The sequence below is a fragment of the Pseudomonas sp. TCU-HL1 genome, from assembly GCF_001708505.1.
Classification (GTDB): Bacteria; Pseudomonadota; Gammaproteobacteria; order Pseudomonadales; family Pseudomonadaceae; genus Metapseudomonas.
The window spans coordinates 4,122,882-4,179,201 of the sequence record NZ_CP015992.1; the positions used below are offsets into that span (position 1 = coordinate 4,122,882).

The window sequence follows — 56,320 nt, forward strand, 5'->3', positions numbered from 1 at the left end:
GCGCCTTGTCAGTGAATGCTTGCCGGGCAGCCCGTTGCTGCCAATAGCCGAGATCGAACACGCTGCTCTCCCAGATCGACCGTGTGTGCGGTCATGTTGTTATTCGGGTCGAGGCAGATGGTGCGCCAGCTTCCGGCAGAGGAAAATTATTAAAAATATGCTCGAGACATATGAAAAAGCTCGGCAGCTCATCGGGCCTCATGCAGCGCGTCTGGGGTATGGTGCAGCCCACACAACACAAGAAGCATGAGCCGCCCGCCCAGCGCCAGCGGCCGATTAGCAGCGGAGGTGCCCGTGGCTTCCTATACCTTGCGACAACTCAGGTACTTCGTGACGACGGTCGAGGCCGGCAGCGTGGCCGAAGCCTCGCGCAAGCTGTACATCGCCCAGCCGTCCATCTCCACCGCCATCAAGGGCCTGGAGGAAAGCTTTGGCGTGCAGCTATTCATCCGCCACCACGCCCAGGGCGTGTCGCTGACGCCCAGCGGCACGCGCTTCTACCAGAAGGCCCAGGAGCTGCTGCGGGTAGCCCGCGAGTTCGAACAGAACGCCCTGGCTGATAACGACATCGTCGCCGGGCAGATCGACATCGGCTGTTTTGAAACCGTCGCCCCGCTCTACCTGCCGCAACTGATCGCCGGCTTTCGTGAGCAGTATCCCGGCGTGGATATCCGCATCCGCGACGGCGAGCAGCAGGAACTGGTACAGGGCCTGACTGCCGGCACCTTCGACCTGGCCTTCCTCTACGAGCACGACCTGGACAGCACTATCGCCACCGAACCGCTGATGCCACCACAGAAGCCCTACGCCCTGTTGCCGGAGAACCACCGCTTCGCCAGCCAGGCCCAGGTGTCCCTGCGCGACCTCTGCCTGGAGCCGATGATCCTGCTCGATGTGCAGCCGAGCCGGACCTACTTCGTCAGTCTGTTCCACGAGCTGGGCCTGACGCCCAATATCGTCTTCAGCTCGCCTTCGATCGAGATGGTGCGCGGCATGGTGGGCCAGGGCTTCGGCTTCTCCCTGCTGGTCACCCGCCCCCATTCGGAATGCACCTACGACGGCAAACGGGTGGTCACCGTCGACATCACCGAACCCGTCGCCACCTCCGGCCTGGTGGCCGCCCGCTTGAAACGCGGACAACTCACCAAGCCGGCGCAGCTGTTCGTGGACTTCTGCCGCGAACGCCTGGCACAGAAGACCCAGGACAAACCGTAGGTTGGTGCGGGCGGCGTTCCGCTAGAGCGGAGCGAAACCCAACGATCCACGCCCCCTGTCACTCCGCCCGATGGGTTTCGTGCCTCAACCCATCCTACGAAGTACAGATCTCTTCGTAGGATGGCGTAGCGCGCGGCGAAACCCAACGATCCCTGCATGCAACGGGCAACGGACTGCCCCTTGGCGGATCGATTGAAGGCTCCCGCCCCCGGCCTTACCCCTTGGCGGCGGCCAGATACGGCCCCACGCGCCGGGCCATCTCTTCACCCAGCGCCTGCAGGCCGCTCATGGGGCGGACCATGACCTCGAAATCGACGATCTTGCCCTGCTCGTCGAAACGGATCATGTCGATGCCTTTCAAGTCACGCCCATTGACCTTGGCGCTGAACTCCAGCACTACGCTGAGGCCGTCGTCCGAGGCCAACTGGCGGTGGTAGGTGAAGTCGACGAAGACCTTGATGACCGTGTTGAGGATGGTCGCGACCACCGCCGCGCCGGGATAGGGGGTGTGCGCCATGGGCGAGCGGAACACCGCGTCCGCGGCCAGGAGTTCGGGCAAGGCGCTGAGGTCGCGCTGGTCGATCATCTCGTGCCAGCGTTGCAGGGAAGCGGCGGCCTGGGGGTGCAGGTTCAGTTCGGTCATCCTGTGTTCCTCTCGATCATTGTTTTTGTGGAGGCTCGCTCGGCGCGAATCCGGGCGCCGATCAGTCGCATGCCGACGGACGATACGACCCGGAACACCCCGGCTCAATGATCGAAAATGACAGTTGAATGATCCTGTCGAACAGCTGCTGGCGCATGCCGGTTGAGGCAGCCAGCCGGCCCCGCTCAGTGAATCGCCCGCGTCACCAGGAAGCTCAGCAACTGCGGATCGTCATCCGGCTCGATGGCGCGCACCGGCCGTGGCAACTCATCCAGCACCGCGCGCCAGAACGCCAGGGCCGCTTCATCTTCGCGATAAAAACGCACGAGCCAGTCACCCTCCCCGCTCGTCAGCACCTGTATGACCAGGGCGCGGCCGATGCCCAGCCGACGGTACTTTTTCAGGATGAACAGGTCCGCCAGCTCCAGGGCGTCGAGCCCCGGCAACTCGCTGCGCTCGATCAGCAGGAAACCGGCGATGAAGCCATCGACCAGGATCAGGCTGGCACTCCACTGCGGCTCGCTCCAGTAGCGGGCGAGATGCTCGTCGTGGATGTAGAAGCGGCCATCGACCTCCACGTCCTCCTGCTCCCAATCCGAGGACTCGTAGGCATAGAACTGGTAGAGGTTGCGGATCAGCTCCGCCTGCTCCGGGCCGGTCTGCACCAGCTCGACGGTGACGTCGCTCATGGCCTGGACTCGCGCCGACGCAGCTGGATGAACAGCGCCTCGACCTTCTCCCGCGCCCAGGGCGTCTTTCGCAGGAAAGACAGGCTCGACTTGATACTGGGGTCGTTCTTGAAGCAGCGGATATCGATGCGGTTGGCCAACCCGTCCCAGCCGTAGTGGGCGACCAGTTCGGTGAGCAGTTTTTCCAGCGTAACGCCATGCAGCGGGTCGTTCGGAGTTTGAGTCATGGCGCGCCTTGATCGGTGGCTCGGAAATAAGCCGGCAGTTTAGAGCAGCGGCCGGCGCCAGTCTGCAAGGCAGCGGGGGTGGGTCATCAAACCCACTGGTCATTACGCTTGCGCCGCACGCGCAGCATGGTCGGCAGGATCAGGCCGACCAGCAGCCCGGCCCCGGCGATGCTGCCCCCATAAACCATGTAGCGCATCAGCACCTGCTTGTTCTCGTCACCCAACTGCGCCTGCACCTCGCGCAACTCCGAGCGGGCCTGGCTCAACTCGCCATCGAGCGAGGCGCGCGCGGCCTGCAGCTCGTCAATCAGCGCCTTGCGCGAATCCAGCGTCTCCTGCATGCCCTGTACGCGGGTCTTCCACGTGTCGTTGATGCCTTCCAGCTCAGCGCTGAGTTCCGCCACCTTCTGCTCCAGTTGCGGCAGGCGCTGGGTCTGGCCGGGCAGGTCCTGCAGGTCGCGGCTGGGAATCCACACGGCGCTGCCGTTCTCGCCGCGTACCTGGCTGTAGTCATCCTGGGTGCGCAACAGCTCGACCTTCTGCCCGGAGGTGAGCGTACCGACGATGCGGTAGCCGTCGGTGGGTCCGCTGCGTACATAGGCGCTCAGCGTGTCGCTCACCCAACGCGTATTGCCGGCAGCCTCCTCGGCCTGAACCGAGGCACCGGCCACCAGCAGGCCGCCTGACAGGCAGGCCGCGAGAGCGCGGGTCTGGAGCGAGGAAAAACAGGCGGAAACACGACGGGATAGGCGCATTGGGCAATCTTCACTTGGCAATGAACGGAACCCGGAAACGGGCGCGAAAAAAAGCCGGCCAGGCGAATTGCAGCAGACAGGAACGCGATCAGGGTGAATGGCCCAACTAGCGAATGGCCATGCTCTCCCCCCGGATGGGCCGACAGCAGACAGACAGCAGGCGCGCGGCAGGAGTTCACGGGAGTGGATGGGCGGTGGAAAGCCAGGTGGGCGCTCTGTGGGAGACTCCATGTCAACGCCTTAGCCACAAGGGTGGATGGCGCTTTTCCATCCACCAGCGGCGCTATGCCGGGCCTCGAATGCTGGACCGGTGAAGCGTGGTCCACCCTTGACTGAAGTCGGGGCCCAGTGGGAGCGAATTCATTCGCGATTGAAATCGCTCCCACACCAACAAGGTCACTCTTCCCGCGCCACTGCCGCCTCGCCGATGGCATAGAAGTGACCACCGGCGATGTAGTGCAGGCTGCGCCAACGATCCTCGGCCTGTTCGAACTGCCAGTGGCCGTCCTTGAATACGCGGGTATCCGCCCAGGCGCCCACCACTTCGCCGATGAACAGGTCGTAGGTCTGCTGGTTGTGGGGCTCGGGAATCAGTTTGCAGACCAGCCAGGCGGAGCTGCCGGCCACCAGCGGCACGTCCAGGCCATCCATGCGGAACAGCTCGACGCCGCTTTGCGCCAGTTTGTCCGGCAGCTCCTTGAGGCTGCGGGTGCCCACCTTGTAGGTGAGGTCGAGCTGGCCGAGGTTGGGCACCTGCAGCGCGAAATAGCCGCTGTTCTCCACCAGTTCGCGGGTCCGCGTGGCCTTGTCCAGCACCAGGGTGACCTTGGGCGGGGAGAAGTCCAGGGCGCAGGACCAGGCCGCTGCCATCACGTTGTCGACGCCACCATGACTGGCAGATACCAGCACGGTCGGCCCGTGGTTGAGCAGGCGGTAGGCACGGTCCAGCGCCACGGGCGCGATGTGCTCGTTCATGGGAAACCTCGCATGGGGATCACGGAACGCATCCGGGCCGGCCTCCCAACCAGGAGGCCGGCCCGGGGCATGGAAAGGCCGTGATTATGCAGCTGCCGAGCGAGCTGTGCGACCGGCTAGCGCGCTAGGTACCCGACTTGACCTTGGTCCAGAGTCGCGTGGTGAGACGGGTGACCTTGAACGGCAGCTCTTCGACGGTGAACAGCTTGTCCATGATCGAGCGCTGCGGGTAGATGGCGGGGTTGTCGCGCAGCGCCGGCGCCACCAGCGCGTTGGCCGGCAGGTTGGGGTTGGCGTAGTTGATGGCGTTGCTGATGTTGGCGATCACATCAGGGCGCAGCAGGTAGTTCATGTAGGCATAGGCTTCCTGCGTGTCGGGCGCGTTGCGCGGCATCACCACCATGTCGAACCAGAGCGTCGAGCCTTCATCGGGAATCGAGTAGGCGATGGTCACGCCATTGTTGGCCTCCTGGGCGCGGGCGCCGGCCTGCAGGATGTCGCCGTTGAAACCGATCACCGCGCAGATATCACCGTTGGCGAGGTCGGTAACGTACTTCGAGGGGTGGAAGTACTGGATGTAGGGCCGGATGGCCAGCAACGCTGCCTCGGCCTTGCGATAGTCCGCCGGGTCGTGGCTGTGATGGGGCAGCCCCAGGTAGTTCAGGGTGATCGGCAGGATCTGCGTGGGGTTGTCGATCATGGCGACACCGCACTGGCTCAGTTTCTTGATGTTCTCTTCCTTGAGCAGCATGCCCCAGGAGCGGGTGATGTCGGTGCTGCCGAAGATTTCCTCGATCTTCTTGACGTTGTAGCCAATGCCCACGGTCCCCCACATGTAGGGGACGCCATAGCGGTTGCCGGGGTCGTTGACCTCCAGCACCTTCATCAGCACCGGGTCGAGGTTCTTCCAGTTGGGCAGCTGGCTGCGGTCGAGCTCCTGGATGGCGCCGGCCTTGATCAGCTTGGAGATGAAGTGGTTGGACGGGCTGACGACATCGTAGCCGGTGCTCCCGGTCATCAGCTTGGACTCGAGCACCTCGTTGCTGTCATGGATGTCGTAGACCACCTGGATGCCGGTTTCCCCGGTGAAGTTCTTCAGGGTGTCGTCAGCGATGTACTGGCTCCAGTTGGAGACCCGCACTTCGCCGGCGGCCTGTACCAGTGTGGAACAGCCTGCCAACAGCAGCGGCAGACAGAGTCGGGCGATTTTCATGGTGTTTTCACCTTGTTGTTGTCACGGAGAAAGTTCGGTAATCAGGCTTCCGTGCCCGCTCTGCAGGCTTCGTATCCCATCCGCAGCGATGCGCCGATGTCGAAGAAGGGGCTGGGGGGAATCCAGCCGGGCTGGGCCCGCCGCAGCACCATGCGCAGCAGGTGGGAGTCGCCGCCGGATGCCATCTCGGCGAGTAGCCGGCCCCACAAGGTGCCGCGCGTTACCCCGGAACCATTGCAGCCGGCCGCCGCGTACAGCCCCTCCTCGACCTGCGCGAAATAGGGCTGGCCGCTGCGCGAGGCGCTCAGGTGCCCGGTCCAGCTGTACTGGATGTCCGCTTCGCGCAGCCAGGGAAAGCGCCGCTGCAGGCCTTCGAGATGCCGCTGACGGCGCGTCATGAGCTGCCGGTCGCTGAGGTCATGACGGCGATATTCAGCAGTGTTGCGCATCAGGATGCGGCGGTCCGCCGTTAGCCGCACAGTGGCGCCCAGGGGGCGGGTAGACAGCACGCCCCAGGGTTCAACCCCGCCCAGTGCCTGGTACTCCGCGTCGGTCAGCGGACGCGTCAGGCTGGCGCTGAGTTCCATCGCGAATGTGCCGCTGTCGCGGATGCCGATGCGCGAGGTGAAAGCGTTCAGGCACACCAGCACCCGTGGCGCTTCCACCGCGCCTTCCGGGCCAACGGCACGCAGGCTGCGGTTGGCCAGGCGCTCCAGCCCGGTGATGGGCGTCTCCTCATAGAGCGTGACGTTGGCGGGAAGCGCCTCCAGCAGCCCCTTCACATACTTGGCCGGTTGCATCAAGGCGTTGCCGTTGCCGCACCAGATGCCGGCCTGGTAATGACGGGTGCCGAGCTTGCGGGCCAGGGCCTCGCCTTCCAGGCGCTCCGCCGATGCCCCGACGGCCCTCAGCGTTTCCACGCGTTCGTCAATGCGCTCGAGCTTGCGCGGGTCGCGCACCGCGAAGTAGTAGCCGGAGTCGCTGAACTCACAATCGATCCCGTGACGGGCGATGCGCCGGCGCACTTCGCCATTGGCCTCGCGGGCGATCAGGCTGTCGTCGAGGTAGCCGGCAAAGCCCTTCTCGCTGACCAGTTCAGCCAGCCCCGGTTGTTCGTGGCCAACCACGAACCCCGAGTTGCGCGCCGAAGCTCCCTGGGCAGAGCGTTGGCGATCGAGGATCACGATCCGCGCATCGGGGTGGAGTTCGGCCAGGGAATGCGCCGCGCACAAGCCGGTAATGCCCGCTCCGACCACCAGCCAATCGGCTTTCTCCACCCCCTTCAACGGCCCGCGTGGCGGAGACATTCCCGCCAGGCTCAGCCAGCCACATTCGTTGTTCATGACGCACCTCTTCCACGACCAGACGTCGAAACACTGCGAATAACCGTCGCACCTCAATGAATGATCCACACGCATCATTCGCCTTGAGCCATACAACGACATGACCAGAATCTACTGAGCAGTCCGTGGTATAACCAACGCTATTAATTCATCGATCAATTCGGAAAACGCATGGATAAAGTTCGCCATCCGCCATCACTGCAAGCCCTGCAGTCCTTCATCATGGTGGCGGGCTCATCCAGCTTCACCCAGGCGGCGGACGTGCTCTGCCTGACCCAGAGCGCCGTGAGCCGACAGATCCAGCAACTGGAGAGCCACTTCGGGGTGGCGCTGCTGGAGCGCAACAGCCGCAACGTCAGACTCACCGCCGAAGGTGAGCAGGTGCTGCAGTTCGCCCAGGCCACCCTGGCGCAGCTGCGCGCCCTGGAAGATCGCCTGTCGCCGCAGGACCGTCCGTTCCGCATCCGGCTCCATGTGTCCCTGGCTGTACGTTGGCTGCTGCCACGGCTGAGCGACTTCTACCGGCATCACCCGGAAGTCTCGATCGCCATCGAGACCGTCGCCACCGAGGAAGTGGAAGCGACCAGCGACAGCGATGCCTACATCGCCTATCACGACCTGCCCTCGACCGACCCGGCCTGCCTGACGCTGTTCGACGAGAGACTGGTGCCCGTCTGCGCGCCCGGCCTGCTCGATGGCGAGCAGCCGCTACGCGCGACTGATGACCTGCAGGCCTTCACCCTCCTGCACCGCTCCGAACGCAAGGAAGCCTGGGAGTACTGGCTGGCCCGGCATGGCGGTGGACGCCTGGAGGACTACCGGCACATCTCCTTCAACCTCGATGAGCTGGCCATCGATGCCGCGGCCCGGGGCCTGGGCATCGCCATGACCGACCTGACCCTGGCCAGGGAGCCACTGGAGCGTGGCGTACTGGTGATCCCCTTCGGCGAACCGCTGCGGACCGATGGCGCCTACGTGATGCGCCTGCAGCCTTCGGCCGCGACGCACAAGGCGTGCGCCGCCGTACTGGCCTGGTTCCGCCAGCAGGTCGAAGCCTGAGGCAATTGCCCTACTCCGCCACGGTCTGCCAGTACGCCCTGAGGTACTCGATGAACACCTTCACCTTGCGCGTGTTGCGCCGGTGGGTGAGGTAGAGCACGTAGACCATCGGGCCAAAGCCGCTGGGCTCGCGCCAGTACTCGGGCATCACCTCCACCAGTTCGCCCCGTGCCAGATAGGGCGCGGCACTCCATTGCGGGATGAACTGCACGCCCTGGCCGTCCAGCAGGCAGGCGAGCAGGAAGTCGTAGCTGTCGCTGGACACCCGCGGCACCGGCTGGTTGAGGCGGATGCGCTGCTCGCCCCTGGACACCCACCAGAAATGCCGGTTGAGCAGCGGATGGCGGAGGATCAGCCAGTCGTGCTGAAGGTAGTTGTCCAGGGTCACCTCCCCTCCCCGGCGCGCCAGGTACGCCGGGCTGGCGCAGAGGGTGATGCGGTTCTCCACCAGGGGCTGGGCGATCACACCGGGCAGGTCGGTGGGGCCATCGCGCAGGGCGAGGTCGTAGCCGCCGTCCACCAGGTCGACGTATTCATCGCTGAGGTCCATGTCCAGGTGAACGTGGGGATGTTCGCGCAGGAAGCGACAGCAGACGGCGTTGAGAAAGGCCGGGGCAAAGGATGGCGGCGCGGTGATGCGCAGGCTGCCGCGCAGTTCGTGCTGCAGCTGTTCGACGCCCTCGCTGGCCAGCTGCAGTTGCATCAGCGCCTGGCGCGCGCCTTCCAGGTAGATATGCCCGGCCTCGGTGAGCGACATCCGACGGGTGGTGCGCTCGAACAGCTTGGCTCCCAGCCCCTCTTCCAATTGCGCCACCGCCTTGGTCAGCGAGGACGGCGTGGTGCCGAGCTGCTCGGCGGCGCGGCTGAAATTGCCCTGTTCGGCAGCCGCCACGAACATCCCCAGCGCGGTCAATCGGTCCATTTTTATTTCCGCTTCAGAAAAGAAGTTATGCCGGGCCCTGCGTTATTCCCGGCACGGCGACTGGTTAGTCTTTGCCGCAGACCAACAAGAATCAAGGCCAACACCCCATGAAGCCGATTGCACCACTAGCGTTCTCCGTCGCCCTCGCCTTTTCTTCCATGGAAACTATGGCAGCCGCCGACCTCATCCTGCACAACGCCAAGGTCTACACCGCCGAACCGGGCCAGGCCTTGCAGCAGGCCGTCGCTATCGAGAACGGCAAGATCGTGGCCGTGGGCTCCGATGGCGAGGTGCTGCCACTCAAGCAGGCCGACACACAAGTGCTCGACCTCGGCGGCAAGGTGCTGATGCCCGGCTTCATCGACTCCCATGCCCACGTGATCAAGGGCGGTCTGCAACTTCGCCAGGCCAACCTCAATGGCGAGGAAATTCCACTGGATGAGCTGGAGCAGCGCCTGCGCCAGTGGCAGGAAGACGGCAAGGCGAAACGCGGCGAGTTCCTGGTGGTCGGCGGAGTGCCCACCAGCTATTGGGACCAGCTCGACGCTTTCGCGCAGCGCTTCAACACGGGCGAGTGGGCGAATACGCCGATCCTCTTCGCCGGCTGGGACTACCACACGGGCTGGGCCAACCGCGCCATGCTGAAACACGCCGGCATCGATACCGCCAAGGTTAAAAGCCTGAAGGGCGAAGCACTGGCCACTATCGGCCACAACGCAGACGGCCAGCCCAATGGCTTTCTCGTCGACGCTGGCCTTTACGCCGCCCAGGAGCTGATTCCCCTACCCTCCCAGCAGGATCTGCTGGCCGGGGCCCGCGACGCCCTGAAGTACTACAACAGCCTGGGGCTGACCGCCTGGATGGACCCGCTGGCCAACGAGATTCCCGGCGGACCGATCGACAACACCTCCACCGGCGTGCTGCCCACCTATAAGGCCTTGGCCGAGTCCGGCGAACTCAGCGCCCATGTCGCCGCGCTGCTGATGGCCGATTCCAAGGCCAGCGCCAAGGACCTGGATGAACTGGACAAGGTGCGCCAGCAGTTCGCCGGGGTCCCGAACCTCAGCCTGCCGGGCATCAAGGTGTTCGCCGATGGCGTGGCGGAACACCCGGCGCAGAGCGCCGCGATGCTGGAGCCTTACAAGAACTCCAGCAAGAGCGGTGAGCTGCTGATCGATCCGGCGCATTTCGGCGAGCTGATGGACGCGGCCGACGCCCGTGGCTGGCTGGTGCATGTGCATGCCATCGGCGACCGCGCGGTGCGCGAGTCCCTCAATGGCATCGAGCAGGCGCGCAAGGCCAGGAGCAGCGGCATCCCCCACTCCATCACCCATCTGCAGATGGTCAACCCGAAGGAGTTCGCCCGCTTCAAGCCGCTGGATGTGATCGCCTCCATGCAGCTCTACTGGGCAACCGCCGACGAGCTCAGCGTCGACCTGGTCCAGCCCTATGTCAGCGCCATGGCGTTCCAGTACCAGTATCCGGCGCGCTCGCTGCTGAAGAACGGCGCCACCATCGCCGGTGCCAGCGACTGGCCGATCACCACCCCGGAACCGTGGAAGGCGATCTATCAGGCCGTCAGCCGCAAGGGACCGAAGGGTGTGCTCAACGCCGCCGAGGAAATCGACCGCGAAACCATGTTCCAGGCCTACACCTTGAACGCCGCGCGGGCCATTCGCCTCGACGACCGCATCGGCTCACTGAAACCCGGCAAGCAGGCCGACCTGATCCTGCTGGACCGCGACGTGTTCCAGGTCGAGCCCGAGGCCCTGCGCGATACCCAGGTGCTGAAGACCTGGTTCGCCGGCCGCGACGTTTACACCCGCAACCGCTGACTTCCAGTTCTCCAGTCCCGGGGCCTCGAAGAGAGGCGCCGGGCCGCATCACGACCACAATTCAACGCTGAACAGGTAATACGCAGTGAAAGTCCATACCTTCGTCACCGACACCCAGAACCCGCAGATCCGTGGCCGGCAGATCGGTGAACGGTGGGCGGAGCCGATCCGGCAGACGGTATCGCTCTACCTCGATTTCTTCTCCCAGGTGGATGTCGACCCGGCGCGGGTACGCAGCCTGGGCGAAGCCAGCCTCGGCGCTCTTGAGGCCTGGAGCCCCGCGCTGGCCCAGGAAGTGGTCGCCACCGCCGAAGGTGCGGGAATTCCCCTCTGGCAACTGGCGGCGCTCAACGCCCGCACGGAAATCCTCGCGGTGATGCCGACGCCACCCGAAGGCGAATGCTCCACCGCCGTGTTCGCGCCACGCGGTGCGAACGCCCCGCGCACCATCCAGACCTGGGACTGGCACGACGCCCTGGTACCCCACGGCCTGATGCTGCAGCTCACCGGCAGCAACGGCCTCGGCGTCAAGCTGTTCACCGAGTTCGGCATGCTCGGCAAGATCGGCGTGAACAGCGCCGGGCTGGGTCTGCACTTCAACATCCTCCATCACGCCAGCGACAACGACAGCGCTGGCGTTCCGGTGCATGCCATTGCCCGGCGCCTGCTGGAAGAAGCCTGCAGCGTGGACGAAGCCATCACCCTCGCCCGCTCGGCGCGGGTCAGCGCCTCCACCGTGCTGACGGTGTTCTCCCGCCACGATGCAGCGCCCCGCGCGGCGAGCATCGAACTCTCTCGCCATTCCACCGCCGTGGTGCTGCCCCGCGAAGACGGCTGGATCACCCACACCAACCACTTCCTCGCCCCCGAACTGGTGCCCGGCGAACGCACCCTGGACGTGTCCACCACCTACGCCCGCCTGGACCACGTGAACGGCAACCTCGACACCATGACCGGCAAGACCCTGGCCTCCCGCGCCAGCGCCATGTGCGGCGAGCCCGGCGAGCAGGCGCCGATCTGCTTCCACCCGGACCTGAGCCTGCCGCCGAAAGAGCGCTGGGAAACCCTGCTCACCATCGGCATCGACACCGAAGCCTTCGAACTGGAGTACGCCGCAGGCAACCCGGTGAGCCTGGCTCGCTCCGGCAGCGTGCGTTTCTGACCCTGATCGGCGGCCGGCGCCACCGACCGCCTACAGCTCCCTCCAACAACGACAAGACGAGCAACGGCACATGGCTAATCAACAACATCCGCAATCAGCGCTCCGGACCTTCTTCGTCTCCGGCATGGGCACCGCCCTGGAGTTCTACGACTTCGTCATCTACGGCATCGCCGCCGCCCTGGTCTTCCCCCAGGTGTTCTTCCCCGACCTCGCCCCGCTTACCGCGACACTGGTGGCCTTTGGCGCCTTCGGTGCGGGCTTCTTCGCCCGGCCCCTGGGCGGCATGGTGTTCGGCCACCTGGGCGACAAGGCCGGACGCCAGAAGGCCCTGGTGATCACCCTGCTGCTGATGGGCTTTTCCACCCTGGCCATCGGCTGCCTGCCCTCCCACGAAAGCATCGGCGCCGCCGCACCCGTGCTGCTGGTATTGCTGCGCCTGATCCAGGGCTTCGCCGCCGGCGGCGAATGGGGCGGCGCGGCACTGTTCGGCATCGAATCCGCCCCGCCCGGCAAGCGCGGCCTGTGGGGCAGCTTCACCAGCATGGGCATCGGCATTGGCGGCATCCTCGGCTCGGCCATCTTCGCCATCGTCAGCGCCGCATACGATGACAACCTGGCCGACTTCGCCTGGCGCATCCCCTTCTGGCTCGGCGGCGTGCTGGTGCTGATCGGCCTCTACGCGCGCCTGTCGAACCCCGCCAGCAAGCCCCTGCAACGCCGCGAAACCACCCGCCTGCCCCTGGTCGCCGCCCTGCGCTCGCGTCCTCGGGAAATGCTGCTGTGTACCGGCATCGCCTTCGGCTACGTGACCATCGCCTACATTGGCAGCACCTTCTTCCTCGCCTACGCCACGCAACTGGGCTACGGCAGCACCGAAGCGCTGCTGTTCGACGTGTCCCTGTCCGTCGCCATCGTCATCAGCGCACCGCTGTTCGCCTCCCTGTCCGACCGCATCGGCCGGCGCACCGTGATGATCCTCGGCGCCGCCCTGATGGCCGCCGGCTTCTTCGCCTTCTTCGCCCTGGTGGGCCGCCACAACCTGCCGATTGCCTGCATGGCGTACATCGTCGTCGGCGCATTGATGGGCGCTACCCAGGGCCCGATCCCCGCCTTTCTCGCCGAACAGTTCCCCCGCGACATGCGCTACTCCGGCATGTCCGCCGCCTACCAGATCGGCGCGGCCTTCGGCGGCGGCACGGCATCCAGCCTGGCCACGGCCATCCTGATGACCACGGGCAGCCCCTTTGGCGTGGCGGCCTACGGTGCAGCAGCACTGGCGCTGGTGGCGCTGTGTTCGTTCCTGCTGAGGGAGACGGCGCACCTGAGCATGGAGGCGATTGATGCGGAGACTGGGAATGAGGTGAGTGCGGGGGTGGTGCGGTCGGTTTAGACGGTTGAGCGACTCCTTGGGGGGAGCGGCACTCTCCCGCTACAAACTGATGACAAATGAACAGCGGGCCAGAAGCAGCCGCTTCGTTCGTAGTCGCAGGATGGTGGAGCGAAGCGATACCCATGCTGCCAATTGATGGGTATCGCAGGCTCCACCCATCCTGCGAACTGGTCCTGTGGGAGCGAATTCATTCGCGATTGAAATCGCTCCCACAAGGAAAGCGTCCAGTTCGTAGCCGGATGAAGTCAGGGGAATGCCCGCATCGGGCTACAAGACTGAGGATTCGTAGGCCGTGCCAATGCATAGCCTCGCGCTATCGCAAGTGGTGGCTGGATCGCTCTCTCAACGCCTGCGTCTGGTCCAGCAGCCAGTCGCGGAGTATCTGCATTTCCATCGACCCGGCCAGGTCGCGGCGGCAGACGAAGTAGTGCTTGCGGTCATCGGCAAGAAAGGACTCCTTGGTCGGCCGGACCAGCTTGCCCGCATCCAGCTGCGGCTGTACCAGATGGCGCCAGGCCAGACCGACACCGACTTCCTCCTGGACCGCATCCAGCAGCATGGAAAAATGGCTGAAATCCATTGTTTCCTTGCATCTGGCAGCATCGAAGCCGAACTGCTTCAGCCAGAACGACCAATCGACCGGCACCCAGAGCCTGGCTTTCCAGTGGCTCGCACTGAGGTTCAGCAGCGTGACGCTCATCAGCCCTTCCAGGGTCGTGATCTGGGGGTGCTGTTCGAGAAAGCCGGGGGTGCAGACCGGAAATATCTCTTCGGAGAAGAGGTACTCGGCCCCATAGTGCGGGTGCTCCTCGAGCCCCAGGGTCACCGCGGCAGTGAAGCTGTCCTGATAGTCCGGGTTTGCGTCGGAGCTGATCAGATGCAACTGCAGTTCAGGATACCGGGCTCGCAGCTGCTTCAGTCTCGGCATCAGCCAGAGATGGGCAAAGGCAGTCGTGGTGATCAGGGCCAGATAATCCAGGCTGTTGCGTCGCAGCAGTTCGCGGGACGCCGTGGCGATGTGCTGCAAGGCTGAGGACGCCGCCAGGTACAACGCATGCCCGTCGCTGGTGAGCTGGACCTTGCGGTTGCCGCGCACGAACAACTTCAGGCCATAAAAGTCTTCCAGCGTCTGGATCTGGCGACTGACTGCCGCCTGGGTCACGCAGAGTTCCTCCGCCGCCATCTTGAAACTGCCATGGCGGGCGGCCGCTTCGAAGGTGCGCAGCGCATTCAATGGCGGGAGTAGCTGCCTGAGGTTGTTCATGGGGCACACCTGGCAAGTCTGGCATTTCGAACAGTTAACCAAAGCGCAACTGGGAATGACAGGCTCCAGCCAGATTGGCTAGCAGCTTCTTTGCAAGAAACCTGCATTTCACTTAACTAAAAGCTAAGTGAAGACCCCGCAAAACTCGTTTGTCACCGGCTTGCGGCCTATCGATCATCGACCTCGGATCACCCACCCGAGGAAGCAAGCCATGAGGTTCAAAAACAAAGTTGTCGTGATTACCGGAGGCGCCGGTGGCGTCGGTCAGGCCCTGGTCCGGCTGTTTGCCAGCGAAGGCGCACGCCTGATGATCTCGGACATCAATACCGACGGTTGTGAGGCGATGGTCGACCAGGCCCGCGAGTTGGGCGCCGAGGCTGATTGCCTGGCGGGCAACCTGCGCGAGAAGGAATATTGTGAAGCGCTCATCGCCCAGGCGGTCGAACGCTTCGGCGGTGTCGACATCCTGCTCAACAACGCCGGCATCATTCCCCGCGGAACCATCGAGGAAACCACGGACGACATGTGGTTCACGGCGATGGACGTCAACCTGAATGCGGTGTTCTTCCTCTGCCGCGCCGCTATCCCTCATATGAAACAGCGTGGCGGTGGCGCAATCGTCAACACGTCTTCAGTCTGGGGTACCTATCCGGGCCCCGGTCATGTCGCCTATTGCACCAGCAAGGGAGCGGTGGCGGCACTATCGAAAAACCTGGGCCGGGACTGCGCTCCGCTGGGTATCCGCGTCAACGCCGTGTGCCCCCACGAAATCAACACGCCGATGATCCGCAGCGGCTTCGAGCGCCGGGGGCTGGACCCCGACAAGGCGATCGAGGAGCTGAACAAGACCGTGCCGCTGGGTCGCATCGCCGAGCCGGAGGATATCGCCGACGTGATCGCCTTCCTGGCGTCTGACCAGGCTCGCTACATCGCCGGCGAGACGGTGGAAGTCACCGGCGCCAAACCGGTTTCCGGCTGAGGAGAGCAGATGATGCTGAACAACAAGGTGGCCGTCGTGACCGGCGGCGGGCGTGGCATCGGTCGCGGGATTACCGAAAAACTCCTGGAAGCCGGCGCTCGGGTGCTGGTCGCGCAGCGCCAGCCGCTGGACGAAAGCCTGGGTGCCAACCCGCAGGTGGCCTGGGTCGAGGCCGACCTGGCCGAGCGCGATGCGCCCTATGTCATTGCACAGTCCGTCGAGGAGCGGTTCGGCGGCGCCGATATCCTGGTCAACAATGCCGGCTTCATGTTCGAACGCTCACTCGACGAGATGGTGGAGGACGACTGGGACCGGATGATGGCCGTCAACCTGCGCGCCCCGATCTTCCTGGCCAAGGCGCTGCTGCCGCAGTTGCGCGTGCGTGGCGGCAGTATCGTCAATATCGGCTCGATCGAAGGCATAGGCGCCAACCCCTGGCACACCGCCTACTGCGGCTCCAAAGCCGGCGTACACGGCTTCACCCGTGCGATGGCCGTCGATCTGGGGCGCGATGGCATTCGGTGCAATGCCATCGCCCCCGGCTGGATCAACTCGGACCTGAGCCACGCCTATATCGACGCCCAGCCCGATCCCGCGCAGGCTCGTGCCGGCCTGCTCAAGCTGCATCCCGTCGGGCGTACCGGTGAGCCGCAGGACATTGGCAATGTCGTCGTCTTCCTGGCGAGTGAGGCTGCGGCCTTCATCACCGGCCAGGTGATAGTCGTGGACGGCGGTCGAACGGCCAAGCTGCCCTTGCCGTTCTGACATTTCACCCACGCGAACCTCCGCTGGCGGGCTGAGGCCCACCCGGCCCCCAACATTTACGCTCGGCGTGAGTGATCTGAAGAAGGCGATTCTTGTCCAAACGAAAACGGGCCCTCGGGGCCCGTTTTGCTTTTGACGCCTCGACCGACCGTCTGTCGCTGGCTAGACCGCTCGGTCAGAGCCCTGTCGCAATTGGATCTGCGGGCATCGTCCACGCGCAAGAAGCGGTTCACTGGCCACGCGACCATTACGGGGCTCTGACTGTCGCCCACACGGCAGTTTTTAAAACTTACAAGAAAAAGCACGCAAAGCTTGAGGAGGCCTATGCACAAGACACCTGGATCCCACGTCGACAAGGTCGTTTTCTGGGGGGCTGTCGTGATATCGGCCTCATTGGTCGCCGGAGGGGCGCTCTGGCCCAAGGCCTTGTCGACTGCGGCGCAGGCGCTGCTGGACAAGATCATCGACTGGTTCGGCTGGAGCTTCGTCCTCTCCACCGCATTCTTTCTGGGCTTCGCCCTGTTCCTGGCATTCAGCCGCTTCGGCCGGATCAAACTGGGCAAGGACGATGAACAACCCGAGTTCAGCACATCATCGTGGATCGCGATGATGTTCAGCGTTGGCATGGGCATCGGGCTCATGTTCTGGGGTGTGGCCGAGCCGATCACACACTTTTCGACACTACCGCCCGAACTGGCGCCGCCGCACTCCAGAGAAGCGGCCAAGATCGCAATGGGGTACGCGTACTTCCATTGGGCGTTCCACCCCTGGGCGATCTACGCCATCGTCGGCCTGGCAATTGCCTACTTCTCGTTCCGCAAGGGACTGCCGAACCTGATCTCCAGCGCCTTTACACCGCTGATTGGCGAGGCGGGTGTGCGTGGGCCATTGGGCAAGTCGATCGACATACTGGCGGTCCTGGCCACGCTTTTCGGCACCGCCACCTCGCTCGGCCTGGGCGCACAGCAGATCAACAGCGGCCTGAACTACCTCTGGAATACCGGCGAATCGAACAGCATTGCGTTGGCGATCATCGTAGTGATGACGGTGTTCTTCATCCTTTCCGCCATTTCCGGCGTGGGTAAGGGGGTGCAGTTCCTGAGCAACCTCAACATGGTTATCGCGGTGGTACTGCTGTTGTTCCTGGCAGCGGTGGGCCCCAGTGTGTTCATCGTCAACACGCTGGTGGCTTCGATAGGCGAATACCTCCAGGAACTGGTACCGATGTCATTTCGCACCGCAGCATTCAGTGACGGCAAGTGGCTCGCTGGCTGGACCATCTTCTACTGGGCCTGGTGGATCTCCTGGGCGCCGTTCGTAGGCACCTTCATCGCGCGAATCTCGCGCGGCCGCACCATCCGCGAATTCGTGATCGGCGTGATCGTCATTCCCAGCGGCGTGACGATGGTGTGGTTCGCGATCATGGGCGGTTCGGCCCTGTACTCGGAACTGGCCGGCGCTGGCGGCATCGCCGCAGCCGTGAACGACCAGGGACCGGCGGTGGCGCTGTTCATGCTGCTGGCGCAGTATCCCGCTGCGGCGCTGACCTCATTTGCGGCCATTCTGCTGGTTGGCGTGTTCTTCATCTCCGGGGCCGATGCCGGCTCCATCGTCATGGGCATGCTCTGCGCCCGCGGCAACCTGAAGCCGCCGAGTTGGCTGGTGGCGCTGTGGGGCGTGTTGACCAGCGCGGCGGCCTCGGTACTGCTGGTGATGGGCGGCCTGAATGCGCTGCAGACCGCGGCCATCATCTTCGCCGCGCCGTTCCTGCTGGTGATGGTGGGATTGTGCGTATCGCTGTGCAAGGCGCTGCTGGATGACCAGCCAATGGGCGCGGCGCACGACTCGCTTGCCGCCCTCCGCAATCCAGTGCGTGCCGCTGCGGATTAAGGTTCCAGTCCAGGAGCAGGTGCCGCTTCACGGCGGCACCTGCTTCCTCGCCTTCGCCGCGCAACTGGGTTATGGCCCTTCTCTCGTCGCCTTCGCGGTATGACGCCTGCGCTGTTCGCACCATGCGCGGGTCGGCAACCGCGCAACGCTCAACCAGGGTCTGCACAGTTCGACTGGGGTCGTTCGTAGGATGTGATGGAGCGAAGCGATACCCATCGATCATTCGCTCCCACAAAAAGACCGGTGCGACCTCCCCGCTCCACAAACGAAAACGCCGCAGTCGGTGACTGCGGCGTTTTCGTCGAGCCGGGACTTCAGTCGTCCAGGCCGAGGGCGGCGAAGGCTTTGAGGATTGCCTCTTGCACTTCGTCGATGCTGAGGCTGGTGGAGTCGAGGATGATCGCGTCCGGGGCCGGTTTCAGCGGGGCGACGGAGCGCTGGCTGTCACGCTCGTCGCGGTCCTGGATTTCCTTCAGCAGAGAGGCCTGGTCGGCTTCCATGCCCTTGCCCTTGAGCTGCAGGTAGCGGCGACGGGCGCGCTCTTCGGCGCTGGCGGTGAGGAAGATCTTCAGTTGTGCCTGGGGGAACACCACGGTGCCCATGTCGCGACCATCGGCCACCAGGCCGGGGGCTTCGAGGAAGGCACGCTGGCGCTGCAGCAGCGCGTCGCGCACGGCGGGCAGCGCCGCGACCTGGGAAGCGCCGGCACCCACCTGCTCGGAGCGAATCACGTCGGTGACGTCTTCGCCTTCGAGGATGATGCGCTGGCCACCGCCGGTCTTGGCGTTGAACTGCACGTCCAGGTGAGCCGCCAGGACCTTGAGGGCCTCCTCGTTGGTCAGGTCGACGCCGTGATTGCGCGCAGCGAAGGCCAGCAGGCGATACAGCGCGCCGGAGTCCAGCAGGCGCCAGCCGAGGCGCTTGGCCAGCAGGCCGGCGACGGTGCCCTTGCCGGAGCCGCTCGGTCCGTCGATAGCGATCACGGGCAGGTTGGCGTTCATGCCTTGTCCTCTTCCGCGACGCGGATCCCGCACTGGGCCGCCAGGCCGAGGAAGTTCGGGAATGAGGTGGCGACGTTGGCGCAGTCATGGATGCGGATCGGTGCGGTGGCACGCAGCGAAGCCACGCTGAAGGACATGGCAATCCGGTGGTCGCCGTGGCTCCAGACTTCGCCGCCACCCATGGAGCCGCCATCGATGACGATGCCGTCCGGGGTCGGCTCGGCCTTCACGCCCAGGGCTTGCAGGCCGTCGGCCATGACCTGGATGCGGTCGGATTCCTTCACGCGCAGTTCTTCCGCGCCACGCAACACAGTGCGGCCGGAGGCACACGCGGCAGCGACGAAGAGCACGGGGAACTCGTCGATGGCCAGCGGCACCAGGTCTTCGGGGATGTCGATGCCCTTCAGCTTGGCTGCACGCACGCGGATGTCGGCCACCGGCTCGCCACCGACTTCACGCTGGTTTTCCAGGGTGATGTCGCCGCCCATCAGCTTGAGGATGTCGATCACGCCGGTACGGGTCGGGTTGATACCGACGTGCTCCAGCAGCAGCTCGGAGCCTTCGGCGATGCTGGCCGCGACCAGGAAGAAGGCGGCAGAGGAGATGTCGGCCGGCACTTCGATGCGAGAAGCACTGAGTTTGTGGCCGCTCTCGACGGTGGCGGTGTTGCCGTCCACTTTCACCGGGTAGCCGAAGCCTTGCAGCATGCGCTCGGTGTGGTCGCGGGTCGGCGCCGGTTCGGTCACGGCGGTTTCACCGGCGGCGTAGAGGCCGGCGAGCAGCAGGCAGGATTTCACCTGGGCGCTGGCCATCGGCATTTCGTAGTTCATGCCGGTCAGGCGCTGGCCGCCACGGATGGTCAGCGGCGGGCGGCCTTCGGCGCCGGTCTCGATCACCGCGCCCATTTCGCGCAGCGGCTTGGCCACACGGTTCATCGGACGCTTGGACAGCGAGGCGTCACCGGTCAGGGTGGTGTCGAACGGCTGGGCCGCCAGCAGGCCGCTGAGCAGGCGCATGGAGGTGCCGGAGTTGCCCAGGTACAGCGGGCCGGGCGGCGGCTTCAGGCCGTGCAGGCCAACACCGTGGATGGTCACGCGGCCGTGGTGCGGCCCTTCGATGACCACGCCCATGTCGCGGAAGGCCTGCAGGGTTGCCAGGGCGTCTTCGCCCTCGAGGAAGCCTTCGACTTCAGTGGTGCCTTCGGCCAGGGAGCCGAGCATGATGGAGCGATGGGAAATGGACTTGTCGCCCGGAACGCGAACACGGCCGGCGAGTTTGCCACCCGGCTGAGCCAGGTAAATCAGATCGTTATTGTGCATGGCGTCCACATAGGCCCTGCGGGCCAGGATTTTGCTGAAATGCTCGCGGGCGAAGCGGGCGCGGGTGAACACGCCCAGCAATTCATGCCCGTCCCCTGCGTCGACCGCGCCGCGCAGGGCGTCGAGGTCGGCGCGAAATGCGTCCAGGATTCGCAGCACGGCATCGCGGTTCGCGAGGAAGATGTCGTGCCACATCACCGGGTCGCTGCCGGCGATCCGCGTGAAGTCACGGAAACCGCCAGCGGCATAACGGAAAATTTCCAGATTCTCGCTGCGCTTGGCCAGCGAGTCGACCAGGCCGAATGCCAGCAGGTGTGGCAGGTGGCTAGTTGCCGCGAGCACCTCGTCGTGGTGCTCAACGTCCATGTGTTCCACGTCCGCTCCCAGGGCGTGCCAGAGTTGGTCGACACACTGAAGGGCAGACGGGTCGGTGTTCTCCACCGGTGTGAGGATGACCTTGTGGCGGCGGAACAGGCTGGCATTGGCTGCCTCTACCCCGCTCTTCTCGGAGCCGGCGATCGGGTGGCCGGGTACGAAACGCGCCGGCATGCCATCGAATACCCGGCGCGCGGCGCGCACGACATTACCCTTGGCGCTGCCGACGTCGGTGAGGACGGCATTGCCCAGGTCCAGCTGGGCCAGTTCGGCGAGGAGTTTTTCCATGGCGAGGATGGGTACGGCCAGCTGGATCACATCGGCACCGCAGCAGGCCGCAGCGAGGTCACTCTCGCAGCGGTCGACCACGCCGGTCTCGACGGCGATGCGGCAGGACTCCTGGTCCTTGTCCACCCCTACCACTTCGGCGAACAGGCCCTTCTCGCGCAGCCCCTTGGAAAAGGAACCGCCGATCAGGCCCAGGCCGATCACCACCAGGCGCCCGAAGATAGGCGCGCCCTGTTGCACGGTCATGACATCAGCCACGGCCGAGCACCTTGGCCAGTGCTTCCAGGCAACGGGCGTTCTCGGCCGGCAGGCCGATGGAGACGCGCAGGAAGGTGGGCATGCCATAGCCGCCGACCGGGCGCAGGATCACACCTTCACGCAGCATGGCCTGGTTGATCGGAGCGGCATCGCGGCCGAAGTCGACAGCGATGAAGTTGCCCTTGGAGGGAATCCAGGTCAGGCCCAGCGCACGGAAGCCTTCTTCCAGCTGGAGCATGCCGGCATCGTTGATGCGGCGACTTTCAGCCAGGTACTCGGCATCATCCAGCGCGGCGCAGGCGGCGGCCAGGGCCAGGCTGTTGACGTTGAAGGGCTGGCGCACGCGGTTCAGCACATCAGCCACCTGGGCGCTGGACAGACCGTAGCCCACCCGCAGCGCAGCCAGCCCGTAGGCCTTGGAGAAGGTGCGGGAGACCAGCAGATTCGGGAATCGCGCCAGGTAGTTCAGTCCATCAGGCAGCTCTTCGCCCTCGGCATACTCGATGTAGGCCTCATCCAGCACCACCAGGACGTTCTCCGGAACCTTGGCGAGGAAGTCCTCGAGCGCGGCCGGGCCGAACCAGGTGCCGGTGGGGTTGTTCGGGTTGGCGATGAACACGACACGGGTGTTGGCGTCGATGGCCGCCAGCATGGCCGGCAGGTCATGGCCGAAATCCTTGGCCGGAACCACCTTGCCGGTGGCGCCCACGGCCTGGGTGGCAATGGGGTAGACGGCGAAGGCGTGCTCGCTGAACACGGCGTTCAGGCCCGGCGCCAGGTAGGCACGGGCGACCAGGTCGAGGATGTCGTTGGAACCGTTTCCCAGGGTGACCTGGGCGGGGGTGACACCGCAGCGCTCAGCCAGCCGACGCTTGAGCTCGAAGCCGTTGCCGTCCGGGTAGCGAGTCAGTTCGGCCAATTCGTTGCGGATCGCCTCGAGGGCCTTGGGGCTCGGGCCGAGGGGGTTCTCGTTACTGGCCAGCTTGACGATGCCCGTCGGATCGAGGTCCAGCTCGCGGGCCAGTTCATCCACCGGCTTGCCGGGTACGTAGGGCGAAAGTTTCTGCACGCCCGGTTGGGCAAGGGCGAGGAAGTCACAGCTCATGGATTCAGCCTCAACTACGGGCTAAGGGCCGCCGTGGCGCGCCCCAACCCAGGCTGGAGCGCGACGGCCCGTCGCAAATTCAAAGCACCGCTTTGGGGTAGGAACCCAGCACCTTCAAGGCAACGGCTTCCTGATTGATCTTCTCCAGCACGTCCTTGATCAGCGGATCACGGTGGTGGCCGACGAAGTCGATGAAGAAGACGTAGGTCCACTTGCCGCTGCGGGACGGGCGGGTTTCGATGCGGGTCAGGTCGATGCCGTTGTTGTGGAACGGCACCAGGAGCTCGTGCAGGGCGCCCGGCTTGTTGCGCATGGAGACGATGATGGAGGTCTTGTCGTCGCCAGTGGGCGGCACTTCCTGGCTGCCGATGATGAGGAAGCGCGTGGAGTTGTCCGGGCGGTCCTCGATCTTCTCGCAGAGCTTGGTCAGGCCGTAGAGGCTGGCTGCCATGTCACCGGCGATAGCCGCCGAGTTCCACTCGCTCTTCACCCGCTTGGCGGCGTCGGCGTTGCTGGACACGGCCACACGCTCAACGTTCGGGTAGTGGGCGTCCAGCCACTTGCGACACTGGGCCAGGGACTGGGCGTGGGAGTAGATGCGGGTGATGGTGTCGGTCTTGGTGTTCTCGCCCACCAGCAGGTGGTGGTGGATACGCAGTTCCACCTCACCGCAGATCACCATGTCGTGCTCGAGGAAGCTGTCCAGGGTGTGGTTCACCGCGCCTTCGGTGGAGTTTTCCACCGGCACCACGCCGAAATTGACCGCACCGGCGGCCACTTCTCGGAACACTTCGTCGATGGCAGCCATTGGCGCGCTGATCACCGCATGGCCGAAGTGTTTGAGTGCCGCCGCCTGGGTAAAGGTGCCTTCCGGGCCGAGGTAGGCGACCTTGAGCGGCTGTTCCAGGGCCAGGCAGGAGGACATGATTTCGCGAAACAGCCGCGCCATCTCTTCGTTGTCCAGCGGGCCCTGGTTGCGATCCATGATGTGCTTGAGGACCCAGGCCTCACGCTCGGGGCGATAGAAGATGGGCTTCTCGCCTTCGGGCAGGGACGCCATCTTCACCCGCGCCACGTCCTGGGCGCAGCGGGCACGTTCGCTGATCAGCTCGAGGATTTTCTCGTCGAGATTGTCGATACGCAGGCGCAGGGCCTTGAGTTCTTGCTCGGACATCAGCCGCGCTCCTTCTCGAACTCCGCCATGTAGGCCACCAGGGCTTCGACTGCGTCGAGGCCGACGGCGTTGTAGATGGAGGCGCGCATGCCACCTACGGAACGGTGGCCCTTGAGGTTCAGCAGGCCACGGGCATCGGCGCCGACGAGGAAGTCCTTGTCCAGGCGCTCGTCCGCCAGGCGGAACGGAACGTTCATCCAGGACCGGGCGTTGACGGCGATCGGGTTGGTGTAGAAGTCGCTCTTGTCGATGTAACCGTAGAGCAGCTCCTTCTTGGCCTTGTTGCGCTGCTCCATGGCCTCGACGCCACCCTGCTCCTTCAGCCACTCGAAGACGAGGCCCGAGAGGTACCAGGAGAAGGTAGCCGGGGTGTTGTACATGGAGCCGTTATCGGCGGCAATCTTGTAATTGAGCATGGTCGGGCAGTTGGCACGCGCGCAACCAAGCAGGTCCTCACGGACGATGACCACCACCAGGCCGCTCGGGCCGATGTTCTTCTGGGCGCCGGCGTAGATCAGGCCGAAACGGGAAACATCCAGTGGGCGGGAAAGGATGTCCGAGGACATGTCCGCCACCAGCGGCACATCGCCGACTTCGGGAATCCAGTCGAACTGCAGGCCGCCAATGGTTTCGTTGGAGGCGTAGTGCAGGTAGGCCGCGTCCCTGGAGAGCTGCCACTCGTTCTGGCCCGGAATGGCGAAGTAGTCGTAGCCCTTGGCGCTGGCGGCGACGTTCACGCGGCCGAAGCGGCTGGCTTCTTCGATGCTCTTCTTCGACCAGATACCGGTTTCGACGTAGTCGGCGACGCCGTTCTCCGGCAGCAGGTTCAGCGGGATTTCCGCGAACTGCTGGCTGGCGCCGCCCTGGAGGAACAGCACCTTGTAGTTGGAGGGAATGGAGAGGAGGTCGCGCAGGTCCTGCTCGGCCTTTTCGGCAATGGCAACGTATTCGTCACTGCGGTGGCTCATTTCCATGACGGACAGGCCTTTGCCCTGCCAGTCGAGGAGTTCCGCCTGGGCGCGTTGCAGAACAGCTTCCGGAAGCGCGGCCGGGCCGGCGCAGAAGTTAAAGGCTCGCTTGCTCACATCCATTCTCACTGGGTAGCGCGGGGGCACCAGTGCCCCCGCCAATTGTTACCTACCGAATGGACAGGCCGGCGACGGCCTGCCCGCTTCTACAACTGTTACTCGTCGCCAGCCGGCTGGGCGTCGTCCTGCTGAACGTCATCGCCCTGGACGTCGTCCACGGCCTCTACGTCGGCATCGATGCCTTCTTCCAGATCATCGTCCTCGTCACCGCCAGACGGCTCCTGAACACGCTCCAGGCCAACCAGGGTCTCGTCCTTGGCCAGCTTGATCAGGGTCACGCCCTGGGTATTGCGGCTGGAACTGGAGACTTCGTCGACACGGGTACGCACCAGGGTGCCCTGGTCGGAAATCAGCATGATCTCCTCGCCGTCCTGCACCTGCACAGCGCCGACCAGCTTGCCGTTACGCTCGTTGGTGACCATGGCGATCACGCCTTGTCCGCCGCGACCGCGACGCGGGTAGTCTTCCAGCGGGGTGCGCTTGCCGTAACCACGCTGGGAGGCGGAGAGGATCTGCGCGCCCAGTTCGGGGATCAGCATGGAAATCAGGCTCTGGCCTTCCGGCAGACGCATGCCGCGAACGCCGCGGGCAGTACGGCCCATGGTGCGCACGTGTTTTTCCTTGAAGCGGATGACCTTGCCGCCGTCGGAGAAGAGCATGACTTCCTTGGCGCCGTCGGTGATGGCCGCGGCGATCAGGGTGTCACCCTCTTCCAGCTTCAGGGCGATCAGGCCGTTCGAACGCGGTTTGCTGAACTGCACCAGCGGCGTCTTCTTCACGGTACCGAAGGCGGTGGCCATGAAGATGTAGGCGCCGGTGGGCTCGTCCTGTTCGTCATCGAGGTCGGCGCCTTCTTCGTCGCCGCCCTCGGCTTCGATGACTTCGCCTTCGATCACGACGCCTTCGTTCTCTTCCAGATCCTCGTCGGCGCCTGCGCTCTGCTGCAGGGCTTCCAGGTCGATCTGGAGCATGGCGGTGATGCGCTCGCCTTCATCCAGCGGCAGCAGGTTGACCAGCGGGCGACCGCGCGCGGTACGCGAAGCTTCCGGGATTTCGAAGGTGCGCAGCCAGTAGACCTTACCCTTGCTGGAGAACAGCAGGAGCGTGGCGTGGCTGTTGGCGACCAGCAGGTGTTCGATGTAGTCCTCGTCTTTCACCCCGGTGGCCGACTTGCCTTTGCCACCACGGCGCTGGGCCTGGTAGGCGGCCAGCGGCTGGGACTTGGCGTAGCCGCCGTGGGAGATGGTGACGACACGCTCTTCTTCGGTGATCAGGTCGGCGATGGTCAGGTCCACCTGGGACGCGACGATCTCGGTGCGGCGGGCGTCGCCGAACTCGGCCTTCACTTTCTCCAGCTCTTCGCGGATGACTTCCATCAGGCGCTCGGGGCTGGTGAGGATGCGGATCAGCTCACCGATCAGGGTGAGGATTTCCTGGTACTCGGCCAGCAGCTTCTCGTGCTCCAGGCCGGTCAGGCGGTGCAGGCGCAGCTCCAGGATGGCCTGGGCCTGTTCCGGCGACAGGTAGTACTTGCCTTCGCGCAGGCCGTATTGCGGGTCCAGGTCTTCCGGACGGCAGGAGTCGGCGCCGGCGCGCTCGACCATGGCTTCCACGGCGCTGGATTCCCAGGCGGTGGCGATCAGGCGTTCCTTGGCCTCGGCCGGAGTCGGCGAGGCCTTGATCAGCTCGATCACCGGGTCGATGTTGGACAGGGCGACGGCCTGGCCTTCGAGGATATGGCCACGCTCACGCGCCTTGCGCAGCTCGTAGACGGTACGACGGGTCACCACTTCACGGCGGTGACGGATGAACACCTCGAGCATGTCCTTCAGGTTCAGCGTGCGCGGCCGGCCATCGACCAGGGCCACCACGTTGATACCGAAGACGCTCTGCATCTGGGTCTGGGAGTAGAGGTTGTTCAGCACCACCTCGCCCACTTCACCGCGGCGCAGCTCGATCACCACGCGCATGCCGTCCTTGTCGGATTCGTCGCGCAATTCGGTGATGCCTTCGAGCTTCTTCTCCTTGACCAGCTCGGCGATCTTCTCGATCAGACGCGCCTTGTTCAGCTGGTAGGGCAGCTCGGTGACGATGATCTGCTGGCGACCGCCGCCCTTTTCCATGTCCTCGATTTCAGCGCGGGCACGGATATAGATGCGGCCACGACCGGTGCGGTACGCCTCAATGATGCCGGCACGGCCGTTGATGATGCCCGCGGTGGGGAAATCCGGGCCCGGGATGTACTGCATCAGCTCATCGACCGTGAGCTCGGCGTTATCCATCAGCGCCAGGCAGCCATCGATGACTTCGCTCAGGTTGTGCGGCGGAATGTTGGTCGCCATGCCCACGGCGATGCCGCTGGAACCGTTCACCAGCAGGTTCGGAACCTTGGTCGGCATAACCGCGGGAATCTGTTCGGTGCCGTCGTAGTTGGGCACCCAGTCCACGGTTTCCTTGTCCAGGTCGGCCAGGAGTTCATGGGCCAGCTTGGACATGCGCACTTCGGTGTATCGCATGGCCGCGGCGTTGTCGCCGTCCACCGAGCCGAAGTTGCCTTGGCCGTCCACCAGCATGTAGCGCAGCGAGAAAGGCTGGGCCATGCGGACGATTGTGTCGTAGACCGCGGTATCGCCGTGCGGGTGATATTTACCGATCACGTCACCGACCACACGGGCGGACTTCTTGTAGGGCTTGTTCCAGTCGTTGCCCAGTTCGCTCATCGCGTAGAGAACGCGACGGTGCACCGGCTTCAGGCCGTCGCGCGCGTCCGGCAAGGCACGCCCGACGATCACGCTCATCGCGTAGTCGAGGTAGGACTGTTTCAGCTCGTCTTCGATATTGACCGGGAGGATTTCTTTGGCCAGTTCGCCCATGAGAAGCCTGGTTCCTTTTTCTGATGAAACTCCGCCCCACTCGTCCTGAGCGGCGCGAAGCTCGTCACTGCGGCCAGATGCAGCAGCGACTCACGACAAATCAACGAGTTAAGCCAAGGATCTGTGCAATTGGGCCGCCTCGATGGAGGGGCGGCAATAACTGCCGGAGCTTACCACAGTCACCGTCTTGCACCTACCCCGCCGGGCGTCCTGCGGGCAGGGTGAAAATGCCGCACCGATGGCTCAGTGCAGGCGCTTGCGACACATCAACTGAGCCATCTTGGCAGCGTCGGGACGCTCGACCACGCCCTTCTCGGTCACGATAGCGTCGATCAGGTCGGCCGGGGTCACATCGAACACTGGATTGACCGCATGGACTTCCGCAGCGACACGCCGACCGCCCAGGTCCAGCAGCTCGGAGCCATCACGCTCCTCGATCGGGATGTCGTCCCCGCTCTCCAGGGACATGTCGATCGTGGAGCTGGGGGCCACGACCATGAAGCGGACCCCGTGGTGCATGGCATTGACCGCCAACTGATAGGTGCCGATCTTGTTGGCCACGTCGCCATTGGCCGTGATGCGGTCGGCGCCGACTATCACCCAGGTGATTCCGGCGGTCTTCATCAGGTGTGCGGCGGCGGCGTCGGCATTGAGGCTCACCGGCACGCCTTCGTTGGCCAGCTCCCACGCGGTCAGGCGCGCGCCCTGCAGCCAGGGACGGGTTTCGTCGGCATAGACGCGCTCCACCAGGCCATCGAGGTGGGCGGCGCGGATCACACCCAGGGCCGTCCCGAAGCCACCCGTGGCCAAGGCGCCGGTATTGCAGTGGGTCAACAGCGCCTGGGGGCTGCCCTGATGCTTGCGGATAAGCTCCACGCCCAGCTGCGCCATGGTCAGGTTGGCTTCGCGATCGCTTTCATGGATGGAAATGGCTTCGGCCTCCAGGGCCTGCAGCGGCGTCTCGCCATCACGCACGCGCTCGAGGCGCTCGCGCATGCGGTTCAGCGCCCAGAACAGGTTGACCGCGGTCGGCCGCGACTCGGACAGCACCTTGAAATCGGCTTCCAGCGCCTGGCGCCAATCACCGCCGGCAGCTAAACGCGCCCGAGCCCCCAGCACCACGCCATAGGCGGCGCTGATACCAATGGCCGGCGCCCCCCGAACCACCATCTGACGAATGGCCTGGGCCACGCCCTCGGCGGAGTCGTAGGACAACCAGATTTCCTCGGCCGGCAGCAAGCGCTGGTCAAGCAGATGAAGCACGCCGTCACGCCACTCGATGGCCTTGACCTTCTCGGCTGCCAACAGTTGTTCACGCATCGCCCACCTCACCACCCGTAACTCGCGGAAAAACCGCAGATTATAGCGAGCCGGAGCCCTTCTGGCTCGGGTATACTGCCGCCACTTCGATTTGCGCCCAGGATGCGCCGCCATGCCCAGTCCCAACGCCCCGCTCGACCTGCTCCTGCTCCCGTCCTGGATAGTGCCCGTGGAACCTGCCGGCGTGGTGCTGCGGGATCACGCATTGGGCATTCGCGACGGCCGCATCGCCCTGCTCGCCCCCCGGGACCTGGCACTGCACGTCGACGCCCGCGAGCGCCGCGAGCTGCCGGGCATGCTGCTGGCTCCGGGCCTGATCAACGCCCACGGGCACGCGGCAATGACCCTGTTCCGCGGGCTGGCCGACGACCTGCCACTGATGACCTGGCTACAGGAACACATCTGGCCTGCCGAGGCCAAGTGGGTTGATGAAACCTTTGTCCGCGACGGCACTGAACTGGCCGTGGCCGAACAGATCAAGGGCGGCATCAGTTGCTTCTCCGACATGTACTTCTTCCCGGCCCAGGCCAGCTCGGTCATCCACGGGGCCGGCATCAAGGCCCAACTGGCGATTCCGGTGCTGGATTTCCCGATTCCCGGCGCCGTCGATGCGGCCGACGCCATTCGCCGTGGCGTCGAACTGTTCGGCGACCTGAAGCATCATCCACGGATCAAGGTGGCCTTCGGCCCGCACGCGCCTTACAGCGTCAGCGATGACAAGCTGGAGAATATTCGCGTACTGGCCGAGGAACTGGATGCCGGCATCCACATGCACGTGCAGGAGACCGCCTTCGAAGTCCAGCAGAGCCTCAAGCAGCGCGGCGAACGCCCCATGGCGCGCCTGGCCCGGCTCGGTTTGCTGGGCCCGCGCTTCCAGGCCGTGCACATGACCCAGGTGGATGACGCCGACCTGGCCATGCTGGTGGAAAGCAACAGCAGCGTAATCCACTGCCCCGAATCCAACCTCAAGCTGGCCAGCGGATTCTGCCCAGTGGAGCGCCTCTGGCAGGCAGGCGTGAACGTCGCCGTCGGCACCGATGGCGCCGCCAGCAACAATGACCTGGACCTGCTCGGCGAAACCCGCACCGCCGCTCTCCTGGCCAAGGCCGTCGCCGGCTCGGCAAGTGCCCTGGACGCCCACCGAGCCCTGCGCATGGCGACCCTGAACGGCGCCCGCGCCCTGGGCATCGATCACGACACGGGCTCGCTGGAAGTCGGCAAGGCTGCCGACCTGGTCGCCTTCGACCTTTCCGGCCTCGCCCAGCAACCGGTGTACGACCCGGTTTCCCAACTTATTTATGCCACCGGGCGCGACGCGGTGCGGCACCTTTGGGTCGACGGCAGGCAACTGCTGGATGACGGCCGCCTGACCCGCCTGGATGAAGAACGCCTTGGCGCCACTGCCCGCGCCTGGGGCGCTCTTATCGCCGGCCACTGAGTTTCTGTTTCGAGGACATCCCATGACCAACGTCGATCACGTCGAAATTGCCAAGTTCGAGGCCCTCGCCCACCGCTGGTGGGACCGCGAGAGCGAATTCAAGCCACTGCACGACATCAACCCGCTGCGGGTCAACTGGATTGACGAGCGCGCCAGGCTGGCCGGCAAGAACGTGCTGGATGTCGGCTGCGGCGGCGGCATCCTCAGCGAGTCCATGGCCCAGCGCGGGGCCACGGTCACCGGCATCGACATGGGCGAAGCGCCGCTGGCAGTCGCCCAGCTTCACCAGCTGGAGTCGGGCGTTCCGGTGGAGTACCGCCGTATCACCGCCGAAGCCCTGGCCGCCGAAATGCCCGGCCAGTTCGACGTGGTGACCTGCATGGAAATGCTTGAACACGTTCCCGATCCGGCCTCGGTGATCCGCGCCTGCTACACCCTGGTCAAGCCGGGCGGACTGGTGTTCTTCTCCACCATCAACCGCAACCCCAAGGCCTACCTCTTCGCCATCGTCGGCGCCGAGTACATCATGGGCCTGCTGCCCCGCGGCACCCACGATTTCAAGAAATTCATCCGCCCGTCCGAGCTTGGCGCCTGGAGCCGTGCTGCAGGCCTCTCGGTGAAAGACATCATCGGCCTGACCTACAACCCGCTGACCAAGCACTACAAGCTGGAAGCCGACGTCGACGTCAACTACATGATCCACACCCTGCGCGAGGAGTGACCGCCATGCGACTTCAAGCGGTACTTTTCGATATGGACGGCACCCTGCTCGACTCGGCGCCGGATTTCATCGCCATATGCCAGGCCATGCGCACTGAACGTGGCCTGCCGCCCCAGGATGAGCAGGCGATCCGCGACGTGGTTTCCGGTGGCGCCCGCGCCATGGTCGCCACCGCCTTCGAGATGGACCCGGAATCGCCCGATTTCGAGCCGCTGCGCCTGGAATTCCTCGAGCGCTACCAGAGTCACTGCGCCGTACTCACCCGCCCCTTCGACGGCATCGACGAGTTGTTGGCGGACATCGAGCACGCCAAGCTGATCTGGGGCGTGGTCACCAACAAGCCGGTGCGCTACGCCGAACCCATCATGGAGCAGCTCGGCCTCGCCGGGCGCTCCGCCGTGCTGATCTGCCCCGACCATGTGAAGAACAGCAAGCCGGACCCGGAAATGCTGCTGCTGGCCTGCAGCAAGCTGAACCTGGACCCGGCCAGCGTGCTCTTCGTCGGTGACGACCTGCGCGACATCGAATCCGGCCGCGCCGCCGGCACCCGCACCGCCGCCGTCAGCTACGGCTACATCCATCCGAGCGACAACCCGGCGCATTGGGGCGCCGATGTCGTGGTCGACCACCCGCTTGAGCTGCGCGCCGTGCTCGACCGCGCGCTGTGCAGCTGCTGATACCGGCAGCGCCCCGAAGGAGATTCACATGTTCCAGTATTCCGCCCGCCCCGACCTGCTCAAGGATCGGGTCATCCTGATCACCGGTGCCGGTCGCGGCATCGGCGCCGCCGCCGCCAGGACGTTCGCCGCCCATGGCGCGACCGTATTGCTGCTGGGCAAGACCGAAGCCAGCCTGAACGCCGTCTATGACGAAATCGAAGCGGCCGGCCACCCGCAACCCGCCGTGATCCCGTTCAATCTGGAAACGGCCCAGCCGCACCAGTACGACGAGCTGGCGGCCACCCTGGAAGCCGAGTTCGGACGCATCGATGGCGTGCTGCACAACGCCTCCATTCTCGGCCCGCGCACGCCCATCGAGCAGCTCTCTGGCGACAACTTCATGCGTGTCATGCAGGTCAACGTCAACGCCATGTTCATGCTGACCAGCACCCTGCTGCCGCTGCTCAAGTTGTCCAGGGACGGTTCGGTGGTCTTCACATCCAGCAGCGTCGGCCGCAAGGGCCGTGCCTACTGGGGCGCCTATGCGGTGTCCAAGTTCGCCACCGAAGGCCTGATGCAGGTCCTGGCCGACGAAGTGGACGGCATTGCCAACGTACGCGCCAATAGCGTCAACCCTGGCGCCACCCGCACCAGCATGCGCGCCCAGGCCTATCCGGGCGAAAACCCCGAAAACAATCCGGAACCTGCCGAGATCATGCCGGTCTACCTCTATCTCATGGGGCCTGACAGCACGGGCGTGAACGGCCAGGCTTTCGACGCACAATGACCTCCCTTCGCGGCGGTCGCTCGACCGCCGCAGCCTCCGCCAGTTTTCCGGCAACCCCTCTGAGACCGGCATCACATTGCCATGATTTCGCCAGTAAGCCGGCAAAGGCTTGCCGCGCAACTCGGCAGTTAACCGCCAAGCAATTGAAATAAAAGCATTTTCCAGAACTACGAGCTCCTGGCACGAAAATAGCTCTATGCCTGGTGTCGTCGCATTTTGCGTCAGAGGTTCAACTCAATGGTTCCTCCCACCCAGACCAACACCATCGATTTCGACGCCGCCAAGCTGCAGCGCCTCGGCTTATCCGGCAAGCGCCCACCCAAGCTGCGCCCCCTCAGCCTGGCGGAGCTGCGCCGGCAACTGACCCTCCTGCTGCAGACCAGCCTGGAAGTGGAGCGTATCGTCAGCCTGTTCTTTGGCGAGGTGCAGCGCTTGGTTCCGCTCGATGCCCTGGCCTACCAGCACCAGAGCAGCGATCTGCACCTGGAATACGGCAGCCGCGCCAGCCATTCGGCGGGATACCGCCTGACCCACGAGGGCGAGTACCTGGGTGAACTGATCTTCCGCCGCAACCAGCGCTTCGACGAGCTCGAGCTGAACCAGCTGGAGTCCCTGCTCGCCGCCCTACTCTTCCCGCTGCGCAATGCCTTGCTCTACCGCACTGCAATCCAGAGCGCTCTGCGCGACCCGCTGACCGACACCGGCAACCGCATTGCCATGGAGCAGACCCTGCAGCGCGAAGTTGACCTGGCGCGACGCAACTTGCAGCCGTTGTCGGTGCTGATGCTGGACATCGACCACTTCAAGCGCATCAACGACGAATACGGCCACAGCACGGGCGACGAAGTATTGAAGGCTGTGGCGACGACGCTGAAGGCGCGCCTGCGCAACGTCGACATGGTGTTTCGCTTCGGCGGTGAAGAGTTCCTGGTGCTGCTTTCCGGCACCTGCCGCGAATCGGCAGCCTTGGTCGGCGAGCGCCTACGCATGGGCATCCTCGAACTGCAATGCCTGGTACAGGGCCGCCCGCTGGACCTGTCCATCAGCCTCGGCTGCGCAACCCTGCTGCCGGCGGAATCGGTGGAAAGCCTGCTGCGCCGCGCGGACAACGCCCTCTACGTAGCCAAGCGCGAAGGCCGTAACCGGCTGTCGATGGCAGGCTGACTGCGGCCCGCCCCTATCTGTGGGAGCGATTTCAATCGCGAATGAAAAAGAAGGGGCTCATATGAGCCCCTTCTTCATTTCGCCTTGAATCAGCGCTTGCGACCGAAACCCGGACGCTGGCCGTCACCACCTGCGGGGCCGCTGCGCTTGTGCTGCGGACGCTGGGGTTTGCGGGCCGGACGATCCGCCAACTCCACCGGCGGACGCTCGCCGTGGGATTTGGCCGGACGCTTCTTGTTCACATCACGCGGACGGTCGGCGACCGGCGTGCTACGCGGTGCGCGTGCTGGACGCTCATCGCCGTCACGTCGCGGCGCACGGGCCGGACGCTCACCGCCTTCGCTGCGCGGACCACGAGCGGGACGCTCATCACCGTCGCGACGCGGCGCGCGAGCCGGACGCTCATCGCCATCGCGGCGTGGAGCACGGGCCGGGCGTTCGCCACCTTCGCTGCGCGGACCACGCGCCGGACGCTCATCACCGTCGCGACGCGGCGCACGAGCAGGACGCTCGCTGCCTTCACTGCGCGGACCACGAGCCGGGCGCTCATCGCCCTCATGTCGCGGAGCGCGCGCACCGACCGGCTTGGCCGACTTGCGCTGCAGGCGGTCCAGCTTCTCGCGGAACTTGCCCTTCATCGCAGGCAGGGCCACCGGCTTGAGGCCGACTTCGGTGCTGATGATATCCACCTCGCCCTGGCTCATTTCGCGCCAACGACCCATGGTCAGGTCGGAGGTGATGAACACCGGGCCGAAGCGCACGCGCTTCAGGCGGCTGACCACCAGGCCCTGGGATTCCCAGAGGCGGCGCACTTCACGGTTGCGGCCTTCCATCACCACGCAGTGGTACCAATGGTTGAAGCCTTCACCGCCCGGCGCTTCCTTGATGTCGGTGAACTTCGCCGGACCGTCATCGAGCATCACGCCTTTCTTGAGGTTCTCCAGCATCTCCTCGGTGACTTCGCCGCGCACGCGCACGGCGTACTCGCGGTCCATCTCGTAGGAAGGGTGCATCAGGCGATTGGCCAGCTCACCGTCAGTGGTGAAGAGCAGCAAGCCAGTGGTGTTGATGTCCAGGCGACCGATGTTGATCCAGCGGCCTGCTTTCAGACGCGGCAGGCGCTCGAACACGGTCGGGCGACCTTCCGGATCGTCGCGGGTGCAGACTTCGCCTTCCGGCTTGTTGTAGATCAGCACGCGACGGACGCTTTCGACTTCTTCCTCGCGCTTGAGCAGGCGGCCATCGACGCTGATGGCGTCATGGCGGTCGACGCGCTGGCCCAGGGTGGCCGCTTCGCCGTTGACCTTCACCCGGCCTTCGGTAATCCAGGCCTCGATATCGCGGCGCGAGGCCAGCCCCATGCGGGCCAGGACCTTCTGCAGCTTCTCCCCTGCGGGGCTGTATTCGACTTCACTCATCTGGGCACCTCCCGGTGTAGCAGTAAAAGGCCGCGCATCATACGCGGCCGCTGGCACTCAGGCTAGTTGAGCAAAGCCCGCACGTCAGCCCGCTCGCTGACCGGCGGCGGTCAGTGCAGGGTTTCGTCCGGCAGCGACTCGTCGTCCTCTTCGGCGGCAACGGCCTCTTCTTCGTCGTCAGCGGCGAGCAGCAGATCATCGAAGTCGGTCTTGAGGCCCTCCTCCATGGTGTCCAGCTCGGCCAGCAGGGAGCGAAAACTGGTTTCCTCGCGCGGCTTGCCGGACAGCTCGGCATCCGCCCGCGCCTGCAACCCTTCGGGCACCGGCGCATCGCCGTCATCCAGCGCAAGCACCGGCTCGGGCTCCAGCTCGCGCAGGGCGGCCAGCGGCGGCAGCTCTTCCAAGCTCTTCAGGTTGAAGTGGTCGAGAAAAGCGCGTGTGGTCGCGAACATGGCCGGCTTGCCAGGCACATCGCGATAGCCGACAACCCGAATCCACTCCCGCTCCAGCAGCGTCTTGACAATCTGACTGTTGACCGCAACGCCACGAATGTCTTCGATCTCGCCACGGGTAATGGGTTGCCGATACGCCACCAGGGCCAAGGTTTCCAGCATGGCGCGCGAGTAGCGCTGCGGCCGCTCCTCCCAGAGCCGGCCAACCCAGGGCGAGAAGCGCTCGCGAATCTGCAGCCGGTAGCCGGAGGCGACCTCGCGCAACTCAAAGGCGCGGCCCGAGCAGCTACGCCCGAGGATGGCCAGGGCCGAACGGATCACCGACAGCTCAGGGCGCTCAGCCTCCTCGAAGAGTTCGGCCAAGCGCTCCAGCGACAGGGGCTTGCCGGACGCCAGGAGGAAGGCTTCCAGCAGCGACGCGAGCTCCTTGGGGTCGTTGAGGTTCATCTACTCAGCTCTGGCGCGAACGTGGATGGGGGCGAACGGCTCATTCTGCACCAGTTCCACCAGTTGCTCCTTGATCAGCTCCAGCACTGCCATGAAGGTGACCACGACGCCAAGGCGGCCTTCTTCGACCGTGAACAGCACGACGAAGGGCACGAAGGCCCCGCCCTTGAGCTTTTCCAGGACTTCGCTCATGCGCTCGCGGGTGGACAGCGCCTCACGGGTGACCTGATGGCTTTCGAACATATCCGCGCGGCGCAGCACCTCGGCCATGGACAGCAGGACCTCTTCCAGGGCGACGTCCGGCAGCAGCTTGCGCGCCCGCGCATCCGGCGCATCCACGCGCGGCACGATGAGGTCGCGCCCTACGCGAGGCAATTGATCGATACCCTCGGCAGCAGCCTTGAAGCGTTCGTACTCCTGGAGACGGCGGATCAGCTCGGCGCGCGGATCGTCTTCCTCCTCTTCCACCGCGTTCGAGCGCGGCAGCAGCATGCGCGACTTGATCTCGGCCAGCATGGCGGCCATCACCAGGTACTCGGCGGCCAGTTCCAGGCGTACCGACTTCATCAGCTCGACATAGGCCATGTACTGGTGGGTGATGGCGGCCACGGGGATATCGAGAATGTCGATGTTCTGCTTGCGGATCAGGTACAGCAGCAAGTCAAGAGGCCCCTCGAACGCTTCCAGGAAGACTTCCAGGGCATCCGGCGGGATATAGAGGTCTTGCGGCAGCTCGGTGACCGCCTGGCCGTAGACCAGGGCAAAAGGCAGCTCCTGCTGGGCGCCCGCCTGGGGATCCGGCGACTCGGATGGCGGCGTTTCGTGCATCTGTTCCTCTCGCTGCTCGGCCACCGCGGAGCCGCTCTCTGGGAATGGGCCTGCCGGAACGAGGCCGGTCGGCGGGAAAGCGGGCAAGTTAGCACCATGTGCCAAACTAAAAAAGTACGACGCAGCACCCTTTGTCAGGTCTGGAGCGCCAAGCTCAAGGAGGTTCACATGAAACTCTTAACCCTGATGTTCAGTGCCATCCTCATGCTCGCCTGCCTCAGCCTGGCGTCGGTGACTACGGCCCAGGCCGGCATGATCGGCACAGATGAAGCGGCCTCTGTCCAGCAACAATCGAACGATCACGCCAGAATCGATGCATTCCTCAGCAAGTCTGCCGTTCAGGACGAGATGCGCGCCATGGGCGTGGATGCCGCGACGGCCCGCGCCAGGGTCCAGGCCCTGACGCCCGCAGAGGCCGCTCAACTGGCGCAGAAGATCGATGCGCTACCGGCCGGCGGCAACATCAGCACTACCGACTTCATCATCATCCTGTTGGTGATCATTCTGGTAGCGATCCTGCTGTGAGCGCCGCCGTCAATCCTCATCGAGGAAGGGTTGCGGGTCCCCGCAGCCCACGCGCACCACCTCGGGCTTGCCTTCGGAGAGGTTGATCACCGTGGACGCGGCCAGGCCGCCATGGCCACCGTCGATGATCAGGTCCACCTGGTGTTCGAGAATCTGCCGCATCTCGTAGGGATCGCTCATGGGCAGTTCTTCGCCAGGCAGGATCAGGCTGGTACTCATGAGCGGCGCGCCCAGTTGCTCCAGCAAGGCCAGGGCGATGGGATGGTCAGGCACCCGCATGCCGATGGTTCGCCGTTTCGGGTGCATCAGCATGCGCGGCACTTCGCGGGTGGCGCTGAGGATGAAGGTGTAAGGCCCCGGTGTGTGGGCCTTGATCAGGCGGAACGCGGCGGTATCCACTTTGGCGAAGAGGCCGATCTCGGACAGATCCCGACATACCAGCGTGAAATTGTGCTTTTCATCGAGTCGGCGCAGGCGACGGATGCGCTCCACTGCACCCTTGTCGCCGATCAGGCAGCCCAGGGCGTACGACGAATCGGTGGGATAGACGATCACGCCCCCCGCCCTGATGATTTCCACGGCCTGCTTGATCAGGCGCGGCTGTGGATTCTCCGGGTGTACCTGGAAAAATTGACTCACGACATCTCCCTGTTCAGAGGGCAGCAGTAGGGCTGAGTGCATGGCGGAAGCGCCCCCAGATCGGCGGCAAGTCATCCGGCAAGGGTCGGTACATGCCCAGCTCCGACCAATCGCAGGGTGCATGGAAATCACTACCGGCACTGACCAGCATGCCGAACTCTCGCGCCAGCACAGCCAGGCTGCCGACCTGCTCCGCTGGCTGCAGGCCATTGACCACTTCCAGTGCGTGACCACCCGCCTGAATGAAGTCCGTCACCAGCTTGCGCCGCTTGGCGCCGGTGAAGTTGTACTGCCACGGGTGCGCCAAGCTGATCCAGGCGCCCGCCTCACGCAAGGTGCCGACCGCTTCGGCGAGGGCAGGCCAATGCTGCTTGACGTCCCCCAGCTTTCCAGCGCCCAACCATTTGCGAAACGCCTCGGCGCGGTCGCGAACATGGCCATTGCGGACCAAAAACTCCGCGAAGTGCGGGCGCGCTGGCGCGTTGCCGCTATCACCCAGTTCCTGCTGCACTGCCCGGGCACCTTCCAGGGCGCCAGGCATGCCTTTGGCCGCCAGGCGGCGGGCGATCTCCTCGGCCCGCGACCAGCGGCCACGATGAAGGTCGGCAATGGCCTGCAGCAACGCCGGAGCATCGGCAGCGAAGGCATAGCCGAGGACATGAATGGTGGCCCCGCCCCAGGTGCAGGAAAGCTCAATGCCGTTGATCAGCTGCATGTCCAGTGCAAGGGCTGCCTCACGGGCCTCGTCCAGGCCTTCCAGGGTGTCGTGGTCGGTCAGCGCCAGCAGGCGAACGCCGCGCTCATGGGCGCGGGCAACCAGGGCCGCGGGGGCCAGGGCACCGTCGGAGGCCGTACTGTGGCAATGCAGGTCGATCTGCATGGGGTCTGCTTTCGCTAGGGGAATGGTTTGTTATTATGCCGCCACATCCCGCTTCTGGCTGCCGCCGTGAAACAATTCATCGACTTCATCCCGCTGGTCCTCTTCTTCATCGTCTACAAACTGGAACCGCGCGCCATCGAGCTTGCCGGGCATACCTACATGCTAGGCGGTATTTTCAGCGCCACAGCAGTTCTGATCATCAGTTCCGTCATCGTCTATGGCGCGATCTTCCTGCTCCAGCGCCGCCTGGAAAAAGGCCAGTGGCTGACCCTGGCGGCCTGCCTGGTCTTCGGTGGTATGACCCTGGCGTTCCATAGCGAGACCTTCCTCAAGTGGAAAGCGCCCGTGGTGAATTGGCTCTTCGCCCTGGCCTTCGCCGGTAGCCACTTCATCGGCGACAAGCCGCTGATCCAACGCGTAATGGGCCATGCCCTGAGCCTGCCACAGGCCATCTGGGTACGCCTGAACCTGGCCTGGATCGCCTTCTTCCTCATCTGCGGCTTCGCCAACCTGTTCGTGGCGTTCACCTTCCACGAGTTCTGGGTGGACTTCAAAGTCTTCGGCAGCCTCGGCATGACCGTGCTCTTCCTGGTCGGCCAGGGCGTCTACCTGGCCCGTCACATCCATGACGGCGAACCCGAAAAGCCCCAACAATAAGGATTGCCATGCTCTACGCCATCATCGCCACCGACGTTGCCGGTTCCCTGGAAAACCGCCTCGCTGCCCGCCCTGCGCACCTCGCACGGCTGGAGCAACTGAAGGCCGAAGGCCGCATCGTGCTGGCCGGTCCGCACCCGGCAGTGGACAGCAACGATCCAGGCAGCGCCGGCTTCACCGGTAGCCTGATCGTCGCCGAATTCGAATCCCTCGAGGCGGCCAGGGCCTGGGCAGACGCCGATCCCTATCGCGCCGCCGGCGTCTACGCCGACGTCGTGGTCAAGCCGTTCAAGCAGGTATTCCCCTAAGTCAGCACCTCCAGCCGCCCCGCCAGGAAAAAGGAGTTCCCATGCACGTCGGTCAATTGCCCCTGCTGTTAACCGCCGCGCTGCTCTGCAGCCTGGCCCAGGCTGAAGAACCCCAACAACCGGCACCGATCGCGGTCGGTGAGCCCACAGTTGTGGAAGCCCCTTCTGTTCCTGCCGTGGCAAACGACGCGCTGGTGGCCCAGGTCAACCAGCTCCAGCGCAGACTGGCCGAGAGCGAACGCCAGCGCAGCGAGCTGAACACCCAGCTCGAAGCCGCCAGCGGCGAGCGGGAGAACGCCCAGCTCGCCCGTCTGCGCCAGGAAAACCAGCGCCTCAAATTGCAGCTCAAGGAAGCCCACGCCACGCAAGCACCGCGCCTGCTGAGCGAACAGCAAGCCTGGTTCGCAGTGGGCGGCGGCGTGGCCCTGCTCTCCCTCGTTACCGGCCTGGCCGCTCGTGGCGGACGCCGCCAGCGCCGTCAATGGATCAACTGACCCGTACCATGAGTGAACTGCTGCTAATCGACGACGACCAGGAGCTCTGCGAACTCCTGATCAGCTGGCTCAGCCAGGAAGGCTTCAGCGCTCGCGCCTGCCATGACGGCCATTCGGCTCGCACTGCCCTGGCAGAACATGCCCCTGCAGCCGTGGTGCTGGACGTGATGCTGCCCGATGGCAGCGGCCTCGAACTGCTCAAGCAGTTACGCAGCGACTACCCGGAACTGCCTGTACTGATGCTCTCCGCTCGCGGTGAACCTCTGGATCGCATCCTTGGCCTGGAACTGGGAGCCGACGACTACCTGGCCAAACCCTGCGACCCTCGCGAGCTCACCGCCCGCCTGCGTGCCGTGCTGCGCCGCAGCCAGCCGCCGCAGCCCTCCAGCCAGCTCGAACTGGGCGACCTCTGCTACAGCCCTGCGCGCGGCATCGTCACGGTCGGCAACCACGAAATCAGCCTGACCCTGTCCGAGGGCCGCCTGCTCGAAGCCCTGCTGCGCCAGCCCGGCGAACCGCTGGACAAACAACAGCTGGCGCAACTGGCCCTGGGCCGCAAGCTGACCCTTTACGACCGCAGCCTGGACATGCACGTCAGCAACCTGCGCAAGAAGCTCGGCCCTCACACGGACGGCCGCCCACGCATCCTGGCCCTGCGCAGTCGTGGCTATTACTACAGCGCGTAGGCAGGCGCCGTCTTTACCCAGGCTTTACGCACGACTGACTGCCCTTGACCTTGCCATCCCTAGACTGGGCACATCCGGCAACTGGCCGGAATCGAGACTAGGAGAACCACCATGCGCAAGACCCTCACCGCCCTGCTGCTCGCCGCTACCCTGCCGACCCTGGCCATGGCCATGCCGGAAGGCGGTCCGCGCCATGAGCGCGGTTTCGGTGGCCACATGTTCAAGGAGCTGAATCTCACCCAGGAACAGCGCCAGGAAATCGGCAAGCTGATGCGCGATCAGATGAAGTCCCGTCACGACATCACCGAACGTTACCTGGACAAGCTGCCGGCCGCCGAACGCAAGGCCATGCAAGACGAGCTCAAGGCCGCCGAAACCAAGAACCGCGACGCGATCCGCGCCCAGCTCAAGCCCGAGCAGCAGAAGACCTTCGACGAGATCCAGAAGAAGATGGAAGAACGCCGCGCCGAACGCGCCGAATTCGAAGCCTGGAAGGCCGAGAAAGACAAAAAGGCCCAGTAATCCCACGCGGCCCGACCGCACTGCACAACCCTGCCCATCAGGCTGTCCGGCCTGATGGGCTTTGCCGTTCAGGAGCAACCCGTGCGTTCACTCTTCTGGCGAATCCTGGCCACGCTCTGGCTGGCCCTGGCCCTGGTCGCCGGCCTGTCCATCCTGCTGGGCCGCGCGCTGAACCAGGATGCCTGGATCCTCAACCACCATCCTCGCCTCCAGGGCCTGGCCGAGCGCCTGGTGCAACGCTACGAGGAGCAGGGACGGCAGGACACCCAGCGCTATCTGGAGCACTTCCGCCACCGCGCGCGGATCGACGTACAGATCCTCAACGACACCGGCCAGCCCGTGGTCAAAGGTACCTTCCCACCGCGCGCCGCCGCCTTCGAAGCCCGCCACGACAACCCGCGCCGCCTGCCCTGGCGACGCCTCACCGAGGAGTTCACCAGCCCGTCGAGCGGCGACTCTTACCTGCTGATCTATCGCATCCCCTACCCCGAGCTGGACGCCTGGCACCGTGGCAGCCTGCTCTGGCCGATCAGCGCCCTGGGCATCGCCCTGGTGGTGCTTACGCTGTTCAGCCTGGCCCTGGCCCTCTCCATCACCCGCCCGCTCGACCGCCTGCGCCGGGCCGTACATGACCTCGGCCAGACAACCTATCAGCAGGACAGCCTGGCCCGCCTGGCGCGCCGGCGAGATGAACTGGGCGTACTGGCCGGCGACTTCAACCGCATGGGCCAGCGCCTGCAGGGCCTGATCGGCAGCCAGCGCCAACTTCTGCGCGACGTGTCCCACGAACTGCGTTCGCCACTGGCGCGGCTGCGCATCGCCCTGGCCCTGGCCGAGCGCGCCGAACCGCAGCAGCGTGAGGCGCTGTGGCCGCGGCTGGGCCAGGAGTGCGATCGGCTGGAGGCGCTGATCAGCGAGATTCTCGCCCTTGCCCGGCTCGACGCCGAACCCGGTGCCCGCCAGCCCATCGACCTGGGGGCGCTGCTGGACAAGTTGAAGGAGGATGCCCGGCTCCTCGCCCCGGAGCAGGAGGTGCGTATCGACTGCAACGGCGAGCCGAAACTGGACGGCTGGCCCGACATGCTGGAACGGGCGCTGGACAACCTGCTGCGCAACGCCCTGCGTTTCACCCCGCTGGGGCAGCCGATCGAAGTGACGGTGAAGGAAGGCAATGGCGGCCTGGAGCTGACGGTTCGCGATCACGGCCCCGGCGTTGCTCCCGAGTACCTGGCGCAGCTGGGCGAGCCCTTCTTCCGCGCGCCCAATCAGGCCGGTGCCGGCCATGGCCTGGGGCTGGCCATTGCCCGCCGGGCGGTGGAACGCCACGGCGGCAGCCTGCACCTGGGCAATCATCCCGAGGGCGGCTTCATCGCCACCCTGGAATTGCCCCTCGCACTGACGACCTGATCAGCCCCAGGCCTGGACGAAGTCCGCCGGAGCCAGCTCCGGCGCGGCGCGGCGTTCGCCTTCGACGCTGCCCAGATACAGGAAGCCGACAATGCGCTCCTGCTCGCTCAACCCCAGACCGGCAGCCACGGTGCGGTCATAGGCCAGCTCTCCGGTCCGCCAGATGGCCCCCAGCCCCTGGGCATGCGCGGCCAGCAGGATGCCGTGGGCGGCACAGCCGGCCGACAGCAACTGCTCCACCTCTGGCACCTTGTGGCCGGCCTGCAGGGTAGCGACCACCACCACCATCAGCGGCGCTCGCAACGGCATGTTGCGTGCTTTGGTGGTGACGGCTTCAGGTGCTTGCGGGTCCTTGGCCAGCGCAGCCGAGACGAACAACTCACCGAGCTTCGCGCGCGCCTCGCCCTCGATGGTGAGGAAGCGCCAGGGGCGCAGGTAGCCGTGATCCGGGGCGCGCAGGGCCGCGCGGAACAGCAGTTCACGCTGGGCGGCATCCGGCGCCGGCTCTTTCAGGCGAGCCAGGGATACGCGGTTGAGCAGAGCGTCGAGAGCCTCCATCGGGCACCTCCAGAAATCAGGGAGCCGGCATTCTAGCCGATAACGCGACTCAGTCTCGAAGCAGCTGGACCGTGACGCCCGCCAAACGCCTGCACCGCCCTGCACACTGCGTATATCGCGCATATCGCGGCGCTCAAAGGCCCAGTAGAATCGCCCGTTCGACTACCGCCCGTGAGAGTTCCATGTCACTGCCGACACTGCGCACCATCGGCTTCATCATCGGCCTTTTCCTCATCACGCTGGCGGTCAGCATGGTCATTCCCATGCTGACCCTGCTGATCTACGAGCGCACTGACGACATCTTCGCCTTTCTCTGGTCGAGCCTGATCACCTTCATCGCCGGCGTGGCGCTGGTAGCACCCGGTCGCCCCGAGCACGCTCACTTGCGTCCACGGGACATGTACATGCTGACCACGGCGAGCTGGGTCATCGTTTGCGGCTTCGCAGCCCTGCCCATGGTGCTGATCCAGCACATCAGCTACACCGACTCCTTCTTCGAAACCATGTCCGGCATCACCACCACCGGCTCTACGGTGCTCACCGGGCTGGACAGCGCTTCCCCAGGGCTGCTGATCTGGCGCTCGATGCTGCACTGGCTGGGCGGGATCGGCTTCATCGGCATGGCCGTCGCCATCCTGCCGCTGCTGCGAGTCGGCGGCATGCGCCTGTTCCAGACCGAATCCTCCGACTGGGGTGAGAAAGTCATGCCGCGCTCGCACATGGTGGCCAAGTACATCGTGCTGGTTTACACCGGGCTGACGGTGTTCGGCACCCTGGCCTTCTGGCTGGCCGGGATGACGCCTTTCGAGGCGGTCAACCATGCCATGTCGCTGATCTCCACCGGCGGTTTCTCGACGTCTGACTTGTCGCTGGCCAACTGGAAACAGCCGGCAGTGCACTGGGTAGCGGTGGTGATCATGATGCTCGGCAGCCTGCCCTTCACCTTGTTCGTCGCGACCATGCGCGGCAACCGGGCCGCCCTGTTGCGCGACCACCAGGTACACGGCTTCGTCGGTTTCCTGGTCATCACCTGGCTGCTGGTCGGCACCTGGCTCTGGGCCAATTCCGACAACGGCTGGTTCGACGCCGTACGCATCGTCGCGGTGAACGTTACGTCAGTGGTGACTACCACGGGCGTGGCACTCGGCGACTACACCCTGTGGGGCAGTTTCTCGGTGATGCTGTTCTTCTACCTGACGTTCATCGGCGGTTGCTCCGGGTCCACCGCCGGCGGCCTGAAAATCTTCCGCTTCCAGGTCGCGTGGCAACTGCTCAAGGCCAACCTGCAGCAGTTGGTGCACCCACGCGCAGTGATCAAGCAGCAGTACAACAACCACAACCTCGACGACGACATCGTCCGCTCGCTGATTACCTTCTCGTTCTTTTTCACCACCACCATCGCGGTGATCGCCCTCGGCCTCTGCCTGCTCGGCCTGGACTGGGTCACTGCCCTGACCGGCGCCGCCACTGCGGTGTGCAACGTAGGACCGGGCCTGGGGCCGATCATTGGCCCGGTGGGTAACTTCTCCACCCTGCCGGATTCGGCAAAATGGCTGCTCACGGTCGGCATGCTGCTGGGCCGTCTGGAGATCCTCACGGTGCTGGTGCTGTTCACGCCCAAGTTCTGGAAACACTGAAACTGGCGCCCATCCGGTTTACAGGGCGCCGGGCGCGGTTAGAATTGCGCCTTTCGCCCTCTGCCTGAAACGGACCCCATGGCCCTGCCGACCCTTCGCATCATCGGCTTCCTCAACGGCATCTTCCTGATTACCCTGGCGGTCAGCATGGTCATTCCCGTGCTGACCCTGGTGGTCTATGACCGCACCGGGGACATCAACGCCTTCATCTGGTCGAGCCTCGCCACGTTCATCGCCGGCCTCGCCCTGGTCATCCCCGGACGCCCGGATCATGTTCACCTGCGCCCGCGCGACATGTACCTGTTGACTGTTTCCAGCTGGATCATCGTCGGCATCTTCGCGGCCCTGCCCTTCCTGCTCACCCAGCGCATCAGTTACACCGACGCCTGGTTCGAGAGCATGTCGGGCATCACGGCCACCGGCGCCACCGTGCTCAGCGGGCTGGACAACATGTCGCCGGGCATCCTGATCTGGCGCTCGCTGCTGCACTGGCTGGGGGGCATCGGCTTCATCGGCATGGCCGTGGCGATCCTGCCGTTGCTGCGGATCGGCGGCATGCGCCTGTTCCAGACCGAATCATCCGACCGCTCGGACAAGGTCCTGCCGCGCTCGCATATAGTGGCCAAGTACATCGTCGCCATTTACATCGGCCTCAGCGCCCTCGGCGCCCTGGCGTTCTGGTTGGCGGGCATGAGCCCGTTCGACGCGATCAACCACGCCATGTCCGCCATTTCCACCGGGGGGTTCTCCACCTCCGACCAGTCCCTGGCCAAGTGGCAGCAGCCGGCGGTTCACTGGGTGGCGGTGGTGGTGATGATCCTCGGCAGCCTGCCCTTCATGCTTTACGTGACCGTGTTCCGCGGCCATCGCATGGCGCTGTTCAAGGATGAACAGGTACGCGGTTTCCTTGGCCTGCTGCTGGCGATCTGGCTGGTGCTCGGCACCTGGTACTGGCTGACGACCAACCTGCACTGGCTGGATGCCCTGCGCCACGTGGCGGTGAATACCACGTCGATCCTCACCACCACCGGCTTCGCCCTGGGTGACTACAGCCTGTGGGGCAACTTCTCGCTGATGCTGTTCTTCTACCTGGGCTTCGTCGGCGGCTGCTCCGGTTCCACGGCCGGCGGTATCAAGATCTTCCGCTTCCAGGTGGCCTACATCCTGCTCAAGGCCAACCTCAAGCAGTTGGTGCATCCACGGGCGGTGATCAAGCAGGTCTACAACGGCCATCGCCTGGACGATGACATCGTCCGCTCGATCCTGACCTTCTCCTTCTTCTTCACCATCATCATCTGCGCCATCGCCCTGGGCCTGTCACTGATGGGATTGGACTGGATCACCGCCCTCACTGGCGCCGCCGCCACGGTTTCCGGCGTCGGCCCCGGACTGGGCGAGATCATCGGCCCGGCCGGCAACTTCTCCAGCCTGCCGGATGGCGCCAAATGGCTGCTGACCCTCGGCATGCTGCTGGGCCGTCTGGAGATCCTGACCGTACTGGTGCTGCTGACGCCCTACTTCTGGCGGCATTGAGAAGGGAAGTCTCGATCAGTACCTGGGTGCGGAATTCATTCGCGACAAGGCCCCATATGGGCAGGCCTGTAGCCTGCTTCGCGATTGAAATCGCGCCTACAGAGAAGAATGCGGCGGGAATCAGCCCTCTTCCAACCGCGCGCGGTATTCCCCAGGCGTGCTGTCGAACCAGCGGCGGAAGGCGCGGAAGAAGTTGCTCGGATCGGCAAACCCCAACAGGTAGGCAATCTCCAGCAAGGTCAGGTTCACCTGCGCCAGGTACTGCTCGGCCAACTCGCGACGCGTGTCGTCGAGCAGTTGCTGGAAGCTCACCCCCTCCTCCTGCAAACGCCGCTGCAGGGTGCGCTGGGACAGGTGCATGGAGCTGGCCACCACTTCGCGCTTGGGTTCGCCCTGGGGCAGCAGGCGGCAGAGCACCTGGCGCACCTGATGGGTGACGCGGGTCCCGGAGAAGCGTGCCAGATAGTCGCCGGCGAAGCGATCATGCAGCTGCGCCAGCGACTCGTTGGCGGTGGGCAGCGAGACTTCCATGTCGGCGCGGCTGAACAGCAACGCGCAATGTTCGGCATTGAAACGCAGCGGCGCCTGGAAGACCTGGCGATAGGGCTCCAGGTCCACCGGCGCCGGCCCCTGGAAGCGAATTTCCAGCGGGTTGATCGGCCGCCCCGTCATCCAGCGGCAGAATGCCAGGCAATAAGCCATGGAAGCTTCCGCGCTCTGCCGGGCCGGCGGCAGTCGGTCACCATGGATCGACAGGCGCAGCTCGTAGCCTTCCGGCAGGGCGCAAAAACTGAGGTCGGCGCCTTCGGCGATGATTCGCTGATAACGCACCAGCCGCGTGAATCCCTCCTTGAGGCTGCGGCTGGACATCAGCGCGTAACCCACCACATGGAAGGACGCCGGGCGCACCACCTTGGCCATGTTCAGGCCGATGGCCGGATTGCCTGAGAGCTCCACGGCACGCAGCCAGAGGCGGGTCATGCCGTCCTGGGGGAAACGGGCGTCGGGATCGTTCAGGGCCTGGTAGTCGAGACCGAGTTCCGGAAACAGATTGCGGCAATCCACTCCGCCCATTTCCAGGGCCTGGACGATTCCAAGGGCCCAGCTCGAAGATGTCGTGCGTTCGCTCATGGCGCCTTCTTGTTCTGAGGTTCAAGACAGCCGCCAGCAGGGCTGGCGTGCCGGCAAGGATACTAAAGTGGCGCTCATTGTCACTGGCCCTCGGAGACTCCCGTCCTACACTGCTCCAGACAACAAGAACCTGGAGCCGCCACCATGCCTGTCGAGTCCGCCGACCGCTTCCACACCTTTGCCGAGTTCTATCCCTACTACCTGCAGGAACACAGCAACGACACCTGCCGCCGCCTCCACTACGTGGGCAGCGTGCTGGTGCTGGGCATCCTCGGTTACGCCCTGGCCACCCAGCAGTGGCTCTGGCTGCTGGCCATCCCGTTCGCCGGCTACGGCTTTGCCTGGGTTGGCCACTTCGTCTTCGAGAAGAACAAACCGGCCACCTTCAAGTACCCGCTCTACAGCTTCATGGGCGACTGGGTGATGCTCAAGGACGCCCTGACCGGCCGTATCCGCTTCTGACTTTCCGCACCCCGCAAGACCGGCGCCAGCTTCACCTTGGCCGCCGGTCCCGGGCTTGGTTATGATCCCGCACCAGCCAAAGCCGTGGCCCAGGACTTGCAGCGTTCAGCGAACGCCACAACCCGGCGTCAAGAAAGCACCAGGGACAGACCCAAGCCATGAAGCCCGCCATGCTCGACCCTTCCGCCGCGACGCCCGTGCTGCGCGAGTATTACTCCCGGGTACTGGCCTACATGGCCATTGCCGCCAGCATCGCCGCGGGTACCTACGTCCAGCACTTCAGCTTCGACATCCTCTGGATGGTTCCCTACGCCCTGCTCTACCCGCACCTGGCCCACCACCTGAGTTTGCGTTTCCCCGGACAGCGCACGGATCGCCTCTTGCTCGGAGTCGACACCTTCCATGCCGGCGCGACGGTCGCCCTGCTGGGCTTCTCGGTGGTCCCGGCCCTGATGGTCCTGCTGACCCTCAGCTTCAACGCCATGATCCTGGGTGGCCTGCGCCAGATGACGCTGGTACTGGCGGGGCTCCTGGTCAGTACGGCTGTGGCTGGCGTAGCGTTGCGGCCGGAGTTGAAGGGCGGCACCCCTGCCCTGGTCGCCCTGGTCAGCGTGCTGTTCACCACCCTTTACATCTGCATCACCGCCTTCTTCGTGCACCAGCAGGGCCTGCGCCTGGCCCAGGCTCGCAGCGAGATCAAGCGCGAACAGGAAAAGGCCGCCCGGCTGGCACGCAACCTCGCCAAATACCTGTCGCCCCAGGTCTGGGAAATGATCTTCAGCGGCAAGAAGAGCGTGCGCCTGGAAACCCAGCGCAAGAAGCTCAGCGTGTTCTTTTCCGACATCAAGGGCTTCACCGAGCTCTCCGAGGAGCTGGAAGCCGAGGCCTTGACCGACCTGCTCAACAACTACCTCAATGACATGTCGAAGATCGCCCTCAAGTACGGCGGCACCATCGACAAGTTCGTCGGCGACAGCGTCATGGTGTTCTTCGGCGACCCCAGCACCCAGGGTGCCAAGAAAGACGCCGTGGCGGCCGTGTCCATGGCGGTGGCTATGCGCAAGCACATGAAAGTCCTGCGCCAGCAGTGGCGCGCCCAAGGCATTACCAAGCCGCTGGAAATCCGCATGGGCATCAACACCGGCTATTGCACCGTGGGCAACTTCGGCGCCGACACCCGCATGGACTACACCATCATCGGCCGCGAAGTGAACCTGGCCAGCCGCCTGGAAACCGCCTCGGATGCCGGCGAGATCCTGATCTCCCACGAGACCTACTCGCTGGTTAAGGACGTGATCATGTGCCGCGACAAGGGCCAGATCAACGTCAAGGGTTTCACCCGGCCGGTACAGATCTACCAGGTGGTGGACTTCCGCCGCGACCTCGGTGCCGCCTCCAGCTATGTCGAGCACGAACTGCCCGGTTTCTCCATGTACCTGGATACCAACAGCATCCAGAACTACGACAAGGCCAAGGTCATCCAGGCCCTGCAACTGGCGGCCGAGAAGCTGCGGGACAAGATCATTCCCTGATTTGTGGGAGCGAATTCATTCGTTCCTACAAGGACAAGTGTTCCCGACGCAGCCTCAGCGTTCGACGGCCGGACTCAGCCCCACACACGGCTCGCCATCCAGCAACGGCTGACAGGCCAGGAACTCCAGGGCCGAGGCCCGCCAGGACAGGCGTGCCGCCCGTTCCGCACAGCGTTTGCGGTCCAGCTCAAGCGCCGCCAGGCAAGCGCGTTGCAGGTCTTCGTCCAGGCAGCCGGTAACGCCGGGTTCCAGCACATCCAAGGGTCCGGCCACCGGGAACGCCGCGACCGGCGTGCCGCATGCCAGGGCTTCGAGCATCACCAGGCCGTAGGTATCGGTCAGCGAGGGAAACACCAGGACGCTGGCCTGGGCGTAAAAGCGCGCCAGCTCCTCGCCCTGGCGGTAACCGAAGAAGCGCGCATCGGGATGGCGCGCCTCCAGCTCGCCGCGCAGCGGACCATCGCCCACCACCCACTTCTCCCCCGGCAGTTCCAGGTCGAGGAAGGCGTGCAGGTTCTTCTCCGTGGCCAGGCGACCGACGTAGATGAACACCGGCTGGCTTGGCTTCGGCAGCGCCAATGGGCGAAACAGCGCCGTATCCACCCCTTTGCGCCAGAGATTGAGCCAGACCAGCCCGTGGTTGGCGAAGGTTTCACGCATGCGCTCGGTCGTCACCAGCACCGCGCGGCTGGGGCGGTGGAACAGGCGCAGGAAGGCGTATCCCCACGACAGCGGCAGCCAGGGCCAGCGGCCATGAACATATTCGGGAAAACGGGTATGGATGGCACTGGAGAATGCCAGGCCGCGTTTGACCAGCCAGCGCCTTGCGGCCCAGCCGAGCGGGCCTTCGGTCGCCAGGTGCACGCAGTCGGGCCGGAAGGCTTCGATCATCGGACCGACCCGCCAGAGGTCCCAGGCCAGCGGGATTTCCGGATAGCTGGGGCAAGGCCGGCAGCGGAAACCCTGGGGCGAGAGCAGCAGCACCGAATGACCGAGCGCTTCGAGTTCAGTCACCAGCGATTGCAGGCTGGTAACCACACCATTCACCTGGGGCGACCAGGCATCCGTGACGATCAGAATCCTCATGCGGCCGGCTCGACCAGCTCCAGAGCACGGGCTTCCAGAGCTCGCGCCTGGGCATCGGCCAGGCGGTAAAGCTCGATGCTGCCGTCCCAATGCTCGATCAGCGCCGTGCAGGACTCCACCCAATCGCCGCAGTTGAGGTATTCCACCTCGCCCACCCTGCGGATTTCCGCGTGGTGGATGTGGCCGCAGACCACCCCATCCAGCCCGCGTTTGACGCATTCGTGGGCGATGGCTTCCTCGAAGTCGCTGATGAAGTTCACCGCCGACTTCACCTTGTGTTTGAGGTAGGCCGACAACGACCAGTAGCCATAGCCCCAGCGCTCGCGCCAGTGGTTGAGCCAGCGGTTGAGGGTCAGGGTGAACTCGTAGGCGGAGTCACCGAGGAAGGCCAGCCATTTGTGGTAGCGGGTGATTACATCGAACTGATCGCCGTGGATCACCAGCAGGCGGCGGCCGTCCGCGGTCTCGTGTACCTCCTCGTCCACCAGCTGGATGTTGCCCAGCATCAGCGCGGAATAGCGGCGCAGGAATTCATCGTGGTTGCCGGTGACATAGATCACCTCGGTGCCGCGCTTGCTCATGGTCAGCAGGCGGCGGATCACATTGGTGTGCGCCTGGGGCCAGTAGATACCGCCCCGCAGCTTCCAACCGTCGATGATGTCCCCAACCAGGTAGATGCGATCGGCGTGGTACTGCTTGAGGAAACGCGCCAGGCGCTCGGCCTGGCAGTCGCGGGTCCCCAGGTGGACGTCGGAAATCCACAAGGTACGCACGCGCTGCTTGCGGGGCTTGGTCTTGATGACGGGTTCCAGGCGTTCGACGCTGCTCATGGGCGACCTCCGGCGGGGTTTCGCCGATGGTGGGCCCACGCGGTGAATCGAGGATGAACGGCAGGTTGCAGGCCTGTGACAGCGCGCGCCATGCAACAGGGAGTAGAATGCCCGCTTGCTCCGAGGTGACCGCCATGCATTCGATCCTGTCCCTGCGCCAGTACAACCACGACCTGTTGGTCCACAGCCACAGCTACGCGCAGCTGGTGTTCGGCCTGACCGGCCGCCTGGACTTCGAGGTGGATGGCTGCGGTGCGCGGGTCGAGCGCCAGACCCTGGCCGTGGTGCCACCCGAGGCCCAGCACGCCTGCGGCAGCCCCGGCGGCAGCCTCTGCCTGGTGGTCGATGTGCCCGACGACGAGTGGCTGCGCCACACGCTGGGCCGGCACTTCGACGCCGGCCGGCGGCTGCTGGAACGCCCCGGCGCGTTGAACCTGAACCCGGCGCAGAGCCAACTGGTCAGTTGGATCGCCTCCAGCCCTTTGGCCGATGAAGTGATCTCCGGGCAATCCGCCGGGCTTCTGCTGGCCAGCCTGGCCGCTCCCGGTGTCCAGGCACAGGACAGCGGCGCCCTGCCCCTGGCGGCGCTGGACGCGCATATCGACCAGCATGCCGCCCGCCCCTTGCAGGTAGCCGACCTGGCCCGTCTCTGCGGGCTGTCAGTGGCGCGCTTCCACACCCGTTTCCTGGCTGAAACCGGGCAGACCCCCATGGATTACGTCCGCGCCCGACGCCTGCACCTCGGTCGCCAGCTAGTGCTGGAAAGCCGACTGGCCGTGGGCGACATCGCTGTCCGGGTCGGCTACAGCTCCCAGAGCGCCTTCACCGCCGCCCTCTCCCGCGAGTTCGGCGTTACCCCGCGCGCCCTGCGCAATGGCCACGAGTAGCGCGACAATCCCCGCGAGCCTGGCGACAGACAAGGCCGTTCGTCATCACTAGACTGGTGCGATCGTGATCAGGGAGAACCCTATGTCCACCATCGAATGGGACGACTTCGAGCGCGTTGAACTGCGCGTCGGCACCATCCTCACCGTCGCCCCCAATACCAAGGCGATCAAGCCGGCCTACGTGCTGGAAGTGGACCTGGGCGAACTCGGGGTGAAAACCTCCAGTGCCCAGATCACCGCCCATTACGAGGCGCAAGAGTTGGTCGGCCGCCAGGTACTCTGCGTCTGCAACTTCGCCACCAAGCGCATTGCCGGCATCCGTTCGGAAGTGCTGGTGACCGGCGTCCATGACGACGAAAACAAAGTGGTGCTGGCCAGCTTCGACAAACCGCTGCCCAATGGGGCGCGCCTGGCATGAAGGAACGCAATGCGCTGCTGGCGATCCACCTGGGGGCCCTGCTGTTCGGCCTTTCGGGCATCTTTGGCAAGCTCGCCAATACCGCGCCCATGATCATCACTTTCGGCCGCGGGCTGTTCGCGGTGATCGCCCTGGCACTCTTCGCCCAGCTCATCACCCGTGGCAAGAGCCCGAACCCCGGCCTGCGCCAGCTGGCCTTGCTGGCCCTCGGCGGCCTGTTGCTGGGCGCCCACTGGATCACCTTCTTCCATGCGGTGCAGGTGGGCGGCGTGGCGATCGCGACCCTCGGATTCGCCAGCTTTCCTGCCTTCACCTTGCTGCTGGAAGGCCTGCTGTTCCGCGAGCGCATCCGCACCCAGGAAATCATCATCGTCGCCCTGGTGAGCCTCGGCCTGGTGCTGGTGACCCCGAGCTTCGACTGGGGCAGCGCGGCTACCCAGGGTCTGCTTTCGGCCATTCTGTCCGGCCTGCTGTTCTCCCTGCTGTCGCTGCTGAACCGCGTCAGCGTGAGGGGGCTGGACCCGGTCAAGGCAGCGCTCTGTCAGAACCTCACCATCGTGCTCTGCCTGGCACCCTTCAGTTGGCCGCTGCTGCACGAGGTGAAACCGATGGATTGGTTCTGGATCGCCCTGCTCGGCGTTCTCTGCACTGGCCTCGCCCACAGCCTGTTCGTGGCCAGCCTCAAGGTGCTGAAGGCGCGCACCACCGCCGTGATCTTCGCCCTGGAGCCTGTCTATGGGATCGCCTTCGCCTGGTGGCTGTTCGACGAACAGCCCGGCCTGCGCATGTTGGCCGGTGGCGCGCTGATCATCTTTGCCATCGCCCTGTCGGCGAGGAAAGGCGCGGCGGCGGAAGCCAAGGTGGCGCCCGCAACCCCGTGAAATCCCATCCCACGAATCAACACTCAGGAACGGTCGTTGTGGCCCAGGTCCCGCGCCGGGTCGATCTGGTCGCGAACACGCTGTTTCAGCACCTTGGCTTCGGGGAAGCCGCCATCGGCCTTGCGCTCCCAGATCTGCACGCCATCGCAGGTGATGCGAAAAACGCCACCGGTGCCGGGTTCCAGGCTGACCTTTCCGAGGTCATCACTGAAGGTGCTGAGCAACTCCTGGGCCAGCCATGCGGCGCGCAGCAACCACTGGCACTGGGTGCAATAGGTGATGACGATTTCAGGCTTGCTCGCAGACATGGTTAGGCTCGGTGACAGGTTGGGCGCCCTATAATAGCCGGCTTCAGCCCTCCGCCTGACCAGGGATGCGTTATGCGCCGCCTTCTGCTTTGCCTGTTGTTCCTCCCCCTGCTCTGCCTCGCCCAGCCCGAACCACGGATCGGCCTGGTGCTGTCCGGCGGCGCCGCACGTGGGTTGGCCCATATCGGCGTACTCAAGGCGCTGGAGGAACAGGGCATCAAGGTCGATGCCATCGCCGGCACCAGCATGGGCGCTGTGATTGGCGGGCTCTACGCAGCCGGCTATACGGTCGACGAGCTGGAAAGGATCGCCACCGAAATGGACTGGCAGCGCACCCTGTCCGACGAGCCGCCACGAACGGAAGTCCCCTTCCGCCGCAAGCAGGATGACCGCGACTTCCTGGTCAAGCAGCGACTGAGCTTTCGTGACGACGGCAGCCTGGGCCTGCCGCTCGGCGTGATCCAGGGCCAGAACCTCGCTCTACTGCTGGAAAGCCTGCTGGTGCATACCAGCGACACCCGCGACTTCGACCGGCTCGCCATCCCCTTCCGCGCTGTGGCCACCGACATCGCCACCGGCGAGAAAGTCGTGTTCCGCCGCGGCCACCTGCCCCAGGCCATCCGCGCCAGCATGTCGATTCCGGCGGTATTCGCCCCGGTGGAAGTCAACGGCCGACTGCTGGTGGATGGCGGCATGGTCGACAACATCCCGGTGGACGTCGCCCGCGAGATGGGCGTCGACCAGGTGATCGTGGTCGACATCGGCACGCCGCTGCGCTCGCGCAAGGAACTGACCACCGTGGTGGACGTGCTCAACCAGTCGGTCACCCTGATGACGCGCACCAACTCCGAAGCCCAGCTGGCCACCCTCAAGCCCACTGACCTGCTGATCCAGCCTCCGCTGGCCGGTTACGGCGCCACCGACTTCGGACGCTCCCGCGAGATGATCGAGGCCGGCTACCGTGCCACACATATCCTCGCGGGGCGCCTGGCGGAACTCCGCCCGCTGTCCGAACATCGCGACCAGGCACTGGACAGCGCACGGCTGCCCAGCGAGCGCACGCCGGTGATCCGCCACATCCTGATCGAAAACGACTCGAAGATCGGCGACGCGGTGATCCGCCGCTATATCCGCCAGCCGTTGGGCGAACCGCTGGACCTGGACCGCCTGCAGAGCGACATGAGCACGCTCTACGGCCTGGATTACTTCGAGCAGGTGCATTACCGGGTAATCAAGCGCAAGGACGGCAACGCCCTGGTGATCAACGCCCGTGGCAAGCGCGCCGGCACCGACTACCTGCGCCTGGGCCTGAACCTCTCCGACGACATGCGTGGCGACAGCGCCTTCAACCTGGGGGCCAGCTACCGCAAGAACGGCATCAACGAACTGGGCGCCGAATGGCTGACACGCTTGCAGGTGGGCGACCACCAGGAGCTCTACAGTGAGTTCTACCAGCCGCTGGACGCCGGCTCGCGCTACTTCGTCGCCCCCTACCTGTTCGGTGAGGCGCAGAACGTCGAGGCCATCCAGGGCAACGACCCCATCGCCGAATACCGCCTGGAGCGCTATGGCTACGGCTTGAACCTCGGGCGGCAGATCGCCAACAACGGCGAGATCCGCTTTGGCGTCGGCCAGGCCTGGGGCAAGGCCGACGTGCGGGTTGGCGAGCGCGACCTGCCCAGCTTCGAATTCACCGAGGGCTACTACGAGCTGAAGTACTCGTTCGACACCCTGGATAACGTGGACTACCCCCACGACGGCGAAGACATCAGCCTGACCCTGCGCCAGTACGACCCGAGCCTGGGCTCGGACGAACGCTACCGGCAGTGGCAACTGAGCCTGGACAAGGCACTGGGCTCCGGTCCGGACACCTTCGTCCTCGGCGGCCGCTATGGTCG

Annotated in this window: 55 protein-coding genes (2 of these 55 only partly in view); 28 read left to right on the plus strand and 27 right to left on the minus strand. The window is 64.8% G+C overall.

The window, feature by feature from the left end; translation table 11 throughout:
- Positions 1-61: the beginning of an aldehyde dehydrogenase gene (locus THL1_RS19085; RefSeq protein ID WP_069084693.1), read on the minus strand. It extends 1,430 nt beyond the left edge of the window; 61 of the gene's 1,491 nt are visible here — the first part of the coding sequence; the start codon lies at positions 59-61; its stop codon lies beyond the left edge, outside the window.
- 233 nt (positions 62-294) lie between these two features.
- Between THL1_RS19085 and THL1_RS19090 the strand changes: the two genes are divergently transcribed.
- The gene (locus tag THL1_RS19090; protein WP_069084694.1) at positions 295-1,215 is read left to right on the plus strand and encodes a LysR family transcriptional regulator; all 921 of its coding nucleotides are present in this window, start codon (positions 295-297) and stop codon (positions 1,213-1,215) included.
- A 214-nt stretch (positions 1,216-1,429) separates the two neighbouring features.
- On the opposite strand, the gene THL1_RS19095 is transcribed toward THL1_RS19090, so the two are convergent.
- From THL1_RS19095 to THL1_RS19125, 7 genes are all read right to left on the minus strand, one after another.
- A complete protein-coding gene (locus tag THL1_RS19095; protein WP_069084695.1) occupies positions 1,430-1,858 on the minus strand; it encodes a nuclear transport factor 2 family protein in 429 nt (142 codons plus the stop codon).
- Positions 1,859-2,043: 185 nt separating this feature from the next.
- Positions 2,044-2,547 (minus strand): GNAT family N-acetyltransferase, encoded by a 504-nt coding sequence (locus THL1_RS19100; protein WP_069084696.1) that lies wholly within the window; start codon positions 2,545-2,547, stop codon positions 2,044-2,046.
- Positions 2,544-2,774 carry a VF530 family DNA-binding protein gene (locus THL1_RS19105; protein WP_069084697.1) on the minus strand — a complete coding sequence of 77 codons (231 nt, stop codon included), beginning with the start codon at positions 2,772-2,774 and terminating at the stop codon, positions 2,544-2,546. Before THL1_RS19105 ends, THL1_RS19100 begins: the two co-directional genes overlap by 4 nt.
- An 86-nt stretch (positions 2,775-2,860) precedes the next feature.
- The gene (locus THL1_RS19110) at positions 2,861-3,529 is read right to left on the minus strand and encodes a TIGR04211 family SH3 domain-containing protein (RefSeq protein WP_069084698.1); all 669 of its coding nucleotides are present in this window, start codon (positions 3,527-3,529) and stop codon (positions 2,861-2,863) included.
- Between the two features lie 396 nt (positions 3,530-3,925).
- Positions 3,926-4,504 carry a flavin reductase family protein gene (locus tag THL1_RS19115; RefSeq protein ID WP_069084699.1) on the minus strand — a complete coding sequence of 193 codons (579 nt, stop codon included), beginning with the start codon at positions 4,502-4,504 and terminating at the stop codon, positions 3,926-3,928.
- A gap of 124 nt (positions 4,505-4,628) precedes the next feature.
- Entirely contained in the window at positions 4,629-5,717 is a 1,089-nt protein-coding gene (locus tag THL1_RS19120) for a polyamine ABC transporter substrate-binding protein (protein ID WP_069084700.1), read from the minus strand.
- Between the two features lie 41 nt (positions 5,718-5,758).
- Entirely contained in the window at positions 5,759-7,060 is a 1,302-nt protein-coding gene (locus THL1_RS19125) for an NAD(P)/FAD-dependent oxidoreductase (RefSeq protein ID WP_069084701.1), read from the minus strand.
- Between the two features lie 171 nt (positions 7,061-7,231).
- On the opposite strand from THL1_RS19125, the gene THL1_RS19130 reads away from it, so the two are divergent.
- Positions 7,232-8,119 carry a LysR substrate-binding domain-containing protein gene (locus tag THL1_RS19130; protein ID WP_069084702.1) on the plus strand — a complete coding sequence of 296 codons (888 nt, stop codon included), beginning with the start codon at positions 7,232-7,234 and terminating at the stop codon, positions 8,117-8,119.
- 10 nt (positions 8,120-8,129) lie between these two features.
- Here the strand turns inward: THL1_RS19130 and THL1_RS19135 are convergent, their stop codons facing one another.
- Complete coding sequence (locus THL1_RS19135; RefSeq protein ID WP_069084703.1) at positions 8,130-9,041, minus strand: LysR family transcriptional regulator; 912 nt, start codon at positions 9,039-9,041, stop codon at positions 8,130-8,132.
- 107 nt (positions 9,042-9,148) lie between these two features.
- Here THL1_RS19135 and THL1_RS19140 point away from each other — a divergent pair, with 107 nt between their 5' ends.
- The 3 genes from THL1_RS19140 to THL1_RS19150 all read left to right on the plus strand — a co-directional run bounded on the left by THL1_RS19140 (position 9,149) and on the right by THL1_RS19150 (position 13,428).
- Complete coding sequence (locus THL1_RS19140; RefSeq protein WP_069084704.1) at positions 9,149-10,876, plus strand: amidohydrolase; 1,728 nt, start codon at positions 9,149-9,151, stop codon at positions 10,874-10,876.
- 85 nt (positions 10,877-10,961) lie between these two features.
- A complete protein-coding gene (locus THL1_RS19145; RefSeq protein WP_069084705.1) occupies positions 10,962-12,038 on the plus strand; it encodes a C45 family autoproteolytic acyltransferase/hydolase in 1,077 nt (358 codons plus the stop codon).
- A 70-nt stretch (positions 12,039-12,108) separates the two neighbouring features.
- A complete protein-coding gene (locus tag THL1_RS19150; RefSeq protein ID WP_069084706.1) occupies positions 12,109-13,428 on the plus strand; it encodes an MFS transporter in 1,320 nt (439 codons plus the stop codon).
- 313 nt (positions 13,429-13,741) lie between these two features.
- Here the strand turns inward: THL1_RS19150 and THL1_RS19155 are convergent, their stop codons facing one another.
- The gene (locus THL1_RS19155; RefSeq protein ID WP_069084707.1) at positions 13,742-14,692 is read right to left on the minus strand and encodes a LysR substrate-binding domain-containing protein; all 951 of its coding nucleotides are present in this window, start codon (positions 14,690-14,692) and stop codon (positions 13,742-13,744) included.
- 211 nt (positions 14,693-14,903) lie between these two features.
- On the opposite strand from THL1_RS19155, the gene THL1_RS19160 reads away from it, so the two are divergent.
- The 3 genes from THL1_RS19160 to THL1_RS19170 all read left to right on the plus strand — a co-directional run bounded on the left by THL1_RS19160 (position 14,904) and on the right by THL1_RS19170 (position 18,326).
- On the plus strand, positions 14,904-15,671 hold the full coding sequence (locus tag THL1_RS19160; protein ID WP_069084708.1) for an SDR family NAD(P)-dependent oxidoreductase: 768 nt from the start codon (positions 14,904-14,906) through the stop codon (positions 15,669-15,671).
- 9 nt (positions 15,672-15,680) lie between these two features.
- Positions 15,681-16,436, plus strand: a complete 756-nt coding sequence (locus THL1_RS19165; RefSeq protein WP_237234735.1) for an SDR family NAD(P)-dependent oxidoreductase — start codon at positions 15,681-15,683, stop codon at positions 16,434-16,436.
- 324 nt (positions 16,437-16,760) lie between these two features.
- A complete protein-coding gene (locus THL1_RS19170; RefSeq protein ID WP_069084709.1) occupies positions 16,761-18,326 on the plus strand; it encodes a BCCT family transporter in 1,566 nt (521 codons plus the stop codon).
- 314 nt (positions 18,327-18,640) lie between these two features.
- Here THL1_RS19170 and cmk read toward each other — a convergent pair whose 3' ends face one another.
- From cmk to mtnA, 7 genes are all read right to left on the minus strand, one after another.
- A complete protein-coding gene (cmk, locus tag THL1_RS19175; protein WP_069084710.1) occupies positions 18,641-19,327 on the minus strand; it encodes a (d)CMP kinase in 687 nt (228 codons plus the stop codon).
- Positions 19,324-21,555, minus strand: coding sequence for a bifunctional prephenate dehydrogenase/3-phosphoshikimate 1-carboxyvinyltransferase (locus tag THL1_RS19180; RefSeq protein WP_069086568.1), 2,232 nt, complete (start codon positions 21,553-21,555; stop codon positions 19,324-19,326). Before THL1_RS19180 ends, cmk begins: the two co-directional genes overlap by 4 nt.
- Before the next feature lie 4 nt (positions 21,556-21,559).
- Positions 21,560-22,672: a histidinol-phosphate transaminase gene (gene hisC / locus THL1_RS19185; RefSeq protein ID WP_069084711.1), complete on the minus strand. Its 1,113-nt coding sequence runs from the start codon at positions 22,670-22,672 to the stop codon at positions 21,560-21,562.
- Positions 22,673-22,751: 79 nt separating this feature from the next.
- Positions 22,752-23,846: a prephenate dehydratase gene (gene pheA / locus THL1_RS19190; protein WP_069084712.1), complete on the minus strand. Its 1,095-nt coding sequence runs from the start codon at positions 23,844-23,846 to the stop codon at positions 22,752-22,754.
- Positions 23,846-24,931: a 3-phosphoserine/phosphohydroxythreonine transaminase gene (gene serC / locus THL1_RS19195; RefSeq protein ID WP_069086569.1), complete on the minus strand. Its 1,086-nt coding sequence runs from the start codon at positions 24,929-24,931 to the stop codon at positions 23,846-23,848. Before serC ends, pheA begins: the two co-directional genes overlap by 1 nt.
- Before the next feature lie 98 nt (positions 24,932-25,029).
- Positions 25,030-27,807, minus strand: coding sequence for a DNA gyrase subunit A (gyrA, locus tag THL1_RS19200; RefSeq protein WP_069084713.1), 2,778 nt, complete (start codon positions 27,805-27,807; stop codon positions 25,030-25,032).
- A gap of 243 nt (positions 27,808-28,050) precedes the next feature.
- Positions 28,051-29,127, minus strand: a complete 1,077-nt coding sequence (mtnA, locus tag THL1_RS19205; protein ID WP_069084714.1) for an S-methyl-5-thioribose-1-phosphate isomerase — start codon at positions 29,125-29,127, stop codon at positions 28,051-28,053.
- Between the two features lie 112 nt (positions 29,128-29,239).
- On the opposite strand from mtnA, the gene THL1_RS19210 reads away from it, so the two are divergent.
- From THL1_RS19210 to THL1_RS19230, 5 genes are all read left to right on the plus strand, one after another.
- On the plus strand, positions 29,240-30,565 hold the full coding sequence (locus THL1_RS19210) for a TRZ/ATZ family hydrolase (RefSeq protein WP_069084715.1): 1,326 nt from the start codon (positions 29,240-29,242) through the stop codon (positions 30,563-30,565).
- Between the two features lie 22 nt (positions 30,566-30,587).
- Entirely contained in the window at positions 30,588-31,286 is a 699-nt protein-coding gene (gene ubiG, locus THL1_RS19215) for a bifunctional 2-polyprenyl-6-hydroxyphenol methylase/3-demethylubiquinol 3-O-methyltransferase UbiG (protein WP_069084716.1), read from the plus strand.
- Positions 31,283-31,963 (plus strand): N-acetylmuramic acid 6-phosphate phosphatase MupP, encoded by a 681-nt coding sequence (gene mupP / locus THL1_RS19220; RefSeq protein WP_177343846.1) that lies wholly within the window; start codon positions 31,283-31,285, stop codon positions 31,961-31,963. Before ubiG ends, mupP begins: the two co-directional genes overlap by 4 nt.
- Positions 31,964-31,991: 28 nt before the next feature.
- Positions 31,992-32,732 (plus strand): YciK family oxidoreductase, encoded by a 741-nt coding sequence (locus THL1_RS19225; protein WP_069084718.1) that lies wholly within the window; start codon positions 31,992-31,994, stop codon positions 32,730-32,732.
- Between the two features lie 237 nt (positions 32,733-32,969).
- Positions 32,970-33,896 (plus strand): GGDEF domain-containing protein, encoded by a 927-nt coding sequence (locus tag THL1_RS19230; RefSeq protein WP_069084719.1) that lies wholly within the window; start codon positions 32,970-32,972, stop codon positions 33,894-33,896.
- 89 nt (positions 33,897-33,985) lie between these two features.
- Here the strand turns inward: THL1_RS19230 and rluB are convergent, their stop codons facing one another.
- From rluB to THL1_RS19245, 3 genes are all read right to left on the minus strand, one after another.
- Complete coding sequence (gene rluB / locus THL1_RS19235) at positions 33,986-35,314, minus strand: 23S rRNA pseudouridine(2605) synthase RluB (RefSeq protein ID WP_069084720.1); 1,329 nt, start codon at positions 35,312-35,314, stop codon at positions 33,986-33,988.
- A gap of 110 nt (positions 35,315-35,424) precedes the next feature.
- On the minus strand, positions 35,425-36,213 hold the full coding sequence (gene scpB / locus THL1_RS19240; RefSeq protein WP_069084721.1) for an SMC-Scp complex subunit ScpB: 789 nt from the start codon (positions 36,211-36,213) through the stop codon (positions 35,425-35,427).
- Complete coding sequence (locus THL1_RS19245; protein WP_162493751.1) at positions 36,214-36,912, minus strand: segregation and condensation protein A; 699 nt, start codon at positions 36,910-36,912, stop codon at positions 36,214-36,216.
- A gap of 297 nt (positions 36,913-37,209) precedes the next feature.
- Here THL1_RS19245 and THL1_RS19250 point away from each other — a divergent pair, with 297 nt between their 5' ends.
- Entirely contained in the window at positions 37,210-37,566 is a 357-nt protein-coding gene (locus tag THL1_RS19250; protein WP_069084723.1) for a PA2779 family protein, read from the plus strand.
- Positions 37,567-37,575: 9 nt separating this feature from the next.
- Here THL1_RS19250 and THL1_RS19255 read toward each other — a convergent pair whose 3' ends face one another.
- Both THL1_RS19255 and THL1_RS19260 read right to left on the minus strand, forming a co-directional pair.
- The gene (locus THL1_RS19255) at positions 37,576-38,205 is read right to left on the minus strand and encodes an L-threonylcarbamoyladenylate synthase (RefSeq protein WP_069084724.1); all 630 of its coding nucleotides are present in this window, start codon (positions 38,203-38,205) and stop codon (positions 37,576-37,578) included.
- 13 nt (positions 38,206-38,218) lie between these two features.
- A complete protein-coding gene (locus THL1_RS19260; RefSeq protein ID WP_069084725.1) occupies positions 38,219-39,085 on the minus strand; it encodes a PHP domain-containing protein in 867 nt (288 codons plus the stop codon).
- 66 nt (positions 39,086-39,151) lie between these two features.
- Between THL1_RS19260 and THL1_RS19265 the strand changes: the two genes are divergently transcribed.
- From THL1_RS19265 to THL1_RS19290, 6 genes are all read left to right on the plus strand, one after another.
- Entirely contained in the window at positions 39,152-39,742 is a 591-nt protein-coding gene (locus THL1_RS19265; RefSeq protein WP_069084726.1) for a septation protein A, read from the plus strand.
- Positions 39,743-39,750: 8 nt separating this feature from the next.
- A complete protein-coding gene (locus tag THL1_RS19270) occupies positions 39,751-40,050 on the plus strand; it encodes a YciI family protein (protein WP_069084727.1) in 300 nt (99 codons plus the stop codon).
- A gap of 41 nt (positions 40,051-40,091) precedes the next feature.
- Complete coding sequence (locus THL1_RS19275) at positions 40,092-40,544, plus strand: hypothetical protein (protein ID WP_069084728.1); 453 nt, start codon at positions 40,092-40,094, stop codon at positions 40,542-40,544.
- A gap of 8 nt (positions 40,545-40,552) precedes the next feature.
- Positions 40,553-41,230: a response regulator transcription factor gene (locus tag THL1_RS19280; protein ID WP_069084729.1), complete on the plus strand. Its 678-nt coding sequence runs from the start codon at positions 40,553-40,555 to the stop codon at positions 41,228-41,230.
- Between the two features lie 111 nt (positions 41,231-41,341).
- The gene (locus THL1_RS19285; RefSeq protein WP_069084730.1) at positions 41,342-41,752 is read left to right on the plus strand and encodes a Spy/CpxP family protein refolding chaperone; all 411 of its coding nucleotides are present in this window, start codon (positions 41,342-41,344) and stop codon (positions 41,750-41,752) included.
- A gap of 81 nt (positions 41,753-41,833) precedes the next feature.
- Positions 41,834-43,159 (plus strand): sensor histidine kinase, encoded by a 1,326-nt coding sequence (locus THL1_RS19290; protein ID WP_069084731.1) that lies wholly within the window; start codon positions 41,834-41,836, stop codon positions 43,157-43,159.
- On the opposite strand, the gene THL1_RS19295 is transcribed toward THL1_RS19290, so the two are convergent.
- The gene (locus THL1_RS19295; RefSeq protein WP_069084732.1) at positions 43,160-43,717 is read right to left on the minus strand and encodes a nitroreductase family protein; all 558 of its coding nucleotides are present in this window, start codon (positions 43,715-43,717) and stop codon (positions 43,160-43,162) included.
- A 182-nt stretch (positions 43,718-43,899) separates the two neighbouring features.
- Here THL1_RS19295 and THL1_RS19300 point away from each other — a divergent pair, with 182 nt between their 5' ends.
- Together THL1_RS19300 and THL1_RS19305 are read left to right on the plus strand one after the other, a co-directional pair.
- Complete coding sequence (locus THL1_RS19300) at positions 43,900-45,354, plus strand: TrkH family potassium uptake protein (protein WP_069084733.1); 1,455 nt, start codon at positions 43,900-43,902, stop codon at positions 45,352-45,354.
- Between the two features lie 78 nt (positions 45,355-45,432).
- On the plus strand, positions 45,433-46,887 hold the full coding sequence (locus tag THL1_RS19305) for a TrkH family potassium uptake protein (RefSeq protein ID WP_069084734.1): 1,455 nt from the start codon (positions 45,433-45,435) through the stop codon (positions 46,885-46,887).
- 120 nt (positions 46,888-47,007) lie between these two features.
- On the opposite strand, the gene THL1_RS19310 is transcribed toward THL1_RS19305, so the two are convergent.
- Complete coding sequence (locus THL1_RS19310) at positions 47,008-48,018, minus strand: AraC family transcriptional regulator (RefSeq protein WP_069084735.1); 1,011 nt, start codon at positions 48,016-48,018, stop codon at positions 47,008-47,010.
- 144 nt (positions 48,019-48,162) lie between these two features.
- Between THL1_RS19310 and THL1_RS19315 the strand changes: the two genes are divergently transcribed.
- The gene (locus THL1_RS19315; protein WP_069084736.1) at positions 48,163-48,480 is read left to right on the plus strand and encodes an Mpo1-like protein; all 318 of its coding nucleotides are present in this window, start codon (positions 48,163-48,165) and stop codon (positions 48,478-48,480) included.
- Between the two features lie 158 nt (positions 48,481-48,638).
- Positions 48,639-50,012 (plus strand): adenylate/guanylate cyclase domain-containing protein, encoded by a 1,374-nt coding sequence (locus tag THL1_RS19320; RefSeq protein ID WP_069084737.1) that lies wholly within the window; start codon positions 48,639-48,641, stop codon positions 50,010-50,012.
- A 54-nt stretch (positions 50,013-50,066) separates the two neighbouring features.
- Here the strand turns inward: THL1_RS19320 and THL1_RS19325 are convergent, their stop codons facing one another.
- On the minus strand, positions 50,067-51,098 hold the full coding sequence (locus THL1_RS19325) for a glycosyltransferase family 4 protein (protein WP_069084738.1): 1,032 nt from the start codon (positions 51,096-51,098) through the stop codon (positions 50,067-50,069).
- A complete protein-coding gene (locus THL1_RS19330) occupies positions 51,095-51,928 on the minus strand; it encodes a UDP-2,3-diacylglucosamine diphosphatase (RefSeq protein WP_069084739.1) in 834 nt (277 codons plus the stop codon). Before THL1_RS19330 ends, THL1_RS19325 begins: the two co-directional genes overlap by 4 nt.
- A gap of 134 nt (positions 51,929-52,062) precedes the next feature.
- Between THL1_RS19330 and THL1_RS19335 the strand changes: the two genes are divergently transcribed.
- The 3 genes from THL1_RS19335 to THL1_RS19345 all read left to right on the plus strand — a co-directional run bounded on the left by THL1_RS19335 (position 52,063) and on the right by THL1_RS19345 (position 54,114).
- Complete coding sequence (locus tag THL1_RS19335) at positions 52,063-52,815, plus strand: AraC family transcriptional regulator (protein WP_069086570.1); 753 nt, start codon at positions 52,063-52,065, stop codon at positions 52,813-52,815.
- A gap of 82 nt (positions 52,816-52,897) precedes the next feature.
- Positions 52,898-53,233, plus strand: a complete 336-nt coding sequence (locus tag THL1_RS19340; protein WP_069084740.1) for a tRNA-binding protein — start codon at positions 52,898-52,900, stop codon at positions 53,231-53,233.
- Complete coding sequence (locus tag THL1_RS19345) at positions 53,230-54,114, plus strand: DMT family transporter (protein WP_069084741.1); 885 nt, start codon at positions 53,230-53,232, stop codon at positions 54,112-54,114. The genes THL1_RS19340 and THL1_RS19345 overlap by 4 nt, the downstream gene beginning before the upstream one ends.
- 23 nt (positions 54,115-54,137) lie before the next feature.
- Here THL1_RS19345 and THL1_RS19350 read toward each other — a convergent pair whose 3' ends face one another.
- Positions 54,138-54,422 carry a SelT/SelW/SelH family protein gene (locus tag THL1_RS19350; RefSeq protein ID WP_069084742.1) on the minus strand — a complete coding sequence of 95 codons (285 nt, stop codon included), beginning with the start codon at positions 54,420-54,422 and terminating at the stop codon, positions 54,138-54,140.
- A 72-nt stretch (positions 54,423-54,494) separates the two neighbouring features.
- Between THL1_RS19350 and THL1_RS19355 the strand changes: the two genes are divergently transcribed.
- Positions 54,495-56,320, plus strand: partial view of a patatin-like phospholipase family protein gene (locus THL1_RS19355; RefSeq protein WP_069084743.1) — the 5' portion only. Its footprint extends 355 nt past the window's final position; only the first 1,826 of its 2,181 coding nucleotides appear in the window; its start codon is at positions 54,495-54,497; the stop codon falls past the right edge of the window.

Excerpts from the sequence above, each read along its gene's own strand:
- THL1_RS19180 (WP_069086568.1), bottom strand. The coding sequence starts at position 21,555 with ATGACCGTGCAACAGGGCGCGCCTATCTTCGGGCGCCTGGTGGTGATC.
- THL1_RS19105 (WP_069084697.1), bottom strand. The coding sequence starts at position 2,774 with ATGACTCAAACTCCGAACGACCCGCTGCATGGCGTTACGCTGGAAAAA.
- THL1_RS19275 (WP_069084728.1), top strand. The coding sequence starts at position 40,092 with ATGCACGTCGGTCAATTGCCCCTGCTGTTAACCGCCGCGCTGCTCTGC.
- pheA (WP_069084712.1), bottom strand. The coding sequence starts at position 23,846 with ATGTCCGAGCAAGAACTCAAGGCCCTGCGCCTGCGTATCGACAATCTC.
- THL1_RS19165 (WP_237234735.1), top strand. The coding sequence starts at position 15,681 with ATGATGCTGAACAACAAGGTGGCCGTCGTGACCGGCGGCGGGCGTGGC.
- THL1_RS19135 (WP_069084703.1), bottom strand. The coding sequence starts at position 9,041 with ATGGACCGATTGACCGCGCTGGGGATGTTCGTGGCGGCTGCCGAACAG.
- THL1_RS19280 (WP_069084729.1), top strand. The coding sequence starts at position 40,553 with ATGAGTGAACTGCTGCTAATCGACGACGACCAGGAGCTCTGCGAACTC.
- THL1_RS19310 (WP_069084735.1), bottom strand. The coding sequence starts at position 48,018 with ATGAGCGAACGCACGACATCTTCGAGCTGGGCCCTTGGAATCGTCCAG.
- THL1_RS19250 (WP_069084723.1), top strand. The coding sequence starts at position 37,210 with ATGAAACTCTTAACCCTGATGTTCAGTGCCATCCTCATGCTCGCCTGC.
- THL1_RS19320 (WP_069084737.1), top strand. The coding sequence starts at position 48,639 with ATGAAGCCCGCCATGCTCGACCCTTCCGCCGCGACGCCCGTGCTGCGC.
- THL1_RS19155 (WP_069084707.1), bottom strand. The coding sequence starts at position 14,692 with ATGAACAACCTCAGGCAGCTACTCCCGCCATTGAATGCGCTGCGCACC.
- THL1_RS19300 (WP_069084733.1), top strand. The coding sequence starts at position 43,900 with ATGTCACTGCCGACACTGCGCACCATCGGCTTCATCATCGGCCTTTTC.
- THL1_RS19285 (WP_069084730.1), top strand. The coding sequence starts at position 41,342 with ATGCGCAAGACCCTCACCGCCCTGCTGCTCGCCGCTACCCTGCCGACC.
- THL1_RS19110 (WP_069084698.1), bottom strand. The coding sequence starts at position 3,529 with ATGCGCCTATCCCGTCGTGTTTCCGCCTGTTTTTCCTCGCTCCAGACC.
- THL1_RS19115 (WP_069084699.1), bottom strand. The coding sequence starts at position 4,504 with ATGAACGAGCACATCGCGCCCGTGGCGCTGGACCGTGCCTACCGCCTG.
- rluB (WP_069084720.1), bottom strand. The coding sequence starts at position 35,314 with ATGAGTGAAGTCGAATACAGCCCCGCAGGGGAGAAGCTGCAGAAGGTC.
- THL1_RS19260 (WP_069084725.1), bottom strand. The coding sequence starts at position 39,085 with ATGCAGATCGACCTGCATTGCCACAGTACGGCCTCCGACGGTGCCCTG.
- THL1_RS19225 (WP_069084718.1), top strand. The coding sequence starts at position 31,992 with ATGTTCCAGTATTCCGCCCGCCCCGACCTGCTCAAGGATCGGGTCATC.
- THL1_RS19335 (WP_069086570.1), top strand. The coding sequence starts at position 52,063 with ATGCATTCGATCCTGTCCCTGCGCCAGTACAACCACGACCTGTTGGTC.
- THL1_RS19150 (WP_069084706.1), top strand. The coding sequence starts at position 12,109 with ATGGCTAATCAACAACATCCGCAATCAGCGCTCCGGACCTTCTTCGTC.
- THL1_RS19350 (WP_069084742.1), bottom strand. The coding sequence starts at position 54,422 with ATGTCTGCGAGCAAGCCTGAAATCGTCATCACCTATTGCACCCAGTGC.
- THL1_RS19330 (WP_069084739.1), bottom strand. The coding sequence starts at position 51,928 with ATGAGCAGCGTCGAACGCCTGGAACCCGTCATCAAGACCAAGCCCCGC.
- THL1_RS19345 (WP_069084741.1), top strand. The coding sequence starts at position 53,230 with ATGAAGGAACGCAATGCGCTGCTGGCGATCCACCTGGGGGCCCTGCTG.
- mtnA (WP_069084714.1), bottom strand. The coding sequence starts at position 29,127 with ATGCGTGAACAACTGTTGGCAGCCGAGAAGGTCAAGGCCATCGAGTGG.
- THL1_RS19170 (WP_069084709.1), top strand. The coding sequence starts at position 16,761 with ATGCACAAGACACCTGGATCCCACGTCGACAAGGTCGTTTTCTGGGGG.
- THL1_RS19120 (WP_069084700.1), bottom strand. The coding sequence starts at position 5,717 with ATGAAAATCGCCCGACTCTGTCTGCCGCTGCTGTTGGCAGGCTGTTCC.
- THL1_RS19130 (WP_069084702.1), top strand. The coding sequence starts at position 7,232 with ATGGATAAAGTTCGCCATCCGCCATCACTGCAAGCCCTGCAGTCCTTC.
- THL1_RS19100 (WP_069084696.1), bottom strand. The coding sequence starts at position 2,547 with ATGAGCGACGTCACCGTCGAGCTGGTGCAGACCGGCCCGGAGCAGGCG.
- THL1_RS19230 (WP_069084719.1), top strand. The coding sequence starts at position 32,970 with ATGGTTCCTCCCACCCAGACCAACACCATCGATTTCGACGCCGCCAAG.
- hisC (WP_069084711.1), bottom strand. The coding sequence starts at position 22,672 with ATGAGCTGTGACTTCCTCGCCCTTGCCCAACCGGGCGTGCAGAAACTT.
- THL1_RS19340 (WP_069084740.1), top strand. The coding sequence starts at position 52,898 with ATGTCCACCATCGAATGGGACGACTTCGAGCGCGTTGAACTGCGCGTC.
- THL1_RS19125 (WP_069084701.1), bottom strand. The coding sequence starts at position 7,060 with ATGAACAACGAATGTGGCTGGCTGAGCCTGGCGGGAATGTCTCCGCCA.
- THL1_RS19210 (WP_069084715.1), top strand. The coding sequence starts at position 29,240 with ATGCCCAGTCCCAACGCCCCGCTCGACCTGCTCCTGCTCCCGTCCTGG.
- THL1_RS19295 (WP_069084732.1), bottom strand. The coding sequence starts at position 43,717 with ATGGAGGCTCTCGACGCTCTGCTCAACCGCGTATCCCTGGCTCGCCTG.
- THL1_RS19325 (WP_069084738.1), bottom strand. The coding sequence starts at position 51,098 with ATGAGGATTCTGATCGTCACGGATGCCTGGTCGCCCCAGGTGAATGGT.
- cmk (WP_069084710.1), bottom strand. The coding sequence starts at position 19,327 with ATGAACGCCAACCTGCCCGTGATCGCTATCGACGGACCGAGCGGCTCC.
- THL1_RS19160 (WP_069084708.1), top strand. The coding sequence starts at position 14,904 with ATGAGGTTCAAAAACAAAGTTGTCGTGATTACCGGAGGCGCCGGTGGC.
- THL1_RS19140 (WP_069084704.1), top strand. The coding sequence starts at position 9,149 with ATGAAGCCGATTGCACCACTAGCGTTCTCCGTCGCCCTCGCCTTTTCT.
- gyrA (WP_069084713.1), bottom strand. The coding sequence starts at position 27,807 with ATGGGCGAACTGGCCAAAGAAATCCTCCCGGTCAATATCGAAGACGAG.
- scpB (WP_069084721.1), bottom strand. The coding sequence starts at position 36,213 with ATGAACCTCAACGACCCCAAGGAGCTCGCGTCGCTGCTGGAAGCCTTC.
- ubiG (WP_069084716.1), top strand. The coding sequence starts at position 30,588 with ATGACCAACGTCGATCACGTCGAAATTGCCAAGTTCGAGGCCCTCGCC.
- THL1_RS19305 (WP_069084734.1), top strand. The coding sequence starts at position 45,433 with ATGGCCCTGCCGACCCTTCGCATCATCGGCTTCCTCAACGGCATCTTC.
- THL1_RS19095 (WP_069084695.1), bottom strand. The coding sequence starts at position 1,858 with ATGACCGAACTGAACCTGCACCCCCAGGCCGCCGCTTCCCTGCAACGC.
- THL1_RS19270 (WP_069084727.1), top strand. The coding sequence starts at position 39,751 with ATGCTCTACGCCATCATCGCCACCGACGTTGCCGGTTCCCTGGAAAAC.
- THL1_RS19315 (WP_069084736.1), top strand. The coding sequence starts at position 48,163 with ATGCCTGTCGAGTCCGCCGACCGCTTCCACACCTTTGCCGAGTTCTAT.